Raw genomic sequence first — 57,671 nt, 5'->3', positions numbered from 1 at the left:
TGACCTCCGGCGGGCTGTCCGCCACGCTGCGCCCCGTGGCCGCGGGGATCAGCTCGGGCGGCCACGCGGGGTGGGGTGTGGTGTTGTGAAAGACCGTCGGCGGACGCAGGCGCACCAGCGCGCGCACCAGGGCTCCCGGCGGCACGCTGGCGTCGCGAGGGAAGGTGACGATGACGCGGCGCCCACGCAGGTCGGCTGGCCGCTTGGTGACCAGCGCCTCCACCCCGCGCAGCTCGAGCAGCGCCCGCTGGTCCTCCTCGCGCGGGCGAACCGCCAGCACCTCGCCCTCCACCCTGTACAGCCCGGGCGGCACGGGCCGCTGCGGCAGTGGGCCGATGCCGAAGCCCGAGATCGCGCACAGCAGGCCGAGGGGCAGCACCCACAGACGCGCCCGCAGCGCGCTCCCCAGCAGCGCGAACAGCGTGGCCAGGCTGAGCGCGACGGCCGCTGGCCACACGCGGGTGGGCTGCTCCGTGGCCATTCCCACGAAGATTCCGACGATCCAGCACACGACCAGCCAGGGCATACACAGGCAGCGCTGCACGAAGCTGGCCGCCTGCTCGGCCCGAATTCAGCCCATGTGAGCGTCGCGCAAGGTGGCGCCGAAGGGGGCTCCGCCGGCGCCCGCCGGCCGTCCTCGCAGACCCAATGAATGCATGAATCGTATACCCCGTCTGTGGTACGTTCCTGCTGAAGGCAGCAACCCAATGGGCCACTGCCGGGGGTTAATGATGTACGCCAGACAATTCAGACTCGCCGCGCTCGCTTTCGGTCTCGCCGCGCTATTCGCCACGGCGGACGCTCATGCGCAGCGACGCCTCGACGAGGCCGGCTACAACGAAGCCGTTCAAGGCCTCAGCGCGGCCGAGCCCGATGCCCGCATTGCTGCGGTGGAGGCCATTGCCCATGGGGGCTGGCGTTTTCGTCGGCAGGCTGCCCCACACCTGCGCCGGCTGATCCGGCACGACCCGGACTGGCGCGTGCGCGCTTCCTCTGGCCGCGCCATCGGCCGCCTCAGCTTGCGCGAGGCCGTGCCCGACTTGGTTCGCGCGCTTCGTGACGACCAGGTGGACGTGCGCATCGTGGCGGCGGCGGCGCTCTGGCGCCTGCCCGACGCGGCGGCGGTCCCTGCGCTGCTGGACCTGCTGAACGACACGGACCCCACGGCACGTCAGTGGGGTGCGCTCGCGCTCGGCGTCACGGGTGACACCCGCGCCACGGAGGCCCTGCTCGGGCTGCTCAACGACACGGCCGAGGCCGTTCGGCTGGACGCGCTCCGCTCCCTGGGCCGCATCGCGGACCCAGCGGCTCTCACGGGGCTGCGGGACTTCATCGTGGACACGACCCGGCTGGAAGAAGAGCGCCTCGAGGCCATCAACGCGCTCGCTTCGCTGCGCGGGCCCGACAAGATGAACGCGCTCATTCGCTTGCTGGATGACCCCAACGCCAACATCCGGCTGCACATCGTGAACGCGCTCGGTCAGGTGGGTGACGCGCTCGTCATCCCCACCCTCCGTCGCCGCCGCGCGGCCGAGACCGTGGCTGGCGTCCGCACCGCCATCGACGAAGCCATCACAGCCATCGAGGAGCGCGCCCGCGAGCGCGCCCAAGAGGCGGCGGCGCCCGCGGCCACCAACTGAGCGCAGCCCCCTGACTAGCAGGTGGCGCGGGGGCTCTTCGTGTCGCTGTCGGTGGCCTGGGAGCTCTCGCTGGGCTTCGCGGAGGTGCCCATGCCGGCACCCAGCGTGGCGCGGTCCAGGATGGCCTCGCACAGCGCACCGAAGTCCATGCCCGCCGCCCCAGCGATCTTGGGGAGCAGCGACGTGGGGGTCATGCCGGGGAGCGTGTTGACCTCGAGCACGTACTCGTTCTCGCCCTCGGTGGCCAAGATGTCCACGCGCGTTGCGCCGGTGGCGTCCAAGCAACGCACGGCACGCTCGGCGATGTTCAGCACGCCCTTGTAGCGCGTGGGGGAGAGCCGGGCAGGGAGGTGGTACTCGCTCTGGCCCTTCTGGTACTTCGACTTGTAGTCGTAGAAGCCGCCCGAGGGGACGATCTCGATGGCGCCCAGCGCGCGGCCGTCGAGGACGCCCACCGCGATCTCGCGGCCCTGGACGAAGCGCTCCACCAGCACCGAGTCATCGAAGCGGCCGGCCTGCTCGACCAGCTGCTCGAGCTCCTGGATGTCCTTGGCCTTGCCGGCGCCCACCGACGAACCGGCGCGGCGCGGCTTCACGAAGGCCGGGAACCCGAAGGAACCGTGGATCTCGGCCACCCGCTCGGCGTCGTCGCGGCCCACGCAGTAGTAGGGAGGGGTGGGCACGTTGTAGAGGCGGAACAGCTCCTTGGCCTTGAGCTTGTCCATGGCCAGCGCGCTCGCCATGACGCTGGAGCCGGTGTACGGGATGCCCAGGATCTCGAGCAACCCCTGGATGCAGCCGTCCTCGCCGTAGGTCCCGTGCAGGGCGATGAAGGCCACGTCGATGGGCGTCTGACGCAGCACCCGGTCGATGTCTCGGTCTACGTAGATCTTGGTGCAGCGATAACCGCGTGCCGTCAGCGCCTGGTAGACCGCCTCACCGCTCGTGATGGAGACCTCGCGCTCTGCGCTCATTCCACCGAGCAGGATACCGATATGCTTGTTCTTCATGGGGGAACGCTCCTTCGGAGGGGCTTCGAACGCTCTGTCTGGTTCACCACGCGTCTAGGAAACCCGTGGCAGTACGATGACCACCGCGTAGCAGCTTCGCGTCGAGGGGGTCAAGAAAGCGGCCAGCCCCATCGCCGGGGTATGGGGCGAGTCGTGTACCAGGACAACGCTAGAGGGGCAGCGCGCTGTTCCCCTCGGGGGTCCCCTCGGCAGCAGGGGGCGGCGCCAGGGTGGCCGGGGGGTCAGCGGTGGGCTGGAACTCCGCATTGGCCATGCCCGCATCAGCGTCGGCGGCGGCGGCCTCGACCTCGACCCCTGCGTCGTCAGCGACGGTGGGGGGCAGGGCGTTGGGCTCGGCGGCCCCCAGTGGCAGGAACACGGCGATGGGGTGATTGCCGAGACCGCCTTCGGCACGGAACACGCGCAGCGCCATGGTGCGGCCGCGCTGGACGTCGAGCGCTGCGGGGAAGGTCTCGCGGGTGAAGACGACGTCCACCCAGACCTCGCCGGACGCGTGCTGGCACACCACGCTGAGGCGGTGGCTCGCACTTCCGGGGTAAGGCACCGGAGAGCTTGGGCCGCGGTAGCGCACCTCGGTGGGCCCGGGCTCCTGCTCCTCGTCCCGCGGCCGCTCCAGCGCGCCATCGCGCACGCGCTGTATCTGCCCTGCGTAGGTCACCGCGCACGTGCGGATGGCGTGGCTGACCTCGGGATTCTCGAACGAATCCGCCACGCTCGGCTCGTCGGCGGCGCGTGCGCGGGGGGTCTCGGGGGGCGTGGGTCCCAGCAGCTCCACCACCTCGAGGGGGGTGTAGTCGTCGAAGCCACCTTCGCCAGCGAGGACCGCCACGCGGATGCGTGTGCCGGGGGCGATCTGTTCCACCAAGGCTTCGCGATCCTTGCGGAAGTAGAGGTCGGCCCAGCCCTCGCCCGTGGTGCCGAGGCAGCGCGCGTGGCGCGCCTGGCGGAACGGGAGGCGGTAGCCGAAGACGTCTTCCGGGCGCAGGGTGCGAGCGGCCCCCACCATCACCAGGTCACAGATCTGCTCGGTGCCCACGTAGGTCTCGGGCAGCAGCCGGGCGACACGCGGGTCGAACGGGAGTGTGCCGGCGCCCGTGGGGAGGGCGGGCGCCCGTACGTCGTAGTTCACCGGCGGCGCCGTGGAGGTGGCGGGCTCATCGAGCAGGTCGCAGCCCGTCGCGAAGGCGGCGGCGAGCAAGGCGCCGCCCCGGGCCAGCAGGGCTTGGCGGAGGGCAAACGGGCTCACACGAGCCCCGGCGCGGCGTGCGGGCACCTGCCTGTGTTACGCCATCCGCGGCCACGCTGCCATTGCTTTGCGCGGTCAGCGGTGGTAGTCGACACCGGTTCGGTACGCCGTGAGGCGTCCGAAGTCGTCGTCATGCGCGCACTTGCCACGTCCATCATTCGCTACGAAGCCGCGTCGGCGTGCCCGGAATCCTCCGGGAACGTCACGGGTGAGCGGCGTGCTGGGCGGAACGCTGCGAGGTGGCTTTTCGCCATCGCGCGGCGCACCAACGACGAACCGAACATGCTCTGCCCGGCCCGGGCGGCGCGAGTCTCCAGAAATCGCTGGGACCGCGACGCCTCGTCAGGAGCGCAGCCGCCTTTGATCTCGCGCGTCTTCACGCGTGAGATGTCTCGCCCCGACGCGAATCATCGCGCCGGCGATACCCCCTCCATGGCCACACCGCGGGGAGCGGGCGTGGCGCAGGGAGAGGCAGAGCGACCGCTCCACCGGGCTCATCCACAAGAGGTCTATCATGACGTTTACGGAAGCCGCGGTGGAGGTCTTGCGCCTCATTGGTAAGCCGCTCCACTACAAAGCCATTACCGATATCGCCATCGAGCGAGAGCTGCTCTCTCATCTCGGCAAGTCCCCCGAGATCACCATGAACTCGCGCCTCGCGACCATGGTCAAGAAGGACCGCGGCGACGCGCCCATCATCAAGGTCAAGCCCGGCGTGTTCGGTCTGCGCGAGTTCGACGCGGCCGTCATCGACGCGGCCATGCACGAGTCGGGTCAGGACTTCGAGCTGCCGGAGCCCGAGGTCATCGAGGAGGACGACGAGCAAGAGGTCGATCTCGAGGAGGGTGACACCGAAGGCGAGAACGGGGAGGCCAAGGCCGAGCCCGTGAAGGCGCGCGCTCCCGAGGCGCCGCGTCCGCCCGCGAAGAAGCTGCCGGGTCAAGACGTGTTCCCGGAAGAGGAGGACGACGACGAGCCGATCCTCGCCAACCTGGACTCCTCCACCGCGGGTGCCGAGGGCGACGCGGACAGCCGCGACCGTAAGCGCCGCCGCCGCCGTCGTGGCCGCAAGGATGGCGAGGGCGAGGGCGAGCAAGAGGTCGTCGCCGAGCAGCCCCGCCGCGACAACGGCCCGCGCCCGGAGCGGAACGACCGCGGCCGTGACCGCAATGACCGGAACAACCGCAATCGGCGCGACCGCCCCGAGCGTCAGGCAGACCGTCCGCAGGGGGGGGACCGCGAGCGGGAGCGTGACCGTGGTGGCGACCGCGTCCGCGCCGGACGCGAGGTCACGGGTGAGTGGGAGCGAGACTCCGTCGACGGAGAGACCGTGGGCGTGGGGCTGGTGGACGCGCTCGAGCGCGCGCTCTCGAACCGCCAAGGGCCGGCGCGCTCTCACGAGCAGCTTGCCCAGGCGCTGGTGGAAGATGGGCGTCTGAGCGGCAACGCTGCGGCGCTGGCGCCCACGGTGGCTGCCGCCATCCGTGCGGACAACGCCCGAGCGGTGCTGCGTGGCGAGCGCGCGCGCTTCCGCGTGTGGGGCGACGCCGTGGAGCTCACGGACTGGTCGCTGCCCAGTGACGCGTTGCGCGCAGAGGCCGACCTGCGTCGCGCGCTCTCGCGTCAGCAAGAGGCGGTTCGCCGCGGGTTCCTGCGCATGATGGGCGACCTGCCCAACGCCGGGCTGCTCGAGCTGGTGGCCAGCTGGCTTAACGCCGAAGGGGTGTTGGGGCTGCGGGCCGTGCGTCGGCCGGGGAGCCAGCGCAACGAGTTCCACTTGGCGGGGACGCTGCGGCAGGGGCCGCACGAGCTGCCGCTGGCGGTCATCGTGTACCGCGAGGGGCACATCACGCGCGAGCGCGTGGTGGACGTGCGCGGGAGCTTGCATCACTACGGCAACGCCCGCGTGGCCTGGCTGGTGGGGCTTGCGCAAGTGGTCAGCGGTGCGCGCGAGGAGGCCAGCATCACCGAGGCCACGCCGTGTGCGTTGCTCGACGGTACCGGGCTGGCCGAGGCGATGGAGCGCGTGGGTGTGGGCATCGTCTCGCACCAGGTGCGGCTGAGCGGCATCGACGCGGACCTCATGGACACCCTCAAGGGCCCCGGGCGGACGCGCCAGGTAGAGGTCATGCGCACCGAGAAGCCGCCCGAGGTCGAGGCCCCGAAGGCCGAGGACGAGGGCAGCGATGACGAAGGCGCAGCAGGCGAGGGCGAGGAGCCCGGCGAGGGGGCGGCGGGTGGTCGTCGTCGCCGGCGGCGGCGCCGTCGCGGCGGGGGGCAAGAGGACGGTGCGCGCGTGGCCGATGGCTCGAGCGAAGCGGGCTCGGATGGCGAGCGGGCGTCCTCGGACGACGCCGACTTCGGTGAGGGCGACGGAGAGAGCGTGGCGGACGACCAGCTGCTGACCGCGCCCACCGCAGACGACTCCGATGACTCGGACGAGGACGCCGAGGACGAGCGCGCCGACTCCGACGAGGACCGTGACGACTCGGACGACGAGGACTCGGACGACGACGACGCCGATGATGACGACGCCGATGATGACGACGAAGTGCTCATCTCCGGCGACGGATCGGACGAGGGCGCTGATGACGACGACGACGAGTCGGACGACGACGACGACGACGATGATGACGACGACTCGGACGACGATGACGATGATGACGACGAGTCGGACGACGACGACGAAGACTAGCTCGTGATTGTGTAACCCGTGTTACACAAGTGGCTCTTCGGTTGGGCAGGGGGTGGCGCCATGGGCCATCTACCCCTAGTCCCAACCGGCTCAGCCATGACTCGACTCGTTGTTCCCAGCTCACGGCCGCGTTCGCGCGTTCGCCCTGTCACGCCGCCGCTCTTTGCGGGGCTGGCGGCCGTGATCGTGTGGGCAGCCACCACGGGAGCTGGCGCGCAACCCCGACCGCCCAGCGAAGAGGCCATGGAGGCCACGGCGCTCTCGGTCGCGCGCGCCTTCGACGAGCGGCTGACCATCTGGCAGGCGCCAGACGGGAGCCGCACCTATGCGGGCCACTGCCGCATTGCGCCGGGGGGCTGCCGGGCACGCATCGCGCTCTACGCCCGCTTGATCGCGGACATCTCGCAAGAGCAGGGCGTGGACCCGTTCTTGGTGGCGGCCGTCGTGCTGCGTGAGAGCGGGCTCAACCCGTTCGCGGAGGGGGGAGTGGGGGAGCGGGGCATCGTGCAGCTGCACCCGCAGGGGGCCGGCCGAGACGTGGAGTTCGTGCAGAGCGAGCCCTACCGACGGCGCTGCCGCAGCGCGCCCGACACGTGTCAGGGGGAGGTGCTCCGCGTGGGCATCGCGCTGCTGGCGAACGCCATTCGCCGCTGTGGCGGCGTGGAGGATGGGCTCGGCATGTACAACGGAGGGACGTGTGAGTCGACGAGCTACAGCCGCCGCGTGCTGACGGAGCGCTCGCGCCTGCTGGAGCTGGCGAAGCGGAGTGAGCCGGCGGGCCACGACGTGCGCGGCTCGTCACGCTGAGCGGCCCATGCTGGGCTACGCGGCGACCACCTCGCGCCGGGGGAGGCGCATGCGCACCACGCCCTCGGCCAACAACGCGAGCGCGGCCAGCAGCAGCAGTGTGGGCACCCACGAGCGCCGACGCGCCCGCTGGGCTGCCCCCGCCTGGCCATCTGCACCGGCGTCGAGCGGAGGCGCACCGCGCAGGTCCGACTCCGCCGCCTCGGCTTCCACGATGAAGGACAGCCGCTCGGATGCCTCGCCGTCCACGTGCACCACGTAGCGCCCCGCCGCCCGGGTGGCGGTGAGCGTCCCATGGGTGGGAACCGTTACGCTCACGCCCGTGGGTGTGGTCACCACCACCTCGGGATCGCCGCTGGGCAGCGCCAGCGAGACGGGCTCTCCCGCTCGGGGCGCCTCGGTGGGACGACGCGCACCGAGCAGCCAGTTCAGGGTCTGCTCTACCAAAGCCACGAACTCGGTCGAGAGCGCGAGATCACCCCAGCCGAGGTCCACGCTGGTGGTGAGCAACGCGCAGCGACCCGTGCCCAGCGTGCGCCCCGCGAGCGCCGGGCTACCGTCGGGGTAGCGCAGCAGCGCGACGGCGCGGTGCTCGAGCGCGGCCAGCAGCAACCGCCGCTGGACCCCGGGCAGGGGCACGCTCAGGAACGGGCTCTCGCCTGTCAGCGCGCCGGCGGGTGCGTCCGTGGGGGGCTCGATCCTCGCCGGGAGACAGTGGGGCAGCGCGGCCGTGTACGACGCGGGCTGGAGCTGGTCGCCGCCCGTGATGAGCACGCCACCGCCGCGCTCCACGAAGGCCTCGAGCCGCGCCCCTTGCCGGGCGCTGAGCGTGCTCACGTTGGCCAGCACCACCACATCCAAGTCGTCGAGCGCGTCGCCTTCGAGGGCGGCGGTGTCCAGCTGGACGGTGTCCAGCCCTGTCGCAGCGTCGCTCGCCGAGTCCAGCGCCGCGCGCAAGAACGTGAGCTCGTCCAGGTGGGGCGAGGGGTGCGGCGCCCCGTTCACCAGACCGACGCGGGAGCGGGCTCGACCCTGCAGGTCCACCACGCGCACGTTGTCGGCGGCCAGCGCGTCAGTCTCGTGATGGACCGAGATCCTCACCGGTTCGTCGCCGGAGGCACCACGCGGCACGGTCAGGCGCGCCGTCGCCGAAGCGCCCTCGAGCGCGAACGAGGTCTCGATGATGAGCGTGTCGTCGCTCCGCTGGACGCGCGCTCGCAGCTCGAGGGCCGGCGCCACATCCGTGGGATCGGGCGCGTCCGTGGGGGTGCGCACCACCGTGAGCTGCACGATGAGCTGCTCCGGGTCTCCGGGCGCGGGCGTGACCAACACGTCGCGGAGCGCCACGTTGGCCACAGGGTCTGGGTCGATGCGCACGTCATCGCGCAGCACGCCGCGCAGGGGCGGGAGTCCCCCCTCCGGGATGTCTGCTGCGCGAAAGTCCGAGAGCAACAGCAGCCGCAGGTCGAGCGAGTCCGCCCGCGCCAGCTCTCGGCGCGCCCGCTGGAGCGCGCCAGCAAGGTCCGTTCGAGTGCCGCCTGGGCCGGCCTCGCTCAGCATGGCCCGCGCAAAGTCGAGGTTCGCCGTGCGCGGCACCAGGAGCGCGCTCGGGGCGCCGGCCAGCACCACCGTGACCTCGGAGCCTGCCGGCAGCTCGTCCAGCGTCGCGAGTGCCCTGGTGCGTGCCTCGTCGAACACGGTGCCGCGCCCGCGCACGGCCCCCATGCTGGCGGAGTCGTCCAGCACGATGGCGAGCGCCACGGCGTCTTCGGCGCTCGCGCTCAGGCTGGCCAGCGAGTAGGGCTGCGCGAGGCACGCGAGCAGCAGCGCGAGCGCGAGCACACGCAGCACCAGCAACAGGATGTCTGCCAACCGCACGCGCCGCCGGCTCTCGGCCTGGGCCGCGCGCAGGAGCGACACGGTGGGCAGCTCGAGCGTGCGGAGGTCGCGCTGCCGGATGAGGTGGATGGCGATGGGCGTCCCGGCCAGGACCAGGCCCAGCAGCGCGATGGGTACCTCGAAGCCCACGTCAGCGGCCTCCCCGGGTGGCTGGGCGGAGGAGGCGTGACAGCGCGAGCGTTGGCGCTTCGTCCGTGCGCGCCAACACGTAGCGGCCGCCAGCCTCCACGACGGATCGTTCCGCGTCGGCGCAGAAGCGAGCCACGCGCTCGCGGTAGCGCTGCCCGACATCGGCCGGGTCTGCCGTGGTGGCGGGCTCGCCCTCGAGGCCTTCGTAGCGTGCGGGTTCGTCGCCGCCCAGCGCCAGCTCGGTGCGTGTGAGCACGTGCAACACCAACACGGTCTGGCCGCGCCGCGACATGAGGGCCAGCGGCTCGCTCCACGGGAGCCGAGCGCGGCCGGTGGCCTGCAAGCTCGCGGGATCGAGCAAGTCGCTCGCCAGCACCACCACGCCGTGCTTGTGCGTGCCCTCGGCCACTTGCGCCAAGGCCGTGGCCAGGTCCGTCCCGCGCACCGCCGCGCCCGGCTCGGGGGCCAGCTCGTTGCGCGCCAGCGAGGTGAGCATGTCTTCGAGGTGGTCGGGACGAGCGCGCGGCGGGTGCGTGCGCTGCGCTGCTTGGTCCACGTAGGTCAGGCCAAAGGCGTCGCCCTGGCGCATGAGGAGATAGGCCATGGCGGCCAGCAGCGTGGCCGCATGGGCCGCCTTGCTGGGACTCGCGCTGCCGTCGGCCTGAGGGTAGTCCTGCGCGGGGTCTCCAAAATACATGGACCCCGAGCGGTCGAACACCAGCGTGGCGCGCAGCTGGGCCTCGTGCTCGAAGTGCCGGATGGTGGGCCGGTCGGTGCGCGCGAAGGCACGCCAGTCCAGGCGCCGAGGATCGTCTCCGGGGCGATACTCGCGGTGCTCCACGAAGACGGCGCTGGCCCCGTGACGCACGCTGCGGTGGTGACCTGCCAGCAGGGCGTCCGCCGCCGCTCGCGCACGGATCTGAAGCAGCGCGGCACGCGCCGCGACCTCGGGAGACAAGGGCCGCCGCTCGGCCATCGCCTCACCGGTGGTCACGGACGAATGCTCTCGAGCAGCTCCGCGACCAGGGTGTCGGGTTTGACGCCCTCCGCCTCCGCGCGGAAGCTGGTGACCAGGCGGTGGCGCAGCACGGCCTTGGCGATGGCGCGCACGTCCGTGGTCTCGGCTACAAAGCGGCCGTCGAGCGCCGCGCGGGCCTTGGCGCCCAGCACCAGCGCTTGGCTGGCGCGTGGACCGGCCCCGAACGACACGTACTCCCGCACGGTGTCGGGAGCGCTGGGGGAGTCCGGGCGGCTGGCGCGCACCAAGGCCACCGCGTGACGCACCACGTGGTCGGCGGCGGGCACGCGAGGAATCAGGGCCTGCAGCGAGAGGATCTCCTCGAGCGCCAGCACCGGCTCGGGGGTCTCGAGCGCAGGCGCGGTGGTGCGCCGCACGATCTCGACCTCGTCTTCTTCGCTGGGGTAGGGGACGTCGATCTGCAGCAGGAAGCGGTCGAGCTGGGCCTCGGGCAGCGGGTAGGTGCCCTCTTGCTCGATGGGGTTCTGCGTGGCGAAGACCGCAAACGGAGCGGGCAGCGCATAGGTGGACGAGCCCGCGGTGACGCGCCCCTCGGCCATGGCCTGCAGCAACGCGGCCTGCGTCTTGGGGGGGGTGCGGTTGATCTCGTCGGCCAGCAGGATGTGCGTGAACACTGGCCCCCGCACGAAGCGGAACGTGCGCTTCCCGTGCTCGCCCTCTTCGAGCACGTCGGTGCCCGTGATGTCCGAGGGCATGAGGTCCGGGGTGAACTGGATGCGGCTGGTGTCGAGCGAGAGCGCCTCGCCGAGGGTGGTGATGAGCAGGGTCTTGGCCAGGCCGGGGACGCCCACGAACAACCCGTGTCCGCTCGCGAAGAGGGTGACGAGCAAGAGCTCGATGGCCTCGTCCTGGCCCACGATGCGCTTCTTGACCTCACGCACGATGCGGGCTCGCGCGCGCCCGAGAGCCAGGATGCGCTCGGCATCGGACTCGCTGCGCTCGGCGAGGGTGAGGGGAGGCGCTTCGGGCTGAGAGAGGGCGGAGGACTGCGGCATGAGGACGGTTGCGTCGTCATACCGCGAAGCACGGGCGACTTCACCTGAATCTAACGAGAAACTGCCGGGCGGAAACCCGCTCGCTGCGGGGTCAGCGCCCGAGGGACGCGCAGCGCTGCGCCTCGGCGGGGCGCTCCCGCTCCGGGCCGGCGGTGCTCAGCACGCAGTGGGGGGCCGGGTCGAACGGGTTCAGCCGGATGGCCTGCTGCGCGACTCGGCTGGCCTCGGCGCTCTGGCCAGAGGCTTCGAGGGCACGGGCCAGGAGCGCTGCGGATGGGGCGTATTCGGGGTGCGTGGCCACCACGGGCCGCAGCGCTTCCACGGCACGCTCGGCCTGGCCGCTCTCCAGCGCCGACCGGGCGAAGCGGGCCGCCACCACCGGGTCCTCCGGGGCGATGACCAGCGCGGCCGCGTACTCGTGGGCTGCGGCACCGAAGCGGCGACGACCGTAGAGGAGGTCGCCCAACCGCAGGCGCCGCCGGGCCTCGGCGCCCAGCTCGGCCACATCGGCGGTGTCGTCTTGGGCGCCCATGGCCGCGACCAACCGGCGAGGCAGCAGGCGAGGGCGCGTGGGGCTCGGCAGGGCGCGCACGTCGGCCCGCCAGCGGCTCTCGAGCTCAGCGAAGGGTGCGCCTGCCGCAGCGGAGAAGGCCTCGCGTGCATCTTCGTCGGCGGCCATGCGCCGGATGACGTCCACCAGTCCCGGGCTCCCGTAGCGTGAATGAAACCCCTGGACGAATGTAGAGACCTGCGCGAACGCGAGCGCCGCGTCGCGCTGCGAGGGCAACAGCGCGATGGACGGGTGCAGCCGCTCGAACGGCAGCAGCGCGTCTCCCGTGGAGGCCTCGTGGAGGATGCCTTGGCTCACGGCATCGAGCGCGAAGGTGCCCGCGCCGCGCCGGTAGCCGCCCTCCAAGTACTTGGCGATGCCTTCCTGCACCCAGACGGGGGCCCGGTCTCGGCTGGCGCGGGCCAGGATCAAGTGGACCAGCTCGTGCGAGATGGTGTCCGTCCACGCGTAGCCGTGCAGGAGCGCGCGCGGCGAGGTCACCATCAGCCGGTCCCACTTGCACAGCGCGATGGTCCCGGAGCGCTCGATGTCTTGCACCGTGAGCGAAGACACCTGTGCCAGGCTGCGCGCATCGGGGTAGATCTCGAGCCGAATCGGGCCTGGAACACGGTGGCCGAGGACCCCGCTGATGTAGCGGTCGGCCGCCTGCAGCGCGTCGAGCGCATAGGGGACCAACAGGGCATCGGGGCCAGGGGAGTGCCAAACCTGATACCTGTCGTCCAAGGAGCGAGCGCTCACGAACGGGGCCAGGAGGTCTCGGGTGGAACGCACGGTGGTCAGCAGCTCACCCAGCTCGCCCACGTTGCCCGCGCGCTCGAGGTGGCTCACGGCAGACCCATAGTCGCCCTGGTGAAACGCCACCACGCCCATGAGCGCGATGGCGCGTGAGTCATCGGGACGCTCACGCAGCGCCGTGCGCGCGAGCTCGGCGGCCTCCTCCACGCGCAGGTCGGCGATGGCCCGCTCGCCCGCCTCGACCGCGGACGCACCGCGAGCGCGACCAGGCTGTGCGTGCGTGGTGAGCGCCGGGCAGAGCGACATCAGCGCCACCCAGGCCAGCAGCACCGGCGCGCGATGTCTGGGCATGTCCCGTCGCGCGCTCATCGCAGCAGCCTCTCGTAGTAGCGGCGGGCGGCGTCTTCGTAGCCGCCCGGGGCGCGGCGGTCCATGGCATCCAGCACGCGCCGGCGGAACGCCTGCGGGCCCTCGTGGTCCTCTGCCGTGGGGATGGCCACGCGCTGGCTGGAGGAGTTGCCCCCGCCGCCGCCGCCGCCCGCCCCGCCGCCTCCGCCCCCACCTCCACCGCGGCTCTGCTCTTCCAGCTCTTCGCGCAGCTCGCGCAGCGCCTCGGCCGCTTCGGCCTGGCGGGCACCGGCCCCCAGCGCGTCCAGCCGCCGCAGCGAGCGCCGCGCCTCCTGCATCTGTTGGCCCACGGTGTCGAGCGTGGCGGCCGCGTCGTCGCTCAGGGCCTCGCCGCCTGGACCTTCACGGAACTGGCCCGCCAGCCGCTCGGTGGCGCTCTCAGCGGTCTGCTGGCGCGTGGTGTCGTCACGCAGCTGGGCGCTCTCGTCGGCGGCCAGGTGGTCCCGCAGGTCGGGGATGGTGCGGTCCAGCTGACCCTCCAGCGCGGCGATGCGTCTCGCGGCGGCCGACACCTGTGCTGCGGCGTCGGCGGTGCGTCCCCCCGCGCCACCGAACATGAGCGCCGACAGCTCGAGGTCACGCGACAGGCCCAGCGAGTCCGCTCGCGCTTCGGCCACCATGCGGCGGGCCTCCCCCAGGTCGCCGTTGGCGAGGGCATCCTCGGCGTCCACCAGCCGCTGGCGCGCCCGTGAGAGCGTGTCCCGGTCGCGCATGCCGATGCCTCCCTCCGGCACGCCGCGCAGCGCCTGCTGCGCCGCCCGCAGCTCGCCCACCACGCGCCGAGTGTCCGGATCGCCGCTCGCCCGCAGCGCCTCGAGGGCCCGCGCCGCCGCCGCTCGGCGAGTCCGGTCGGTGCGCTCGGCCAGCAAGCGCTGCTCGGTCTCGAGCCCCTCGAGGGCATCGAGCGCTTCGGCCATGGCCCGGTCGCGCGCCCCGAAGTGTTCCTCCGCGTAGTCTTCTTCGGCCTGGCCCAGTGACGCCACCAGCTGGTCGATCTGCCGCTCCAGCTCGTGCATGTGCCGGTCCGCGGCGTCGAGGTCGCCCGCCCCGAGCGCGCGCTCGAGGTCGCCCAGCGCATCGGCCGCCTCTTGCTGCGTGGCGGCGTCGCGGTTGGCGAAGTCGGACGGCACCGCGCTCGGATCCAGCTCCGCGATGCGCTGGGCCAGCTGCGCCAGCCGGTCCCGAGCGCGGCCGATGGCGGCGGCGATGGCCTGGCGCGCCTCGGCGGTGTCGGCCCGCCGCAGCTCGGCCAGCAGCGACGCGATCTCGCGGCGCAGGGCCACCAGCTCACGGGCCAGCTCCGCGGCGTCGGCCAGGTGGGCCTGCGCGCGCAGCTCGTCGAGGGCGAGCACCAGGGTCTCGAGCAGCTCCGTCTGTTGGGCGTCCAGGCGCTCGCGCTGCGCGCCGGCGGCCCGGCCACGGTAGGCGCGCTCCTCTTGCTGCATGCCTCGCTCGAGCCGCGCGGCGTGGCCCGCATAGACGCTGCCCGTGTCGGGTTGGGCCATCACGTAGGTGCGGAGCGCGCTGAGCAAGCCACGCTCCAGCTGGGCCAGGTGGTCGTGGCGCGCGAGGTCAGTGGCATCGCTCCGGTCGGGGCGCAGCAAGGGCACCTCCAGCCGCTCTGCCAGGGTATCGAGGGCCGCCGTGAAGAGCGCCTCGAGCCCCGCCAGCAGCTCTTCTCGGCGTGTCCCAGCCGAGGCCACGCGCAGCGCCAGCGGGGCCGAGCGCGTGAGGTGGGGGCCGGTCAGCACGTCGCCGTCCTGCGCTTCGAGCGTGAGCGTCAAGCGGTCGCCGGGCTGGGCGCCCAGGTCGATGGGCAGGATCTCCGCGCTGCCCTGCACCAGCGGGAGCGCCTGGTTGGCGGGGTTGCGCGAGAGCACACGCCGCTCTTCGGTGCCGTCCGGGCGGGCGATGATGAGGGCCACCTCCACCACACCCACGTCATCCGTGGCCGCGTAGCCGATGCGCGTGGGCAGATCCAGCGGGAGGTCTGCGCCACCCTCGGGGCCGGCCAGGCTGGCCACGGGCTCGGCGTCGGGCAGCACGCGCAGGGTGCGAGCGCGTCGGTCGGCGGCCCACTCGTCGCCCTCCGAGGGCTGGATGGCGATCTCCACAGCCCCCGAGGTGCTGGCCACGAACTCGGCCGTGTACCAGAGGCCGTCGCTGGGCGGGTCCACCGCAGGCGTGAGGCGCGCCTCACCGCTGGGCAGGCGCAGCGCGGCGCGGCTGGGCTCGCTGTGGAATCGCACCCGATAGGTGACCGTGGTGCCATGCGGCAGCTGCAGGGCGTCGGCGCCCGGGTGTGTCTCGGCGGGGCGCGCGCGATACGCCGGAAAGCGCAGGGTGGCCTGTGTCTCGGCGACCAGATCCGCCCGCCGCGCCCCCGGCTCGTGCTGGTCGAACGCGTGGATGAGCGCATAGGCGCCCGCCCGGCCGCGCGAGGTCTGCAGGGTGAGCCCGGACGCCAGCATGACCAGCAGGACCCCCGCCAGGAGCCGCACTGGCAGCCAGGTGCCCAGCGGGGTGACTGCGCCCAGGGGCAGCGCCCGCAGGTCGCGCTCCACCCCGGCGCGATGCGCCCGCACCAGGTCCAGGCTGGCTCCGGGGGGCGCCGCGGTCAGCTCGAGCACGCTCTTGGCGCGTGACGCCAGCTGCGGCGAGAGGTGCGCGAAGAGCTGGGTGGCCCCCGCCCCGCGGAGCGCCCGGGTGCGCCGCAGCTCTCGCACCGCCAGCGCGGCGCCCATGAGCACGCTGGCCACCACGGCCAGGATGGCGACCAGCGGCTGGGGCAGGGGACCGAGGCCCAGCGCGGCCAGCGCCAGCGCCAGCGCCCCGGCGGCCAGGCCCACCCCCACGGCCCGCAGCACCACGAGCGACCCCGCGCGAAAGCGCACGCGTCGCAGATAGGCCTCGAGGTCGCCGGGGGCGGTCGTCACCGCGGCACCATAGCGCGGAGCCGCGCCAGGATCCCGACACTCCTCGCTTTCGCGGCATCGGGGAGTCCGCGTTGACCGGGGATCACACGCACACGTATAGTCGCGCTCCTCTTGAGCTATCTGCTGGACCGAATCGACCTCCCATGACCCGAACGAATGCTTCTCCCGACCGCGACCTCTTCCTTGCGGCGCTGGTAGACGACGCGGCCGATGGCCAGCGCGTCCTCTGGGTGGGTGACGCGCGCAGCCGCGGCCCGGCAGCCCTCGCGGAGCGCGCCGAGCGCGTGGTCGTGCTGGACACGCGCGAAGACGCCATCTTCGACGACTCGGACGAGGGCGACGACACGCGCGGCGAGCTGCTCATTCGCCCCTTTGCAGATGGGCCGCCGAGCGATCCGTACGACGTGGCGGTGGTGACCGAGCTGGGGGTCTTCCGGAACCTGCGCCAGGCTCTCGAGCGGCTCGAGCGGCTGGTGGGAGACGGCCTCTTGGTGCTGGTGACCGACACGCACAGCGGGCTCGAGCCGGAGTTCGTGCAGGACTGCGTGCGCGACGTGTTCGGGGCGGGCCGCTGGTTCGGTCAGTCCGGCTTCGTGGGCGACACCGTGGCCGAGCTGGGCGCGGGCGAGGTGCAGGGCGCCGCCGTGGACGCTGGTTTGCTCACCGACACGCCGCCCCTCGCGCGCTTCATCGCCGTGGTGGGTTCCGAGCGCGATCGCCTGCCGGGCTACTTGGTGGTGCAGACCGCTGGTCTCGGCGCGGGCGTCAGCGCTTTTGCGGGCGAAGAAGATCGCCTCGACGCTCGCGATGACGACCGCGAGGACGACGAAGACGAAGACGACCTGGGCGGCCCCGATGCCGAGGACGTCGAAGATCTCGCCGAGCTACGCGAGCAGCTCGAGGCCTCCGAAGACTACGCCGAAGAGGTGGAGCGTGCGCTCGCCGCCCGCGACGCCTCTCTGGCACGCGCCGAGGACCAGCTGGACGCCCTGCGCGAGCAGCTGGCGCGCATCACGGCCACGCCAGAGCCCGCGCCGGGTGCGGACGGCGGCGACGCCTACGACGCCATCGAGGAGCGCCTGCGCGAGGTGGGCCGCCGGGCCGCTGCGCTCGAGCAGGAAGTGGAGCGCCGCGGCACGCTGGTGCGCGACGCCGTGGAAGAAGCGGCGCGCCTGCGGCGTGAGCTGGCCCGCGAACGGACGGACGGGCCTTCGGGCGCGCTGCCGGTCGCCGCGCCGTTCACCGTGCCGGCCCCGCTCGCGGTGGTGGAGCGCCCCTCGGACCTGCCCACGCCGCTCCAGCATGCCAAGCTGGCAGCCGAGCTGGACGCCGCGCGCTTCGAGAACGACGCGCTGCGCATCGCGCTAGACAGCGCCGCCAACGAGCGAGCCGCCGCGCTCGAGCTGGTGGAGGCCGAGCTGCTGGGGCGTGTGCGTGGCCTGCGCGCCCGCGTCGCCGAGGTGAGCGAGCTCCACGAGAGCGCCCGCGCGCTCCTAGCGCTGGCCGAAGCGGACACAGCCGATGCCCACGAGCGTGAGCGCCGTCTGCAGGCCGAGATTGGCCAGCTGCGCGAGCGCTTCGAGTTCGAGCTCATCCGCGCCCGCAGCGCCGAGCGGGAGCCGGTGGCTCTGCCGGACGAGGTGCGCGAGCACATCTCGAAGCTGGAGCGCAGCGAGGCGCACCTGTCGCAGCGCGTCTCGGCGCTTTCGCTGCAGCTCGGCGCAGCGCGCGACCTGGCCGAAGGCGCGCCCTTCGAGGGCCGTCTGCGCGCGCTCACGGGTGAGGTCACGGGGCTCCGCTTCCGCCTGGACGAGCGCGAGCGAGCCCTGGCCACCCTGCGCAGCGCGGCGCCCCTGGCCGCCTCGGCCCCTGCGCCCGTGGTCAGCGTGCCAGTGCCCGTTCCCGTGACGGGCAACGCCGAGCTCGAGGCAGAGCTCACCGCTCGCCTGCGCGCCGCGAACGACGCCATCGACGGCATGCGCACGCAGCTGGGTCTCAAAGACGGCCTCATCACGCGCCTGCAGCTCGAGCTGAGCGACAACGAGGGCGTGGCGCGCACCAGCGAGTCCGACGCCCACCGCCTGCGCGACGAGAACGAGCGCATGCGCGAGGCGCTGCTGGCGGCCTCGGCGGCCGTGGACGAGCGCGACGCGCTGCAGCGCGAGGTGGAGACGCTGTCCAAGAGCGTGGTCGAGCCCAGTCGCATCCAGGCGCTGGAGCGCGCGCGCGACGAGGCCAAGGCGGCAGCCGAGGCGGCCCTCCAAGAGCTGCTGGCAGCGCGCGGCGAGGCCAAGAAGCTGGCGGCGGCGTCGGACGCGAGCGAGGCGCTCAAGGCCGAGCGCGACGTGCTCCTGGGCCGCGTGGCGCAGGCCATCCAGGCTCGTGACGAAGCGCGCTTGGCGTTGCGCGAGACGCACGCCATCTTGGCCGGCGCGAGCTTCGCCGGTAGCCAGCCGCGCACCACCACCGCCGTGGGCATCGAGGCCCCGAGCGACGACGACGGACTGGACGGGCGCCTCCCCACGCCGAGTGGCAGCGAGGCCCAAGAGGCCGTGGCCGCCTACCTCGAGCGCCTGCAGACCCTCGAGAGCGAGCTCTCCGGGCAGGAGACGCTGATGCGCTCGCTCACCGCCCAGCTCGAGGAGCGCGATGACCGCATCCGCGCGCTGGACCGGCGCCTGGCGGGCGCCTCCCCGGTGGCGTCGGACGAGGAGTCCACCAAGCGCGCCATGCTGGAGCTGGAGGAGCGCGCCGCGCGGCTGAGCGAGGAGCTGCACAACGAGCGCAGCAGCCGAATGGCGGCACAGCGCCGGGCCGAGCAGCTGGAGCGCAGCACCGAGGCCGCTCCCGATCTCACCGAGCTGAGCACACGGCTGCGGGCTCGTGACGCCGAGCTGGAGGCCGCCGAGGCCCGCGCCAAGTCGGCTGCGCGCGACGTTTCGAGCCTGCGAGCGGTGGTGCAGGACGCCAGCCTCACCCTCGAGGGCCTGCTCTCGTCGGCCACGGCCAGCGGCGACCCCGCCACGGCGCAGCGCCTCGGTGAGCTGCTCACTCAGCTGGCGCGCTTCTAACCGCACCCCGGGAGGTGATAGGCTCGCGGGCGAATGGCCCACGATCCGGTCGAACCCGGCGCCTCGACGCTGCAAGGCACGCTCGTCGCCGACAAGTACCAGATCCTGGGTGCGGTGGCGTCGGGCGGCATGGGCACGGTGTACCGCGCGCGGCACCTGCACCTCGACCGCGACGTGGCCATCAAGCTCATGCACGCGCGGCACTTCGACAACCGCGAGTACATGGCGCGCTTCCGCCTCGAGGCGCAGAAGGCGGCTGGCCTCGAGCACCCCGGAATCGTGGAGGTGCGCGACTTCGGTGAGGACGCCGTGCTGGGGCCCTATCTCGAGATGGAGCTGCTCTCGGGGTTCTCGCTGCGCGAGCTGCTGCAGGCCGTGGGGCCGCTGCCCATCGAGGTGGTGGTGCACTGCATCGCCGAGTGCCTGGACGCGCTCCACTACGCGCACGGGAAGGGCATCCTGCACCGTGACCTCAAGCCCGCGAACCTCTTCGTGGCGCGCGTGGGCGACGGCTTCCAGACCAAGATCCTGGACTTCGGGCTGGCCAAGGCCATCCTCGGGGACTCGTCCGGGGCCGGGCACGAGACGCTCACCAAGACGGGCGTGGTGCTGGGCACGCTCACCTACATGAGCCCCGAGCACTTCGCGGACTTCAAGAGCGTGGACCAGCGCACGGACCTCTACTCGCTGGCGGCCAGCGCGTACGAGCTGCTCACGGGGCGCCCAGTGGTCAGCGGCACCTCGTTCATCGAGTGCGTGGACAAGGTCTCGCGCGGGCTGCATCGGCAGCACCCCGCAGAGCTCCGGCCGGCCGTCTCCCCCGAGCTGGACGCGGTCATCGCGCGGGCCCTGCGGGTGGACCCGCGCGAGCGCTTCGCCGACGCCGAGGCCATGCGGGTGGCGCTCCTGGCCTGTGTGCGTGACCCGGGCGAAGCCCAGCGCACGCTGCGTCGCTTGATCGTGGTGGAGGACGCGCTCGCCAAGCCGCGCCACCGGCCCACGCCGTCCGACCAGAGCGACGACGCGCTGGGCTTCCGCATGGAGGCCACGGACGACGACCCCACCGTAATGGGCAAGCCGGTCTTCGACGACGACGACGCGCCCACCACCATCGCCGCGTCCCCGCTCGAGCTGGCTGGCGTGACGGTGCTGGTGTCGGACTCGCTGAAGCCCGGGGCACCTCAGCCGGCTCCGTTCTCGGCGCTGGACACGCCGCCCGCTTCGGCGCTCGAGACGCTGCCAGGCCGCCCGCTGAGCCCCGCACGGCGCCGCGGAATCCCCAGCACGCTCTGGGGTGCGCCCATCTGGTTCTGGGCCGCGGCGCTGGGCCTGGTCATCATCTTGGTAGCCATCGTGCTGGCCAGGCGGCCTGCGGCACAGCAGCCGGCCATCACCCCTCCGCCCGCGCCGCCCGCCCAGGCTGGCGGTGCCACGCAGGCGCCCGGGCCTCTCGAGGGCGAGTCGCCGGCGGCAGCCCATGGGACCACGCCACCCGCAGAGGACGCCACGGACGCTACCGCAGCCGGTCAGTCGGCCCAGGGCGACCACCCGCAGGGAGACGTTGCTCCCACCAACGGCAGCGAGACCGTAGTGGCGCGCCGCACACGTGAGGCGCGCGCTCCTGGCGACGACACGGCCGACAGCACCACCACCGCGCCCGCCGCCGGTGGCGCCACCACGCTGGACATCAACACCATCCCCGCGGCGCGCGTCTTCCTCGACGGAGTGGACACCGGCAGGCGCACGCCCATCCGCGGGCTGGTGGTCACGCCGGGCCGGCACGTGGTGGAGCTCCGGGTGGGCGACACCTCGCACCGCTACCCTGTGGTAGCTTCGCCGGGTGAATCCGTGCGCCTCTTCCGCGTGCTGCCCACCGACTAGCGACCGTGCGTCGCGGCCGCGGCGCCTCGCGTGGCTGCTGGCGCTCACGGGCGCGCTGCTCACCGCGGTGCCGGTGGCGCACGCCGACGAGCGCACCGAGGCGCGCCGCTTGTTCCGCGAGGGCATGACGCTGGTGGAGCGCGGTGATGCGCAGGGCATCGCGCTGCTCGAAGAGGCCTACGAGATCCTCCCGCACCCGCACGTCATCTACAACATCGCGCGGGCCTACGCCGAGCTGGGGCTGTACCGCGAGAGCATCGACGCCTTCGAGCGCTACCTCGAGTGGGACCCGGCCGACGCGGCCGAGGTGAGCGAGTTCATCGCCAGCATGCAGGAGATCCTGGACGAGCAGGCACGCGAGCGGGAGAACGAGAGCCAGGCCATGCCCGAGCACGAGCAGGCCACGCCCACCGAGAGCAGCGAGGCCGCCACCGAGCGCACCCCCGAGCGCGTCACCGACCTGCCGAGCGAGGCCCGCAACCAGGGCGTCTACGAAGAGCAGGTGGTGTCCGCGTCGCGCTTCGTGGAGTCGGCCGTCTCGGCGCCCAGCTCCACCACCATCATCACCGCGCAGGACATCCGCATGAGCGGGTTGCAGACACTGGCCGAGGTGCTGCGCCGCGCGGTGGGCGTGGAGGTCATGGCGCTCAGCCCGGGCGACCAGCAGGTGTCCATTCGTGGCCTCAACCAGCGCCAGTCCAACAAGGTGCTGGTCTTCATCGACGGCCGCTCCGTGTACATCGACTCACTGGGCAGCACCTTCTGGAACGTGCTGCCGGTGGGCCTCGACGACATCGAGCGCATCGAGATCATCCGCGGCGCCGCGTCGGCGGTCTATGGCGCCGATGCGTTCTCGGGGCTAATCAACATCATCACGCGCGCGCCGGGCGAGGGCGGCTCGCACGTCTCCATGACCGCGGGCTCGCACGGCACCCTGCGCACCGAGACGGTGGCCCACGGGCGCCAGTCCATCGCGTCGTTCCGCGTGGCGGGCGGCTAAGCCCGCGCTGACCAGTACGAGCTGGAGGCCGACCCGGCGCGCGTGGACCAGGTGCTGCCCAGCCGCGACCCCTCGCTCGGGCGTCGTGGCATCTGGTTCCGCGGTGACACGCGCCTCAACCTGGGCCGCGGAGTGGCGCTCGAGGCCGGCACGGGCGTCAGCCTCAACCGCCTCAGCCAGTACGGCATCGGGCGCCTGCGTCAGCTGTTCATCGACGAGTTCATCTTCGCGCAGACCTACGTCACGCTCACCACGCCTGTGGGCATCACGGCGCGCGTGTTCTGGAACATGGAGACGGCCGACGCCGAGCTCGCCGTAGAACCGCCGGCCGCCATCCCGCTGGTCACGCGCGACCTCGAGACGCACATCGTCGACGCCGACGTGAACTACCGCACGCAGTTCCACCTGGGTGTGGACCACAACGCCGCCGTGGGCGTGAGCTACCGGTGGAAGTCCATCGAGTGGAACTGGCTGAGCGACGACCACACACAGAACCACTTCGCCGCGTACCTCACCGACACGCTGCAGCTGCGCAGCGATCTCCAGGCCGTCGTGAACTTCCGCCTGGACAGCCACCCGCTGCTCGACCGCATCCAATACAGCCCGCGCCTGGCGCTGGCCTATCAGCCCACGGAGCGCTCGTCGCTGCGCGGCACCTTCGGGCTCGCGTTCCGCAGCCCCACGTTCCTCGAGTCCTACGTGGACCTGCCGGTGTCCGTGCCGGGCCTGCGCGGCGTGTCGGCGCTGTCGCTGGGCAGTAAGCGCCTCGCGCCGGAGCGCATGCTCACCACCGAGGTGGGCTACCGCAACCAGGACTCCGACTACTTCGCGCTCGAGGTCACCGCGTACCTGAACCTGGTGGACGACGCCATCGTGTCGAGCGAGGTGAGCGCCTACACGCTGGGGGACTACGGCAGCGGGGTCACCGCGTATGCCGACGACATCGCGGCCTTCAGCGTAGGCCAGGTGCGCAATCAGAACGAGTCTGCGCGCTTCATGCAGCTGGGCGCCGAGCTGGGAGTGCGCGTCTTCCCCGTGCGTGGCCTCGACGTGTACGGGAACTACAGCCTGCACGACACGCGCGTGGTGAGCGGCGTGCCTTCGCTCGGGCGTGAGGACGACCAGCGCACCAGCCGGCACAAGCTCAACCTGGGCGCGCAGTACCGTGCGCCGTTCGGCCTCGACCTCGGCGTGGACTTCCACTGGGTGAGCTCGCAACTGTGGGTGGAGACCATCCCCGATGCCGAGTCGGGCGCGAGCTTCGGGCGGTTCCCCCTGCCGGCCTACGCGGTGCTCAACGCGCGTGTGGGCTACCGCCTGCTGGACGGGCGCCTGCAGCTGGGGGTGGTGGGCACCAACTTGGTGGATCCGCGCCACCGCGAGCACCCGCTCGGGCAGCGCGTGGATCGCCGCGTGCTGGGGACAGTGAACCTGGGCTTCTAGCCCGCACGGTAGCCCGCTCAGACGGAAGCGCGAAGGCGCGACCCGCTGGGATGCGGACCGCGCCTTCTCTGTTCCCATCAGCCCACCGAAGCAGGCTGCGGGCTCGCGTCAGTGGCCGTGGCCGTGACCGCTGTGGTCGTCCTTCGCCTCGGGCTTGGGAGCCTCGGCGATGAGACACTCGGTGGTGAGCAGCACGCCGGAGACCGACGCGGCGTTCTGGAGCGCGGTGCGCACGACCTTGGTGGGGTCGATGACGCCGGCGGCGACCAGGTCCATGTACTCCTCGGTGGCGGCGTTGAAGCCGTACGCGCCCTTGCCCTTGCGGACCTCGTTCACGACGATGCTGCCCTCGAGGCCGCAGTTCGCCGAGATCTGGCGGAGGGGTTCCTCGATGGCGCGCGACAGGATGTTGACGCCGATGCGCTGCGCGTCGGAGACGTCGAGCTTGTCGAGCCCCTTCTGCGCGCGGATCAGAGCCACGCCGCCGCCCGGCACGATGCCCTCTTCGCTGGCCGCGCGAGTCGCGTGGAGCGCGTCTTCGACGCGGGCCTTCTTCTCCTTCATCTCCACCTCGGTCGCCGCGCCCACCTTGATGACGGCCACGCCGCCGACCAGCTTCGCGAGGCGCTCCTGGAGCTTCTCACGGTCGTAGTCGCTGGTGGTCTCTTCCACCTGACGGCGGATGGTCTCGATGCGGCCCTTGATGTCGGCCTTCTTGCCGCCACCGTCGACGATGACCGTGTTGTCCTTGTCGATGGTGATGCGCTTGGCCTTGCCCAGGTCGGTCACGGCCACGTTCTCGAGCTTGATGCCGAGCTCCTCGCTCACGACGCTGCCGCCGGTGAGGATGGCGATGTCCTGGAGCATGGCCTTGCGGCGGTCACCGAAGCCCGGCGCCTTCACGGCGACGCACTGCAGCGTGCCGCGCAGACGGTTCACGACGAGCGTGGCGAGTGCCTCGCCCTCGATGTCCTCGGCGATGATGAGGAGCGGCTTCTGCTGACGCGCCACGGCCTCGAGCACCGGCAGCAAGTCCTTCATGCTGCCGATCTTCTTCTCGCAGATGAGCAGGTAGACGTCCTCGAACTCCGCCACCATGCGCTCGCTGTCGGTCACGAAGTACGGCGACAGGTAGCCGCGGTCGAACTGCATGCCCTCGACGATCTCGAGCTCGGTCTCGAGGCCCTTGGCCTCTTCCACCGTGATGACGCCCTCGCGGCCGACCTTCTCCATGGCCTTCGCGATGATGTCGCCGATGGCCTTGTCGCCGTTGGCGCTGATGGTGCCGACCTGGGCGATCTCCTTCGGATCCTTGGTGGGCTGCGACAGCTTCTCGAGGTTCTTCACGACGTGGGCCACGCCGGCCTCGATGCCGCGACGGATCTCCATGGGGTTGTGACCCGCGGCGACCATCTTCACGCCTTCGAAGAAGATGGCTTGGGCGAGGACGGTGGCCGTCGTGGTGCCGTCACCGGCCACGTCGGACGTCTTGCTCGCCACTTCGCGCACCATCTGGGCGCCCATGTTCTCGAACTTGTCCTTGAGCTCGATCTCCTTGGCGACGGTGACGCCGTCCTTGGTGATCGTCGGGGAGCCGAAGCTCTTCTCGATGACCACGTTACGGCCCTTGGGGCCGAGGGTCACCTTGACGGTGTTGGCGAGGGCGTTGACGCCGGCCAGGATGCGCTCGCGCGCGGTTGCATCATAGAGGATTTCTTTGGCAGCCATGGTGTCTCCGCTCAGCTTTTGACGATGACGCCGAGGATGTCGTCCTCGCGCAGGATGAGATGGTCGTCACCGTCGATCTTCACTTCGGTGCCCGAGTACTTGGCGAAGAGGACCGTGTCCCCCTTCTTGACATCGAGGGCACGAACCTCGCCGCTGTCCAGCAGCTTGCCGCCGCCGACGGCGATGACCTTGCCGCGCTGGGGCTTCTCGGTGGCCGTGGCCGGGATGTAGATACCCCCGGCGGTCTTGGTCTCTTCCTCCACGCGCTTGACGAGCACGCGGTCATACAAAGGACGTACGCCCATGAAATTACCTCCGAAACTTTGATGGAGTGGCCAGCTCCCGCGCGCGATGACCAGCTCTTGCTTAGCACTCACGCAGGGAGACTGCTGATAGGGAGCGCCACATTAACCAGACTATTCGGGGTGTCAACCGGGGCGGGCACATCCGGCTCGTTCCGTCCTGGCAGCGGGGCCGGGCGCCGAAGTGTCATCCGATGTCGCCTTCACAGTGTAAGTCCGCGCGGAGGCACGGTACACTCCCCGAGTGCCTCTGGTCTCCCACGGTCGCCGCGAACTCCAGCTCAAGCTCGTGTACTACGGGCCGGGCCTTGGCGGCAAGACCACCAACCTGTCGCACATCCACAGCCACAGCCGGGCAGACCACCGCGGCAAGCTCATCTCACTGATGACGGAAGCGGAGCGCACGCTCTTCTTCGACCTGCTGCCCATGGAGCTGGGGCTGTTCCGCGACTACCGCGTGCGCCTGCACCTGTGCACCGTGCCGGGGCAGATCGCGCTCGACACCACGCGCCAGCTCGTGCTGCGCAACGTGGACGGCATCGTGTTCGTGGTGGACAGCCAGCCTGGGCGCATGGAGGCCAACCACGAGAGCATCCGCAACCTGTGGGACAACCTGCGGCTGCAGGGCGACGACCCCGACCGCATGCCCATGGTGGTGCAGTACAACAAGCGCGACCTGCCGGGGGTCACGCCCATCCCGGAGCTGCGCGAGGAGCTGGGCATCCCGGCCGGCGTGCCCGAGTTCGAGGCGTCGGCCGTGGAGGGCGTGGGCGTCTTCGACACGCTCAAGGCCATCACGCGCGAGTGCCTGAAGCTCATCCCGGACCCGGCCAAGCTGCCCGAGGGCCGCACGGACTCGGTCACGCCCGAGAAGCGCCCGAGCCTCTATCCGGAGGACTTCGCCACCGCGCCGACGGCCCTCGCGGCCAAGGTCGCTCCCGCCTCGGTTGAGGTCAGCGTGCCTGCGGCGCCCAAGGTCCCCCAGCTGCGCCGCGAACAGTCGTGACCCGCGCGCTGTTGCTGGCGCACCACCTCGGTCCGTCTGCGGAGGTGGTCTTGGTGGAGGGCGAGCACCCGGGGCTGCACTGGGGCACGGGCTTCGGTCTGCCGGGCGTCACGGTGCACGCGAGCGACGCCCTCGCGCCGCGCCGGGGAGAACCCGGGCAGGCAGGGGCGGGTGCCGTGGCGGCGCTGCGCGGGCTGTTCATGAGCACCTGGCTGCTGGTGGCCGAGGGCGACTTCCTGCCTGGCGACGGGGAGCGTCAGCTGCTGCGCGAGACCTTCGCGTCGGACGTGGCGCTCGGAGCTGCGCTGTTCAACGACCTCGAGCTGGCCTGGCACACGGCTCGCGTGGAGCGGCTGGCGGTGCGGCGCGCGCGCGGCGATGCCCTGCGCGACGAGGCCTGGGTCTACGGTCTCGCCTTGGATGAAAGCGAGGCGCGTGAAGCGGGCGCGGGGTCGGTGAGCCACTACCTCGCGCGCTGGCGCACGGGAGACATCGCGCTCGCCGACTTCGTGCCTGCGTTGCTGAGGCGCGCCGAGGCCCACCAGCTGGACCACCTGCCGCTGGACGCCGAGGACGCGCAGGAGCCAGCGCCCGGCATCCGCATGCGGCCGGTGCGCAGCCCCACGCTGCCGCCCGCGGCGCACACCAACATGTTCCTGGTGGGAGGCAGCACGGCGGTGCTCATCGAGCCCGCCACGCCATTCGAAGACGAGCTCGACGCCATCTGCGAGTGGGTGGAAGAGGCGGAGGCAGACGGCACGCACGTGCTGGCCATCTGCGCCACGCACCACCACCCGGACCACATCGGCGGCGCCGTCGCGCTGCAAGAGCGCTTGGGGCTGCCGCTGTGGGGCCACGCGAAGACGGCCGAGGCGCTCGAAGGAGAGGTGTACTTCGACGCGCTGCTGGAAGACGGTCAGCGCATCGAGCTCATGCTCGACGACGACGGCACGATGCTCACGCTCGAGTGCGTGCACACGCCCGGGCACGCCTGGGGCCACCTCTGCTTCTTCGAGCCGAGCTCGCGGGCGCTCATCGCGGGCGACATGATCGCGGGGGTGGGCTCCATCCTGGTGGAGAAGCACGACGGCGACATGGGGCTGTACCTCGAGAGCCTCGCGCGCATGAAGGCGTTGGGCGCGTCGTGCCTGCTGCCCGCGCACGGCGGCGTCATCGTGAACCCCGAGGCGTGCCTGAACCACTACGTGACGCACCGCCTGGCGCGGGAAGAGCAGGTGGCCAAGGCGCTCGACGACGCAGGCGAGGGCACCCCGGTGGACCTGGTGCCGCGCGCGTATGCCGACACGCCGCGCATGCTGTGGCCGCTGGCCGCACGGGCGCTCGAGGCCCACTTGATCCACCTTCACGCGCTCGGACGCGCCGAGGATCTCGGCGACGGCCGCTACCGCAAGACCTTCACCACGGCACGCACACCATGACCCTGCCTCTCATCTACGACGGCCAGATCCACGGCACCTCGCCGCGCGACGGCCAGCCCCTCTCCATCGTGGAGGCCACCTCCGTGGAGGCGCTGCCGGGCATCGTGTCGCGCGTGCGCGCGGCGCAGGCCGTCTTCGCGCGCAAGACCGTGCTGGAGCGCGCCGGTCTGCTGCGGCGGTTTCGAGACGCCATCCTGGCGCGCGGCGAAGAACTGGTGACCGTGCTCGGCGAAGAGGCCGGCAAGCCCGCGGCCGAGGCGTGGCTGCACGAGGTGGTGTCCACGGCCGACCTGGCCGCCTACTGGTGCGACGAAGGTCCCGCGCACCTGGCGCCGCACGAGCCCAGCCTCGACCCGGTGAACTACCCGGGCAAGCGCGCCGTGATCGAGCGCGTGCCGCGAGGCGTCATCGGCCTGATCACGCCGTGGAACTTCCCGGTGGCCATCCCGCTGCGCACGCTGTTCCCCGCGCTGCTGGCCGGCAACGGCGTGGTCATGAAGCCGTCGGAGTTCACGCCCCGCTGCGCCGCGTCGATCGAAGCGGCCGCGCACGAGGCGCTGGGCCCCGACCTGGTGGTCATGGTGCAGGGCGGCGGCGACGTGGGCGCGGCACTCATCGACGCGGGCGTGGACGCGGTGGTCTTCACCGGCAGCGTGCGCACCGGCCGCAAGGTGGCGGCGGCGGCGGCGGCGCGGTTGATCCCCGCCGGGCTCGAGCTGGGCGGCAAGGACGCCGCCATCGTGCTGGAAGACGCCGACGTGGAGCGCGCGGCGCGCGGCATCCTGTGGGGCGCCATGGCCAACTCGGGTCAGAACTGCGCCGGCATCGAGCGCGTGTACGCGGTGGGCGCCGTGGCTGCTCCGCTGCGCAAGCGCCTGGTGGAGCTCTGCAACGAGCTGCGCCCCGGCGTGGACTACGGCCCGCTCACCACCGACGCCCAGCTGGCCGTGGTGGAAGGGCACGTGGCCGCGGCGCGCGCTGCCGGCGGCGAGATCCTGTGCGGCGGCGAGCGCCTGGACCGCCCGGGCCGCTGGTTCCCGCCCACGGTCATGGGCGACCTGCCCAACGACTCCGAGCCCATGGCGGAAGAGACCTTCGGTCCGCTGGTGCCCGTGGTGGCGGTGGCGAGCGAGCGCGCGGCCGTGGACGCTGCCAACGACTCGCGCTTCGGCCTGACCGCCAGCGTGTGGACCCGCGACCTTGCGCGGGGCGAGCGCGTGGCGCGCGAGCTGCGCGCCGGCACCGTGGTGGTCAACAACCACGGCTTCACCGGCGCCATCCCCGCGCTGCCGTGGAGCGGCACCGGCGAGAGCGGCTACGGCGTGACGAACTCGTCGCACACCTTGGATGTGCTGACGCGGCCGCGCGCGGTGGTGGTGGATGCGCGCAGGGCCGCGCAGGAAATGTGGTGGCACCCCTACACGCCTGGCTTGGAGGCGGTGGGTCGGTCGCTGGCCACGCTGCGCGGCGGGGCAGGGCCGGGGGCCAAGGCGAAGGCGCTGACCGGGCTGCTGCGCGGGTTTGCTACGCGGTGGAAGGCCTGAAGTTCCCTACGGCCGCCGCGCCAGGTGCAGCGCCGCCGTCTGGAACGCCGGCAGCGACGTGAGCACCCGCACCCGCGCGAGCTCCGTGAGCGTCTCGAGCGCGTGCCCTGGCGGGCAGCCGACCCACACGCTCGCGTGGCGCGTGAGCACCTCCACCGCGGCGCGCAGGCGCGTGACCTCGGCGCCGTCGATGGCGCGCGAGACGGCCAGCAGCACCACCTCGGCGCCAGTGCGCTGCAGGGTGGACTCCAGCTCGTGGAGCGGGACGTTGCCGCCCAAGTAGACCGGGGCCACGCCCACTTGGGCGCCGAGCACGGCCGCCATCAGGCCGCCCAGCTCGTGCTCGTGTCCTTCGGGGGCCGCCACCAACAGCTTCGGCGCCCCGCGGTCCACCGCGATGGTCTGCAGCAGGGTGGCGAGTAGGCCGCGCACCTGGGCGCTGGCGGCGTGCTCTTGCGTGACGCTCAGGCGCCCTTGCTCCCATCCGTCGCCCACCGCCCGCAAGATGGGGGACAGCACCTCGAGGGCCAGCGCGTCGGGGGGGCGGAGCGATGCCGCCCGCGACAAGATGGACTGCGACTCGCGCAGATCCCACGCCTCGATGGCCGCCACGTAGGCCGCCAGCGTCTCCTCGGTGGCGGTGTCCTGCGCGCTGGGCGCCTCCTCCGACAGGAGCGCGGCGAGGGTCTCGTTGGGCAGCGCGGCCACGTCGCTGATGGTGTGGCCGAGGGCCACCACGTCGCGCAGCAGCTCCAGACGCTGGATCTCGGCGTGCGAGTAGCGCCGCGCGTTGCCGTCGGTGCGGTCCGGCGTGATGGCTTGATAGCGCTTCTCCCACGCTCGAATCAGGTCGGCGCTCAAGCCGGTCCGGCGGGAGACCACACGCATGGGATAGACGGGGGCGGAGCGGGAGTGGGGCACGGGTAGATCGGAAACGTACGGCCGCTACGGACGCTTGTCCAAGGTTTGTCCGGAAAACTTGTCCAGAAACAGATTCTGTACAGAAAAAAGCTGGACATCTCCCGTCATGGATCCATGCTGTGTCCAGCTGTCGCCCGCTGGGCGTACTCAAACTCAAGGAGGTATCCATGTTGACACAAGCTCTCAAGGTTGGTCTGCTGCTCACCATCGCGCTCGCGGTCGGTTGCGGCGACAGTAACGGCACCCCGAACACGGACGCCGGGCAGACGGGCACCATCGTGGACGTCGCCGTCGGCAACGACGACTTCAGCATCCTGGTGGCGGCGCTCACCCGCGCCGAGCTGGTGACCACGCTGCAGTCGGCCGGGCCCTTCACCGTGTTCGCGCCCACCAACGCGGCCTTCGCGGCGTCCGACATCACCCTCGACGACGTCGAGACCATGGACGTGGACGCCCTCACCCAGATCCTGCTCTACCACGTCATCTCCGGTGCCTCGGTGGGCAGCGGCGCCGTGACGGCCGGCCCGGTGGACTCCGCCGCCGAGGACACCACGGGCACCTGGAACCTGTCGCTGATCCTGGGCACCACCGGGGGCGTCACGCTCAACGGCGGCAACGCGCAGACCGGCGGGGCCAACGTGGTCACCGCTGACGTGGCCGCCTCCAACGGCGTCATCCACATCATCGACCGCGTGCTGCTGCCGCCCACCATCACCGACATGACGGCGTACGCCGGGCTCACCGATCTGCGCCAGGCGGTCGTCGATGCCGACCTCGCCACCACGCTCTCGGGCGCGGGTCCCTTCACCGTGTTCGCGCCCACCAACGCGGCCTTCCCCGACGGCGGCGCGCGCCCCACGGGCGACGCCCTCTCGAACATCCTGCTGTACCACGTGGTCGCGGCCGGCGTGCCCAGCGGCTCCGTGCCCGCCCGCGCGAACGCCGTGGCCGAGAACGAGGCCGGCAACAACATGACGCTGCTCTTCGACACCACCTCGGGCGTGGCCGTCAACGGCATCGACGTCATCCTGGCGGACGTGGGCTGCACCAACGGCGTGGTGCACGTCATCGACGGCGTGCTGCTGCCGCCCACCGTCATCGACATGGCCGGCATCGCCGGGCTCACGTCGCTGGCCGCCGCCATCGGTCGCGCCGACATGTCGGGCGCGGGCATCGCCACGCTGCTCTCGGGTGACGCGCCGGGTGCCGCCACCGGCTTCACGGTCTTCGCGCCCACCAACGCGGCCTTCACCGCCATCCAGGCCACGGTCGACGGCCTGACCAACGCGCAGGTCGCCCAGGTGCTCCAGTACCACGTGCTCGATCCCGCCACGTTCACGGCCCCGGTGCTCTCCACGGGCCTCGCGACGGGTAATGTGGCCACCGCCCTCGGCCAGAACGCGGCCGTGGACATCTCGGTCAGCCCGCCCACCATCGACGGTGCGGCCGTGGTCCCGACGCTGCTGGACATCCACGTCAGCAACGGTGTGGTCCACGTCCTCAGCGGCGTGATGGTCCCCACGCTTTGAGCGCCGCGCCCCGGTAGCTCTGCCTCCTCCTCCCCCCCGGCGTCACGCGGGTCCTCGCTATCCCCATCCCTAGCGAGGCTCGCGTGGCGCTGTCTTTTTTTCATCTCACCGGCCCGGAAGCCCTGTTCGCCCTTCCGACCCGTCACGCCCCAAGGTAAGCTGCCTCGATGTTCACGCCGCACGAGCTCGACGTACCGGCGGATGGCCCGGGGACGCTTCGTCTCGGCGCCGTGGTCGCGGGCAAGTACCGCATCAAGCGCCTGGTGGGGAAGGGCGGCATGGGCGCCGTCTACAAGGCCGAGAATACGGCCATCGGCCGGACCGTGGCCATCAAGGTGCTACACAGCCACCTGGCCGACGACGGCGTCACGCTCAAGCGCTTCCAGCGCGAGGCGCGCGCAGCGGCAGGCATCAAGCACAGCCGCGTGGTCGAGGTGCTGGACATGGGCGTCGAGGCCAGCGGCGAGCCGTACATCGTCATGGAGTACGTGCGTGGGCGCAGCCTGAGCCAGCTGGTGCGGCCCGACCACCCCATCTCGGTGCGGCGCGCGGCGGACATCGCGGGGCAGATCCTGGACGCCCTCGGCACCGTGCACGAGGCCGGCATCGTGCACCGCGACCTCAAGCCCGCCAACGTGCTGCTCACCGTGCAGCACGGCCGGCCGGACTTCGTGAAGGTGTTCGACTTCGGCATCGCCACGTTCGTGGAGTCGGCCTGGGACGCCACGTCCACGGGTGACCTGACGCCCAGCGGGCGCACCATGGGCACGCCCTACTACTCGCCACCGGAGCAGATTCGCGGGGCCTCCGTGCGCGACCCGCGCGTGGACATCTATGCGGTGGGCGTGATCCTGTATGAGCTGGTGACCGGCTACAGGCCCTTCCGCGGGGACCACCTGGTACACCTCTGCCGCAGCATCATGAACGATCCGCCGCCGCCGCTGCGCGTGTTTCGGCAGGACGTGCCCGAGGCCTTCGAGGCCATCATCCAGAAGGCGCTGGCCAAGGATCCCGCAGACCGCTACCAGACGGCGCGCGCCATGATCTCGGCGCTGGTGCCGTTCGGCGCGGACCCGCCCGTGGAAGAAGACGTGGAGCCCACGGACACGCTCACCACGGACCTGCGCACCTTGCGTGAGCGCGAGCGGCAGGTGCGCAGCGAGCGCGGCAGCGTGCCACCCGGGCCCACCCAGCTGGACGACCTGAGCGGCGCCGTGGTGGTGGAGCTGCGCGAGTACCTCACGCAGCGCATCGGGCAGGCCGGCATCGCCGAGGTGCTGGCGGCGTCCGCGCCCGAGGTGCACGCGCGCTGGGTGGCGAACATCTCGGATCACGGTTGGTACCCCGCCACGTTGCTCAACATCATCGAGGTGGCGGACCGCCGCTTCGGCAAGGGCGACCGCAAGTTCGTGGTGGACGCCGGGGCCCACTTGGTCGACGCAGCGCGCCGCGCAGGGCGCATGGACCACATGAAGTCACCCGAGCTCTGCTTCATGCAGGTGGCCCCGCTGCTGGGGAGCCTGTTCTGCCACGGGCAGCCGCGCGCCACGAAGCACGGGTCCGGGTATGGCGAGCTGGAAGTCACGGGGCATCCCCGGCCCACGCTCACGCTGGCGGTGTTGATGGTGGGCTTCCTGCAGCGGGCGCTCATGCTGGCTGGCGCCCGCGAGGTGGACGTGCGGCTGGCCAAGGTGGCGGCGCTGGGCGACCCGGCGGACGTGTTCGAGGCGACCTGGTCGTAGCGCGGCTGGTCTGAGAACCCGTCGCCGTCGCCGTCGCCGACAACGCCCACGGCCACGTCAACGTGGGGGTATGGGTTGGCTGCGGTCAGTGGTGCTGGCGCGCCCCGCGTGGTAATCCGGCTGACCCGCATGGTGGACCACACTCAACGAGCACAGCGCCCGCTGCGACTGATCGCCGTCTCCGGATCGAAGGGGGGCGTGGGCAAGTCCCTGCTGGCCGCCAACCTGGGGCTGTATCTGGCCACCATCGGCCGGCGCGTGGTGGTGGTGGACGCCGACCCGTGCGGCGCCACGCTGCACAATTTCCTGGGGGCCACGCCGCCCGCGCCCCTGCCCACGTTCGAGCCGCCGCTGCCCAGCTTCCGGGCCATGCCCACCAACCCGGACGACCCGCAGCACACCTTCGTGGGCATGAACTCGCGCGAGCGGGTGGAGCCCGAGCCCGCGCCTGCGCCGGAGCCCGAGCGCCCCGTGCAGATCCCCGGGCAGCTGATGGACCTGGCGGTGGCCAACCTGCGGCTGCTGCACGCGGGCCTGGACCAGCCGTACGCCGGGAACACGCGCCGCGAGCCGCGCCGCGAGCTGCTGGCGCGGCTGCGCAAGCTGGACGCCGAGTACGTGGTGGTGGACCTGGGGGCCGGGACGGCCGACGCGCTGCTGGACGCCTACCTGGGCGCCGACGTGGCGCTCTTCGTGTCGCTGCCGGAGCCGCCGGCCGTGGAGCACACGTATCGTTTCGCGCGCTCGCTGTTCGCGCGCAGCCTCATGAGCGAGGACCTCACGGGTCCCGCGCGGGACCGCCTCGAGGCGCACATCACCCGCCTCGGGCCGGCGCCGGCGCCTCTCGACCTGGCGCGGCAGCTGGAAGAGCTGAGCGACCCGCTGGCCTATCGGGTGCGGCAGGCCATGGCCAACTTCGAGATGCACCTGGTGGTGAACCAGACGCGCCTGCGCGCGGACCTCGAGCTGGGTGACCGCATGCGCAGCGCAGCCTCGCGGCGGCTGGGGCTGGCCATCAACTACCTGGGCTACATCGACTACGACGACACGGTGTGGAGCTGCATGCGCCAGTGCCGCGCGCTGCTGGCGGAGAGCCCCGGCACCAAGGCCAGCAAGAGCATCGAGAAGATCGCGCGGCGCATGCTGGCCATCGACGCGGGCAAAGCCCAGCGGCATCCGCGCGTGGCCGTGCCGCCCGACAGCCACCACGACCTGCTCGAGGTCGAGCGTGGGGCCACCGACGAGGAGGTGCGCCGCGCTTTCAAGCGGGCCAAAGAGGTCTACGCGGACGACGCGCTGTGCCGCCACGGGCTGTTCGACGACGCGGGCCTGAAGGCTGTGCGCGGGCGCCTCGAAGAGGCGTACGACGTGCTGCTGGACCCGTCGCGCCGGCGGCCGTACGAGCTGTCCATCTTCCCGGCCGAGGTGGAGAAGGAAGAGCGCACCCCGCTGCCGCGTGAGGAGCCGCTGCCGCCGGCGCCCGTGATCACCCCCGATACCGAGTTCACGGGGCCGCTCATCCGCGCGGTGCGCGAGTCCCTCGGGATGACGGTGAAGCAAATCAGCGAGACCACCAAGATTGGCGTGAACTACGTGGAGGGCATCGAGGCCGACGACTGGGCCGCGCTTCCCGCGCAGGTCTACGTGCGCGGCTTCGTCGCGGAGATCGCCAAGACGCTGCGCCTCGACCACGAGCAGGTCAGCCGCTCGTACCTGAAGCGCCTGCGGCGCTGGGTGGAAGACATGGAGCGCTGAGCGTGGCCAGCGCGGCATACGTCATTCTGGCGTCGGCTTCTCCGCGTCGCCTCGCGCTGTTCGCGCAGGTGGGCGTGCCGGTGGTGGTGGTGCCCACCAACATCGACGAGGAACGCCGGCCCGGCGAAATGCCGCTGTCTTACGTGGAGCGCATGGCTGCCGAGAAGGCGCGCGCGGCGCTGCATCGCCTCGAGCACGAGATGGCCGAGCTGCGCGACGGCTGGGTGGTCGCGGCCGACACGGTGGTGATCGTGGACGGGGACACCCTCGGGAAGCCGCACAGCGACGACGAGGCCCGTGCCCAGATTCGGCGCCTCTCGGGGCGCGCTCACCAGGTGATCACGGCCGTGGCCATCGGCCGCGTGGAGGGCCCGTTCGAGGTCCGCTCCGAGCACACCACGGTGCACTTTCGCACGCTGGGCGACGTGGAGATCGACGCCTACGTGGCCACCGGCGAGGGCCGCGACAAGTGCGGCGCCTATGGCATCCAGGGCCTGGGCGGCGGGCTCGTGGAGCGCGTGGAGGGTTGCTACTACAACGTGGTGGGCCTGCCGCTGGCGCAGACCCTGGCGCGCATGGTGGAGCTGGGCGCGCTGACGAGCTGGCCGTGAGCCCCGTGGTGGACGCGGCGGCCATTGGGCTGCACCTTGCAGAGACCCGCGCGCGCTTGGATGCAGCGTGCGTGGCGGCGGGCAGGGCACCGGGCGACGTGGTGCTCATGGCCGTGTCCAAGAAGCAGCCGGTGGAGGCGCTGCGGGCCGCGTGGCAGGCCGGGCAGCGTGTGTTCGGCGAGAACTACGTGCAAGAGCTGGTGGAGAAGGCCGACGCGCTGGACGACCTCGAGGGGCTGCGCATCCACCTGATCGGGCACCTTCAGCGCAACAAGGTGAAGCCCATCGTGCGGGTCGGCGCGCGCGTGGACACCGTGGACTCGCTGCGGCTGCTGGACGCGCTGGGCGCCGAGTGCGCGCGGCAGGGCGTGGTGCTGCCCATCTGCCTGCAGGTGAACGTGGCGGGCGAAGAGCAGAAGTCCGGCTGCGCCGTGAGCGAGCTGCCCGCGCTGGTGACCGCCGCGCGCGCCTGCGAGGCCCTGCGCCTGGACGGCCTCATGACGGTGCCCCCGGCCGATGAGCCCGAGCAGGCGCGCCCGCACTTCCGCGCGCTGCGGGCGCTGGCGGTGGAGCACGGCCTCACCACGCTGAGCATGGGCATGAGCGCCGACCTCGAGGTGGCGGTGCAAGAAGGCGCCACGTGCGTGCGCGTGGGCACGGCCATCTTCGGCGCGCGGGGCTGACCCCGGATCACCCCTGAGACAGGGCCTTGCTGCGAGCGCTGGCCGCAGACACGGCCGCCATCACCGCACCCCGGAAGGCGCGTGACTCGAGGGCCTCGACCCCGGCGATGGTGGTGCCGCCGGGGCTGGTGACCTGGTCCTTGAGCACGCCCGGATGCGAGCCGGTCTCGAGCAGCATGGTGGCCGCGCCCAGCACGGTCTGCGCGGCCAGGCGCAGCGCCACGTCTCGGGGCAGGCCCTCTCTGACGCCGCCGTCGGCCAGCGCCTCGAGGAACAAGAACACGTAGGCCGGGCCCGAGCCGCTCAGCCCGGTGACGGCGTCCAGCGAGCGCTCGGGCACCTCTACCGTGAGGCCCACGGCGTCGAAGAGGGTGGTGGCGGCGTCCAGGTCGGCGCGCTTGGCGTGGGTGCCGGCGGCCAGGGCCGTGGCGCCGCGCCTCACCAGTGAAGGCGTGTTGGGCATGCTGCGCACCACGCGCGTGCCCGCGGGCAGCCCCGCCTCGAGGGTGGCGCACGAGACGCCGGCCAGGATGGAGACCACGAGCGCATCACGTCCGATCCCCTTGGTGACCTCGGGCAGCACGGCCTGCACCACCTGCGGCTTCACGGCCAGCACCACGATGGCGGCGCCAGCCACCCCCTCGGCAGTGCTCGCGGTGGTGTGGATGCCGTGCGCGGCGCTCAGCTTGTCGAGCGCGCCCTGCGCCAGGTCCACGGCGGTGATCTGCGAGGCGCTGACGAGGTTGGCGCGCAGCAGGCCGGCGATGATGGCGCTGGCCATGTTGCCAGCACCGACGAACGTGATCTTCCCTGCGAGGCTCATGCGACGGACGTACCACGAAACAGGCTTGCGTGGCCGCTCGGCGCGTGGTTGGTAGGGCACGTGCCCGCCAACAGCCTGCGCCGCGCCCTCCGGGCGTACCGACGTGACGAGGCGCGCGCTCGCGTGGCCCGCTTCCGTGGCCTGCCTGACGCAGAGTCCGACGCCGACGTGCTGCACCATCACCGCTGGCTGACCAGCGACGAGGCGCTCGAGCGGCTGGCCGAGGCCGAAGACGAGGGGGCGATGGCGCCCGACGAGGCGCTGGCCATGCGCGCCCACGTGGCCGACGTCCACGCCGCCCGCGCGCTCGCGCGAACCCGCGCCGCGTGGGCCGCGCTGCCGTTCCAGGTGCTGGACCGTGGCGGGCACCGCGAGCGCTGCATCGACCTGGTGGAGGAAGTGGCGGCTCCGGGCGCCAAGGCCAACCGCAGCTTGCGAACGGCCGGCGTGGGAGCGCTCGAGCGCGCTGCCGCCGAGGTCGCGCCCCGCGTGGAGGACGCCGCGCAGCGGGCGCACGCAGCGCGAGTGTCCGTGCTGGGGACCCCCTCGCCCGGGCTCGCGGAGTCGAAAGACCCGAAGCCGAACCTTGCCACGCTCGCCGGCGGCTTCCTCGCGCTCACCGACGATCTGGCCGGCGAAGCGCTCTCGCGCGCGGCGTCCACGTCGGGCCTGGCCCACCCCGAGCGCTGGGAGGACTTGGCCGCGCTGCTGGCCTTTCCCGACCTGCAGGGGCGCTTCGGCCCGCGCGACCGCGCGCGACGCGTGGCGGCGCCGTGGGCCGGCGTGGGCTTTGCGCGCGAGCTGCAGGGCGTGAAGCTCGAGGCGCCGCACGCCACCGTGGGGGTGCGGGCCCGGCTGGCCGTGCTCGACCCCACGCGCGACGTGCGGGTGTCCGTGTCGACCCGCGAGCTGGGCCTCGCATCGGAGCTGGCGCTGCTCGAAGGCGTGGGGCGCGCGCTCGGCCAGCTGCTGCTTCCCGCGGCCTTGCCCTTCGTCCAGGCCCTGCCCGTGGAGGACGAGGGCGCACGCACGCTCGCCGCGCTCATGCTGCAGCTGCCTTGCGACCCGGTCTTCCTCGGCACCGGGCGCACGCTGGCCAAAGAGGTCCCTCAGATCGCGGCGGCCGGGGTGTGCCTCCAGCTCGTGGCCCTGCGCGTGGCTGCCGCCGCGCTGCTCCCTAGTGAAGACCGCTCGCGGGATGCCATCGAAGGCCTGGCCGCGCGCGCGCTGGGAGTGCCCGTTCCGCTGCCGCTGGCTCGCCTCACGCTGCTGGGCCACGTGTCGCCACGGGCTCGCTTCCGCGCGGGGACTCACGCGCTGCTCTTCTGGACGCTGCTGCGCGACGCCCACGACGAGGACTGGTTCCGCAACCCGCGCTCGGCCGACACGCTGCGCGCCATGCTGGCGCTGTCCACCACGCCGGCCGGCCTGCAGCTGCCTGGCATCTGGGAGCGGTCGCTCAGCCCGGACGATCTGCCGCAGGTCGTCTCCCGCCTCCGAGAGCTGCTGGAATCCTGAGGGGAACCCGAGACCTCGGGACGGCCTCGGTCACTCGCCTGCAGGAAGCAAGAGGCGGCAGCGGGCCTGCGCGCGCTTCAGCTCCGTGGCGAACTTCTTCTTGGTGGGCGCGCAGGACACGTGCACGTAGGCGTGGTCGACCGGGAAGAGCTTCGAGCGAATGTCCAGGCGCAGCGCGCCGGCCTCGATGGCGGCCTTGCACACCTTGCACTTGGCGCGCCCGGAGTCGGCGCGTTGGATGATGGGCACCCACTCGTCCCGCTTCAGCTGGGTGCTGGGGTAGGTCATCCGCTTCCCGTCGCGGATGACGTAGTCGACGCAGCCCAATGTGTGGGGCGTCTGGTGAGGCAGGGGCTCTCCCGAGAACACGCGCGACGCGAAGGTCAGGGCGGCGTCCCGCTCGATGGCCTGCGCGGCCACCGTGACGGGATCGTTCGGCAGCGCCTCGCCGGCCGCTCGCGCCACGTCCCAGATCAAGTCGGTGAGCAGCGCGCGGGGCACGGGTGCGCCTGCCGCGGCTTGGTCGCGAATGGTCTTCGCCCGCACGCCGGCCAGGCGGTGGGTGAGGTCGGCGGGCTTGACCGCCTTGTGCTGCCTGGCCTGCTCCGTGATGGCATCGATCAGCCCGTTCATCGCGGCGTGCTCGGTGCTGAACGTGATGGGCAGGTTCAGCGAGACACCCGCGTCAGAGAACGTCGGCGAGCCGTCGCGGTAGTACGAGCAGGTGGCCTTGGTGGCCAGCCAGTCCCCGTGGCGTGCCTGGGCCGCCAGGTGCCGGCGCCCTGCGGCCAGCGTGCCGACCAGGCCGAGGTCTGCCCGGAAGAGCACGAGGTAGCGCGCCAGGTCGACGTCGGACATGGGCTCGAGCGCGCTCCAGTCCACCTCGTAGGGAGCGGCCTCGCGGTCGGCGCTCGTGGGCGCGCCGGGAAACCAGTCGGGGCCCACGCCCTGGTCGAAGAGCCACGCGCGCACCCGCGCCGCGCCGGCCGCGTCCCCGGCGGCCGCACGCGCCTGGGCCAGCACCACCAGCGAGGTGGGCTCGAGCGGCTGAAAGCGCTGCGCCCGCTCGGCCACGTGCAGCGCCTCCGTGGCGCGTCCAAGCGCCAGCAGGCTGGACGCTGTCTGCGTCAGCATGAACCCCGAGACCCAGCTGTCATAGCGCGGACAGACGCGCAGCGCGTCGAGGCGGACGGCCAGCGCGCGCTCGTGGGCGCCTGCCGCAGCGTACCCCATGGCGGCCTGCTCGAGCAGCAGCGGTGAACGCAGCTCGCGCTTCGCGAGGTGAGCCAAGATGGCATCCCCTCCGGACACCGTGCCCGCGTCGCGCTGCTTCGCGACCATCGCGCGGTCGAAGTCCGCGACGCCATGCTGGAGGGCGTCCCACACGCTGACGTCGTTCGCGTCGAAGACCGCCAGCGCCTCACCGACAGGGCCCGCAGGTGGCGCCGCGCCGGGGAGGGCGGTCTCGTTGCTCGACGGCTTTGCGGTGCGACGGGTGGCCATGGCACGCATGGGAGCACCGCCCAAGACGACGAGTCAACGTGCGGGCCCATTCTGCCTATGGGCAGCGCGCGGGCACTCGTGGCAGGCTGCGCGGATGTTCGACCCCTCCGTGTACGCCGCCCGCCGCAAGGCCCTGCTCGACCGCATCGGGCGTGGCGTGGTGGTGCTGCCCTCCGTGCCGCTCGCCACCCGCAACTCCGACGTGGAGCACGCGCACCGGCAGCACAGCGACGTCTACTACCTGAGCGGCTTCGACGAGCCCGACGCGGTGCTGGTGCTCTCCAACGTGCATGCCGAGCACCAGGCCGTGCTCTTCGTGCGGCCCAAGAACCGCGAGCGCGAGATCTGGGACGGCTTCCGCCATGGTGTGGAAGGCGCGGTCGGCACCTTTGGTGTGGACGCGGCGTTCCCGGTGTCGGAGCTCGAGCAGCGCCTGCCGGACTACCTCGAGGGTGCGGGCCGCCTGCACCACGAGCTGGGCGAGCACACCGAGTTCGACGGACAGGTGCTGCGCGCGCTGCACCTGGTGCGCATGCGCTGTCGTCGTGACGGGCGCACCACGCCCACCGAGATCGTGTCCACGCAGGTGTCCATCCACGAGATGCGCCTGGTGAAGCAGGAATCCGAGCTGGCCCTCATGCGGCGCGCCAACGCCATCACCACCGAGGGGCATCTGGCGGCCATGCGCGCGGCCCGGCCCGGCGGCTTCGAGTACGAGGTGGAGGCCGAGCTGCTGCGCGCCTTCCGCGGTGGCGGCGCCGAGCGGCCCGCTTACGACAGCATCGTGGGCAGTGGCCCCAACGCCACCGTGCTGCACTACCGGCGCAACGACCGGCAGATGCGGGACGGCGACCTGCTGCTCATCGATGCGGGCTGCGAGTACGGCTACTACGCGGCCGACGTGACGCGCACGTTCCCGGTCAACGGCACGTTCTCGCCGGCGCAGCGCGAGCTCTACGAGGTGGTGCTGGCCGCTCAGGACGCGTGCATCGCCGCGGTGCGCCCGGGCGCCACCATGGACGGGGTCCACCAGGTGGCCGTGCGGGTGCTCACCGAGGGCATGGTGCGCGTGGGGCTGCTGAAAGGCGACGTGGACGCGGCCATCGAGTCCGGCGCGTACCGGGAGTTCTACATGCACCGCACCTCGCACTGGCTGGGCATGGACGTTCACGACGTGGGCAGCACCTTCCTGAACGGGGCGCCGCGGCCGTTCGCGCCGGGGCACGTGCTCACCATCGAGCCCGGCTTGTACGTGGCGCTCGACGCCACGGTGGACGAGCGCTTCCGGGGCATCGGCATCCGCATCGAAGACGACGTGGCGGTCACGCTCGATGGCCACGAGAACCTGACGACGGTGCCGAAGACGGTGGCCGACGTGGAAGCGGCGGTGCGCGGCGCGCGCTGAGCCACGCGGGGGCGGTGGAACGGACTCTTCTCGGAGGAACGGATGCAACGACGAGGCAGCGAGTGGTGGGGCGTGAGCACGGCGGGGTGGCTGTGGCTCATGGTGGCGGGCTGCGGCGGGGCGGCCACGCAGCCCAGCACGGTGCACGTGCAGTCCGGGACCAGCGACGACGACGCGCTCGCGGCGCTCGAGCAGCGCTGCCGCGGTGAGAACGACGCCCCGGCGTGCACGGCGGCCGGGCGTCAGTACGACCTGGGCGTGGGCGTTCGGCGCGACATGAACCGCGCCATGGAGCTGTACGCGCTGGCCTGCGAGTGGGGGCAGGGGCGTGCCTGCGTCTACCTGCTCGAGGGACACGCTGGGTCCACGTCTCCCTCCGTTGACCGCGGGCGCTCGTACCAGCTGACGGCCGCGGCATGTGAGCGTGGAGACCAAGACGCCTGCGCGGGCGTGGGCTTTGCCTTCGACGAGGGCGTGGGCGTGAGCGAAGACAGCGCGCGTGCGCTCAGCTTCTTCGAGCGCGCTTGCGAGCAGGGCAGCGCTCGCGGCTGCACCGGCTTGGGCGGCCTCTACATCGACGGTCGCGGCGTGGAACAGGACCAGGCGCGCGCGCACGAGCTGTACACACGAGCCTGCGACGGCGGTGACCCGTGGGGGTGCACGGAGCTGGCCATCCTGTACGACCGCGGGGAGGGGGTGCCACGCGACTACGCCCGCGCCGTGCAGCTGAACCAGACCGCGTGCGAGGGCGGCGATCCGCTGGCCTGCGGCAACCTGGGCTCGCTCTACGAAGACGGGTCGGGCGTGGAGCAGAGCTACACCCGCGCACGCGAGTACTACGAGCGGGCATGCGCCGCCGGGGAGATGAGCGGGTGCAACAACCTCGGTGCCCTCTATGCACAGGGAAACGGGGTTCCGCGGGACCTCGAGCGGGCACGCGATCTGTACGGTGAGGCCTGCGCGGGCGGTGAGGAGTATGGCTGCACCAACCTGGATGACCTCGATCGCGAGGCGGGCTACGAGGCCGACCCCGGCGACGAAGAGGGCTACGAGGACTACGAGGAGTGACCTGACCTCGTGCTAGCGTTGGCGCGGATGCCCCGAACGGCCGCGACTCTGACGCTCTTGGTCCTGCTGGGGCTGCTGGCGGGCCATGCGCGCGCGCAGCCCGTGAACATCACGCTCTCTCGCCTGCGCTTCCCGGCGGGCTCTCCGGAGGCCATGGCCGCGGCCCCGCTCGCCTGTCAGGGAGGCGCCTACTGCGCGGACTTCGACGGTTACCGGGCGCTCATGGCGCAGCTGGGCGGGGCGGTGGCGCCTGCGCTGCTGCAGCCCGCCCGCACGCTCGGGTCGCGGCACTTCTACGTGGGCGTGTCCGCCAGCATCGCGGGCCTCGACGAGAAGGCGCGCTACTGGCGATTGGGCACCGAGGGTCCGGCCAGCAGCACGCTCGATGGGGGCAACCCCTCGCCGGACGTGGCGCTCGGGTCGTATGCCGTGGCCTTCCGCCAGGGGCTGCCGTTCGGGCTGCAGTTCGGCGCCGACGTGGGCCACGTGGCGCGCAGCAACCTGTGGGTCTGGGGCGTGGAGGGCCAGTGGGCGCTGCTCGAGGGCTACCGCCGCGGGCCGCTCGCCTACCTGCCCGACATCGCGCTGCGCTTCGCCGTGCGCACGCTCACGGGGGACTCCGAGTTCACGCTCATCGTGCCGGCCATCGAGCTGGTGGCCAGCAAGCCGTTCACGCTGTCCAGCACCACGGTGCTCACGCCCATCGTGGGAACGCAGCTGTTCTGGGTGGTGGCGCGGACGGGCAGCGTGGATCTCTCGCCCGACCAGCCGGCCGTGGGCAGCGGCGGCTGCGATCCCGCGCGACCCAGCTTGGACCCCACCGACAACAGCCCGTTCCCGTTCGGCGGCTGCGGGGCCGGTGACAGCGCGGCGTTCGCCGACAACGTGAGCTTCCCGCGCGTCACGGCGCGCCGGCTGCGAGCCACGCTGGGTCTCAACCTGCGCCACCGCGCGCTGGTGGTCGGCGGGGCCTTCCAGGTAGACCTCTCGCGGCCCTCGGGCCTGGGCAGCCCCGTGCCCGGTCAGGTGCCTCGGCAGTGGAGCGCGCAGCTCAGCACGGGCCTCACGTATTGAGCGCATGGACCTGCGTGCTAGAGCAGCAGCCGCGTGAGCACCCAACCCAGACCATCCCGCCTCTCGAGCGACTCGCTGCTGTACCGCGTGCTGCAGGGCCTGCTGGTGCTGGGGCTGCTCGCGGCCGTCATCGCCGGCGGCTTGGCGCTGCGCGAGTCCACCGTCCGGTCGGGGGGGCTCGGCTCCTCGCTGCGTGACCGAGGTCGCGTCGCGGTGCTGCCTGGGTCGCCGTGGCTGCGCCGTCAGGTCGAGGGCACCACGTTTCTGCCGGCCACTGACGCTGTGAGCGCGGCGCTCGCGCTCGAGTCGCTGGACGGAGATGCGCGCGCGCTGGCCGAGGCCCTCGACGCGATGGACGCCTGGGGGCTGCTGGTGGAGACGCGCCCGGCGGCCGAGGCGCGCGACGTGCTCGGGCGCCTGGCCACCTATCAGCGCACGCCGCCGCTGCGCGCCGTGTACCTCACGCCCACCGAGGCGCTCTACACGCGTGACCTCGAGAGCGCCGACGCGCTACCCGAGGGGGAGCTCTTGGCACAGGTGGCGCGCGGCATCCTCGAGGGGCGCTCGGCTCCACCCGTGGCCATGTTCCCCGAGCCCCTGCGGCGCATGCGCTCCGTGGAGGTCATGGTCCTGCTGCGCTCCAACGGCACGGCGCGGCTGTGGCGCTCCGCACGTGGCAGCTCCATCGCGCGGGCGCTCATCACGGCGTGCGTGGTGGCGCGGGAGCGCTGGCACGAGCGGGCGCAAGCGCTGGGCGGCCCGCTCGACGGGCAGCTCTCGCGGCTGGACGTGGAGGTGGCGCTGCTGCACGAGGACGGCACGCTGTCGGAGTCGGACGCGGGCTTCATCGACCGCGTCTTCACACCCGTGCACGGCGTGGCCTTCGAGCGCACCCGCTCGTGGCGCTACTACCTGCCCGACGCCACGCGGGAGCACGGCGGGGGGTCGGCGGTGGCCGCTTACAGCGCCCTGCTCATCGAGAACGGGCACGAGCCCTCGGTGCTGGGTGAGGCGCAGCTGCGGCTCTACCGGCTGGTGGTGACCCAGCTGGGGCGCTCTCCGGCGCCCTTCGGCTCGGACTCGCCCGGTGTCGATGCGCCCTCGCTGCCTGCCGAGGTGGCGCCTCCGCCGCCCGTCGTGCCGGCCTTGGAAGGTGGCGCGCCGGACACCGACGCGGCGGACGTGGACGCGCTCTTGCCGCCCGACGAGTGGCTGCCCGAGCTCGAAGACGTGGACGTGCGTCCGCCGGCCCCCCGGGCCCCCTGACCGGCGGCCACAGCGGGTGAGCTGGCCGGTGCGGGCAGAGTGCTGGCGCCGGCCCCGTCGTGCGCGTGCGCGTCGCCCGGCAGGTGCACGATGAACGTGGTCCCGCTGCCCACGCGCGAGCGCACGCTGATGACCCCGCCCGCCGCCGCCACGATGCGCTGCGAGATGGCGAGCCCGAGGCCCGTGCCCCGCTCGCGCGTGGTGAAGAACGGGACGAACAGCTTCGGCAACACCTCGGGCGCGATGCCAGGCCCCGAGTCCTCGATGCGCAGCTCCGCCCAGGCCTGCGGGCGGCCGTTGGCGTCCATGTGCTCGCGTGTCTCACTGGTGATCCGCACCACGCCCGCGCCCATGGCCTGCACGGCGTTCTGCACCAGGTTGATGACCACCTGCCGCAGCCGCTCCACGTCGATCTGCACCTCCGGCAGGCTCGCGTCCTCGTGCACCTCGAGCGTCACCCCGGCGGCCTCGCATTCCGGGCGCAGCAGCTGCACCGTGCGCCGCAGCACCGCGTTCACGTTGGCGCGTCCCACCTCGCCCGTGCTCGGTCGCGCGTAGTCCAGGAAGCCACCCACCACGCGGTTCAGGCGGTCCACCTCTTCCACGATGATGCCCAGGAACTCGGGCGCGGCGGGGTCGTCTTCATGCCCCGGCTCGGTCAGGTACTGCGCGCTGGCCTTGATGCTGCCGAGCGGGTTGCGGATCTCGTGCGCGAGGCCCGCCGCCATCTCGCCGAGCGCAGCCAGGCGGTCGCGCTCCTTCATGCGCTGGTACAGGCGCGAGTTCTCCACGGTGACCGCGGCCTGCGTCGTGAGGCCCTCCAGCAGCTGCACCTCCTCGGGCGAGAACGCGTCGCGCATGCGCTCGTCGCGCACCGTCAAGAAGCCGTAGAGGTCGCCTCCGTCGCCCACCAACCCGAGCGCCACCGAGGCGTCGAGCGCCTCCATGGTCTGCACGATGTCGTAGGCGGTCTCGGCGTCGCGGTGCTCCCCCAGGTCGCGCTGCTCCTCGAGCTCGCGCTCGGCGGCCTCGATGGTCACGGTGCCCTCGCGGCGCAGGCGGTCCAGCAGCGGCCGCGCCGGCGCCATCTCCACGCGCGCGGCGGGCTCGGGCCCCACGTGCCCCTGCAGGTTGTAGCCACGCCCGTCGGCGTCGGCCAGGTACAGCGCGGCGTGCGTCACCCGGCGTGAGCGCTCGAGCCCACCCATCAGCAGGCGCGTCAGGTCGGTGAGCTGCAGCGCGTGCGCAATCTCGCGGCGCAGGGCCTGCACGCTGGTCTCGAACTCGTAGCGCTCGCGGAAGAAGAACTGCGAGATCCACGTGGTGACCTTGGTGCGCACCGGGTCGAACAGCAGCAGCACCACCAGCGCCGACACCACCCCATGCAGGAAGAAGCGCGCGCCCGTCACGTACTGCATGGCCCACAGCATGGTGGCCAGCATGAACGAGAGCGCCGTCAGCACGCCCAGGCGGCCGGCCAGCTCGTACAGGTCGATCAAGCGCGAGTGCACCAGCGACTGCGACAGCAGGTACAGGAACAGCAGCACCAGCAGCGTGCCCACGGGCGGGATGTCGAGCCCGAAGTAGGGCAGGTACTCCACCAGCGTGAACACGCTGCCGAGGCCGCCAAAGATGGCCAGGTAGCGCATGCGCGCGCCCTCCACCTGCGAGGGCACCGCGTCGCCCCGCTGGTAGAGCGTGGCCAGCGGCACCGCCAGCAGCAGCAGCACGTACATGAACAGGCCGCCGCCCACCAGGAAGCTCTGGTAGTAGGGCGTCAGGATGCCGCCCACCAGCAGCGTGGCGCCAAACCACGCGAAGCGGTTGAGGGCCCGCATGCGCTCGTCGCTGTCTTCCACGAAGGCGCGGAAGAACTGCAGCGCGGCCAGCGGCACCAGCACGCCGGACACCAGGTGCAGGCGCTCCCAGAGCTCGCCCCCGAAGGCGGCCCGCAAGGCCTTCACGGTGTACCAGACCCCCACGCTCAGGCCGAACGTGGCGAACACCCAGTGAGCGCGCCGCTTGCGAGGGCGCAGCAGCACGTTCACCGCCAGCGCCAGGCTGAGCATCGCCGCGATCAGCGAGGTCTGAACGCTGAGGTCCATGCGCCGCAGCGTAGCAGCCCGGTCCCTCGCGCTGGGGCCCCTATAGAGGAGGGGTCAAACCGACCGGCCGGCCGATTTTAATCACGCCAGCATTGACAACTGGTATTACCACCTATACTGGTGATACCAGTTATGCCGTCTCGCCCGCCGAAGCCCCGCCAGTCCGCCGCCGACAGCGCCACCACCCGCCTGCGGGGGCGCATCCTCTCGGGGGAGCTGCCCGCCGGGTCGGCCCTCCCGGGTGAGCGTGAGCTGAGCGAGACGCTCGGGGTCAGCCGGCTCACCTTGCGCACGGCGCTCACCCGGCTCGAGGCCGAGGGGCTCATCCGCTCGTCGCACGGGGCCGCCACGCGGGTGCAAGACTTCCGCGCCACGGGCGGGCTGCCGCTGCTCACGCACCTGGCCGAACAGAAGCTGGCCGCCGGCGAGATGCCGCTCGCGCTGCTGCGTGACGTGCTGGAGCTGCGCCGCGTGCTGGCCGTGGAGGTGCTGGGCCTGGTGGCCGAGCGGGCCACGCGCGAAGAGCTCAACCGCCTGCGCGCGCACCACCAGCTCATGCGCGACCACCGCGACGACGCGCTGAGCTTCATGGCGCTGGACCTCGCCTTCGCCCGCAAGATGGTGCTGGGCACGCACAACGTGGCGCTCGAGCTGCTCTACAACACCGTGGAGCGGCTGGTGGAGCAGAACCCGCTCGCGCGGCCGGCCTTCCTCACCAACCTGGACGGCACCATCGCGGTCTACGAGAAGCTGCTGGACCTGCTGGACCAGCGCGACGTGGAGCGCGTGCGCAACGTCTCGCGCGGCCTGCTCACGCGCCTCGACCGGCGCCTGCTGGAGAAGCTGGACCCGCTGGGCACCACCCGCGTGGTCGAGCCCCTGGGCGACGAGCCCGAAGACAGTCAACACGCCCCACGCCACCCGGCGCGCGGCGTGCGAACGGAGGTGTCCTGATGAGAGCTATCGAGAGACAGTGGGCGAACGCCGTCCTCAGCGGCTTCTTGGTGGGTGAGCTGCCGCGCGAGCAGGGCGCAGCGCCTCCGCTCGGCGACGTGGACTACAGCAGCGGCATCGCCTCGCTCATCGAGCACGGCAACCCCATCGCGTCGGCCGGCGTGCGCGTGGCCTTGGCCACCATCGTGACGGCGCCGCTCTGGCACTGGGGGCAGCGCCGCACCATGGTGGACATGTCGCCCGAGGAGCGCTGCGCCATCCTGGCCGAGCTGGTGGACCACCCGCTGTTCGCGGTGCGCGAGCTGGCCATCTTGATGAAGATCCAGGCGTCCATGGCGCTCTTCAAGAGCCCCGCCATGCGCGCCTGGAGCGGCTACGGGCGCGAAGACAACCGCCGGCACCTCGGCGTGCTGCGCGCGGTCCCGGGGGGTGTGTGATGGCCAAGTATCTGATGGAAGACGTGGCGGACTTCGTGGTGGTGGGCACCGGCGCAGGCGGCGCCACGGCAGCCCGCGTGCTGAGCGCGGCGGGCCACTCGGTGGTCATGCTGGAAGAGGGCGGCTGGCTGAACACGCCGGACCGCCCGCGCGACATGGTGGGCGCCATGGCTGACGCCATGCGCGACGCCGGCTCGCAGGCCACGCGCGACGCGGCGCCCATGCCGCTGCTGCAGGGCGTGGCGGTGGGCGGCAGCACGGCCATCAACAGCGGCATCATCTGGCGCTTGCCCGAAGACGTGCGCGCCGACTGGACGCGGCAGCACGGCCTCGGCGAGCTGGTGGACGAGCGCGGTCTCAGCGCCGCGTTCGACGCCATCGAGCGTGACCTCGAGGTGGCGGAGACCTCCGACGAGCTGCTGGGCCGCAACGGTGGGCTCATGCGCACCGCGGCCGAGCGCCTGGGCCTGCCGGGCCGCGCCATGGTGCGCAATTCCAAGCGCTGCCAGGGCAGCGGCGAGTGCCTGCAGGGCTGCAAGACCGAGGCGCGCCGCAGCATGGACGTGAGCTACGTGCCCATGGCCATGCGCGATGGTGCCCGTCTGCACACGCACTGCCGCGTGTCGCAGGTGGAGCGCAGCTGGGGCCGCGCCACCGGCGTGGTGGGCGACGTGCTGGGCGAGACCAAGAAGCCCATGGGGCGCTTCCGCGTGCGCGCGCGCCGCGGGGTCATCATCGCGGCCGGCGTGCTGCACACGCCCGTCATCCTGCTGAAGTCGGGCCTGCGCGGCATGGTGGGCGAGCGCTTCCAGGCGCATCCGGCTCGGCCATGGTGGGGCGCTTCGCAGACCCGGTGAGTCGCAGCACGGCGGCCACGCAGGCCTACGAGATCCCCATGCGGGAGCGCGGCTTCAAGATCGAGTCGCTGACCATGCCGCCCGAGATGCTGAGCGCGCGCCTGCCCGGCGTGGGCTCCGCCTGGCTCGAGCGCATGGCGCACCTCGACCACTACGCCCACTGGGTGGCACAGTGCCGCTTCGAGGCCAAGGGCCGCGTGCGCGTCGGCTTCGACGGCCGCCCGGCGGTCACCTACCAGCCCACCCCGCGCGACGTGCGCGTGCTCATGGACGGCCTCGCGCTGGTGGCCGAGCTGCTGTTCGAGGTGGGCGCCCAAGAGGTCTACCCCGGCATCCACGGCGTGCCCGAGGTGCTGCGCAGCGCCGCCGAGGTCAGCCTGCTCCGTCAGCCCGGCATCGTGCGGGGTGACCTGCACATGGTGGCCTCGCACCTGTTCGGCACCGCAGTGGCCGGGGCCAACGCGCGCACCAGCGTGGTGAACCCCAGCCTGGAAGCGCACGCGCTGCGCGGGCTGTTCGTGATGGACGGCAGCGTGTTCCCCACCAACCTGGGCGTGAACCCGCAGCACAGCATCATGGGGGTGGTGCACCGCGCGGCGGACAAGCTGGCCAACCAGGAGCGCGCGGGGCAGTCGCGGCACGCGAGTTAGGGCGTCCGCGGGAGGAGGGCTGCTCGTCGTCGTTGTCCTGGTCGTAGACGTAGACGTAGACGTACTCGTGCTCGTTGACGTGCTCGTGCTCGTGCTCGTACTCGCCAACATCGACGTCGACCGAAAGCAGATCCCGCCGCCCGCGGCTGGCTCCGCGATGGAGGGCGCGGCAGTGCTCGGCGTCGTTGGCCTTCTCGGCGTCGGGACTGACGAGAAGCATTGCCAGGTGGTCGAGCGGCGGGGGCGGACGGTGTGGACGGGGTCTCGGTCGCCGGTGGGGGTGGTAGGGACACGAGCACGAGCACGAGCACGGCAACGACCACGTCAACGACGACGTCAACGATGACGATCAACACACCGCGAACGCGTGTGCGTCAGCTCACTCTGGTCGAGATAACCGACGGGCCAGCGCGGCCGTATGCGCAGGACCCGTGCCACAGCAGCTGCCCACCACGCTCGCCCCGGCGGCCACCCACTCGGCGGCCAGGTCTGCGTAGCGCTCGGCGGCGGGCACATCATCGGCCTGCCAGCCCATGGCGTCGTCCACGCGGCCGGCGTTCGCATACGCCCCCACGCGCGCGCCCAGCGTGGCCAGTGCCTGCACGTAGGGGAGGGTGGCGACCGCAGGAGTGCAGTTCACCAGCACGCACTCGGCACCACGCTCGAGGGCGCCTCGGGCGGCATCGCGCATGATCTCGGGTGTCATGAGCGATCCATTGGGGCCGGCTGTGAACCCTACCCACGTGGGAACGCCTGTGGCCACACAGGCCTCGACGGCGACCCAGGCCTCGAGCGCCACGGGGAAGGTCTCACACAGCAAGAGGTCGCAGCCCGCGTCCGCTAGCACCCGCGCCAGCGCCCGGTGCGCGCTGCGAGCCCCCAGCCCCGGGCTGCGCTCGGGCATGTAGCAATCCTCGACCGGAGCCACGCTCCCAGCGACGCGAGCGCCTGCCTGCATGTTCACCCGCGCGATCGCGACCGCTCTCTGCGCGGCGCTCTCAAAGGCGGGCCCCATCAGTCCCGGCTGCGTTCGGAAGGTGTTGGCCGTGTGCACCGTCGCGCCAGCCTGCGCGTAGGCTGCGTGAATCTCCCCCAGCACCCCGGGCGCGCTCTCGATGGCTGCCGCGCTCCACAGCGGCAGCGGCGTGGGCACCCCTCGCGCCAACAGCTCCGTGCCCACCGGCCCGTCGAGCACCTCGACGTTCACGGTGTTCAACGAATGGAAGCGTCGCGCTGATCACCCGCGAGCTCGGGGCCGAGCTCCTGCAGGGTGGCCATGTAGCGCAGCCAGATGCGCTCCATGGCGAGCGAGTCCGGACCCAGCTCGTTCTCGAACACCAGGAAGGTGTCCACGCAGACCACGCCACGGGGGCCGATGGCCACCAGCAGGTCGGGCTCGCCCTCGGCGACGCCGTATTCCACCGCGCCGCTCATCATGCCCTCGCAGGTGTCCTGCGCCGGCTGCCAGTCCGACTGCGCCACGAGGGGCAGCGGGTTGACGTCCATGTCCGACGTGCTGTCTGCGGGCTCCGAGGCGTCGCCACAGGCCATGAGCGCCAAGCCGGCCAGCGCCGAGAGGGCGCGCCGGGAGCTGGTCCGGAGGACCAACGCAGCGTTCAGGGGACGAGGCGACAGGCGAAGCACGATGACCAACAGGGTACGGGGTATGCGGGCACAAGACAAGACAACGCAGGGGGCTGCCCCGGCGGAGGTCAGTCGTGCAGGTGCTGGCCCGTGGCCGCGCTCACGAATTGCGCGAGGATTCCGTCAGCCACGCGCAGGCGCCGGCTCAGCTCGCGGGCGATGTTCATGATGAAGATGCTGTAGGCCTTCGGATCGCGCCGGTACAGCAGCTCTTCGAGGGACTGCGGGGTCATGCGCAGCATCAGGGTGTGGGCGACAGCGCGCACCGTGGCCGAGCGGGGCTGCACGTCGATCAGGCTCATCTCCCCGAAGCAATCTCCGGGGCCGAAGAGGGCCACCCGGAACTCACCGCCGCGGCCGCGCTTCACCACCTCGAGCTCGCCCGCGATGACCAGGAACATCTCCTGCCGGTCGTCACCCTCGTCCACCACGGCGGCCCCGGGCTCCACCGTCATGACGGGCAGCTGCTCGGCGAGCACGCGCAGGGTCTCATCGTCCAGGCCTCCGAAGAGGCCAACGTCGCGCAGCATCTCTGCGCGGATCTTGGGAGGAGGCGGCCGGGACGTGTCGGACATGGTGCGGCGAGGATACAACGAAGGCGGCCAACGGGAGCCCCGAAAATGCTCCGCGGGTGCACGCTGTCCCGGAGGCGCGGCACCCGGCGTGCTTTGCGGTACGGCACCTGGCGGCCGCCAGTGCACCGGCGGCGAACCGCCACCCGCCGCGCGTGTAACATGGTGGATTGCGCCCAGAGCCGCCTCGTGGCCCTCAGCTGCAAACAGCGCGCCTTCTGCCCCCGCTGCGTGGGCCGAAAGATGGCGGACCAGGCCAAGCACCTCGTCGAGAACGTCTTGCCGCCCGTCCCGTTTCGTCAGTGGGTGCTGTCCTTGCCGCACGCGCTGCGCTGGCGCATGGCCCACAACCACGAGCTCACCCTCGGCGTCTGGGGCATCGCCCGAGCGGCCATCGACGCGCTCTACCGTGCCCGCGCCGGCAGCCTCGGGCCACCTGGCCAGCACAGCAGTGCGCGCCCCGGCAGCGTCATGGCCATCCAGCGCTTTGGCGGTGCGTTGAATCTCAACGTGCACTTCCACGCGCTCTACACGGACGGCAGCTTCTACGAGCGCAGCGACGGCCAGCTCGTGTTCCTGCACGCTGCCCCACCCGCCGTGGCGGAGCTCGCCACCCTGGTGGCCGACATCAAGCGCCGTGTGGTCCTGCTGCTGGAGAAGCTCGGCCTCGGGCCCGACGAGGACGAAGACTGGGACGCCCAGCAGCTCATGCTCAGCTTGGGCGAGCTCTACGCCGAGGGCGTCTTCCACAAGGGCGCCCAGCGCCTGCGCAACGGAAAGCCCCGCGCACTCAGCACGTTCGCCCGACTCAAGGCGCACGAAGACGGCTTTGACCTCGACGCCCACGTCACCGTAGCCGCCGGAGCCCGCGCGAGCCTCGAGCAACTGGTCCGCTACATCCTGCGCCCGCCTCTCAAAGAAACGCGACTCACACTCCATGCCACCGGCGTGGAACTGACACTGAAGACCCCATGGAGCGACGGAACCACGCAAATACGGCTGACGCCAGACCGCTTCATCGACCGCCTCGTCGCCCTCGTCCCCCCGCCGCGCGTCAACACCTTGCTGTACGGCGGCCTCTTCGCCGCCAACGCCCGCTTCCGCCCGCTGGCCGTGGCCTACCAGCGCCCCGGCGTGGTCCCGCGCAAGCGCGCCCGGCCACCCAATCCCAGCAATCCGCGCAACACCGCGTGGGCCGAGCTCATGCGCCACAGCTTCGGCCTGGACGTCCTGGCCTGCCCCCACTGCGGCGGCCGGATGCGCCACGTGGCCACCATCCTCGACCACTCGAGCATCCAGCGCATCCTGCGCCACCAAGACCTCGACACCCCCGAGCCCCGCGCCCGCTCCTCCCCGCTCGAGTCCGACCTCGTCTACGAGCCCGACGAGCACGCCCTCGCCGACGCTCCGCAGGACGACTTCTCCCAGCTCGACCCCAGCGACCCCTGGTGATCTACAGAGCGACGCGCCGCGAGACCGGCAGTGCACCGGTCCGTCCTCGCCGCTTCGAAGGGCAAATTCGCCTATAGCGCTGGCACCCAAAGCCCCGGTCGTGCCACTCTGACAAGGCCGGCAGGGGCGTCATGCGCGCTGACCGACAGCGTATTGCGCAGAAGTCGGTTTATGTAAACACTCCGAACAGATGCTTGAGACGATTCATGAGGACTATGGGCTGTTTCCATAGCGAACGAGCGGAGTAGTAGCTGTATGCTCGCTCAGTCGTACGTGAAAGGAGTGGATCAGATGGCGGACACCGGAGAAGGAGGCCCAGAATTGACAGGGGTGGGGGGCGCAATAGTCGCCATGTTCGATCGCCTGGCTCCGTTGTCTCTTGTCGGTCCGCGGAAGGTCGAGCTCGCGGCATACGAAGGTATCGCGGCGAAGGTTCGGCGTGGGGAGTCGCTTTCAGACGTCGAGCAAGAATTCGTTGCTGCTTCCATTGGTTCGTCAGCGAAGAAGCAAGCGAATTTGACGCGCATCGTCAACTTGAGTCGCAACTATGTTGCCGCGAGTCAGCCAGCTGGGCTGTTGCCCGCTGGGAGCCCTGGCAACCCTTCCGACGAGGCGTTCGACGCCCCAAGCTCGACGTCGGAAGACTGGTTCGACAAGTTTCGGGAGGATGCAGGCCTTGTTAGCGATGAGGTGATCCAAGACCTCTACGCTCGCGTGCTTGCTGATGAGGCTCAGACACCGGGTGAAGTACCGCTTCGCGTCTTGGGTGTGATGCGCTATCTCGACCGCGAGACTGCAGAGGCGTTTGCGAACGTCACACTCTGCGGTTTTGAAGGGAAAGTCGCTGCCTGCGGGACGAAGGGACGCCTCCATGAACACCTCGGCATCAACCTTGAAATGATGAGCGAGTTGGAGGCAGCCGGCTTGCTCACCGTGGGGGCCATGACTTACTCCACATTTTCAACTGCGACGGCTCGTGTGATTCGGCTGTTTTGGCACGAGAAGGTTGTGTATCTACGGCGGAAGTCTGGCGAAGAGTTCAAGCTGGAATACTCAACCTACGGATTCACGGCAGCCGGCAGACAGATCGCGAAAGCAGTCCGACCCAGCCCCAATTCAGTCGCACTCGACCTGATGGTGCGCTGGCTTGTGGAAGAAAATGCAGTCTTGGGAGGCAGGGTGACGGACCTGGAGGCCCACGTCGCGGACCTACCACATCGCAACTGGACCGGGCCAATTGGCGAGTTGGCATGGGTACCCTGGAAGCCGTGACGGATCTGGAGCACAGATCGCATTCGGCGAAAATCACTAGCAGCACGCGAGGCTGACGTAGAAGCGCGTCGGTCAGGAGTGATGGCGACGCGTGGGCGGTAGAGGCCAGTCCGGAGGGAGGTTATTGGCCTCAGCTGTTCGAACGGGGTGCTTTGAACTTGGACACGCCATATCGATTGAATTCGTCCGGACCCAACGCGGCGCATCGCTCGAACAGCTCTCGCTGCCTCTCGCTCACAAACACGGAAGGAGAGTTGTCAGAGGCAGTACGAAATGAAGTCTTGGGCGAGTCGTCCCACCTTAGAGCAATGCATCGAACCGCAAAGCTCGTGAGCGCTCGACCCCTGAGCGCTGTGGCCGAAAATGTAGCCTTCCCACGGGAATAGTCTCTGACTACCATTCCCGGCGCACGAAAGGGGAACACTGTGAACACATTCGATATCTCTCGCATACGTCAAATCGGTGCCGGTGGTCTAGGCGTGGTTGATGAGGTTGAAGTAACCAGATCCTTCGCCGGTGGTCCGCTCATTGGAACCCGTTTGGCTCACAAGAGGCTGAATAGTAAGTGGGCGGGAGATGTCGGCGCACTAGGCAGATTTGCGCGTGAGATCGACATCATGAAGAAGCTTAATCACCCGCATATAGTTATTCTGACGCCAGGCTGGTCTTCCCCGGTCCATCGTCCCCCGGGACGTCTACGATGCCACTGTTTCAGCGAGTCTCCGAGATGGCTATTGTTAAAACTCGCTGCCACGATTTTCCGGATTGGTGGCGGGGTTTTGGGGACGAAAGCCGGTTTTTTATGCACTCCGCACTTTGTCCCTGCCCATCAAGCAAATGTTGCACACCGCGACCTCAAGCCGGAGAATGTTCTAATTCACGATGGAATGGGATTTATTGCGGATTGGGGTGTTGGTCAGTTCATACACAAGCAGTCTACTGTTCTGCAATTCAACACAACTGGAGCAATCGGTACTCAGCACTACTGTTCGATAAAGCAGTGGAGTACTGGCGATGGTGGCACGCCGGGAGATGTCTATTCTCTCGGAATGGTGCTCGGTGAGCTTGTCTTTGGCGCGCCTGTGCCGATGTCGTTGCCGGGTTCGGGTATCACCTTTGATGTGATCGTAGGTGCAACAACTGCGTCCGAGTTGGCGTTCAATCAGCTCATGAGAGAAATGACCAACGTTCACGACGCAAACAGGCCGTCGATGATGGAAGTGGAGCAACGGCTAAGTGAGATTTGACGCCAGATCAGCGACCAGTCCACCAAAGGTGATGTGTTCTGGAGTTGGCGAGGCGATTCGAACGCGCCGAGATTGTACGCCCGTCAGCGCAAGAAGGCGCGGGGGTCGTCGGGGCGGAAGTCGATGTGGAAGTGGTCGCGGTGCCCCTCGTTGTAGTTGGGCGTCAGCACCGACTGGAACTTGCCGCTGCGGTACAGGTCGCAGGCGATGCGTCGCAGCACACGCGCGGCGCCACTGCTCGGCTGCGGGCCGCTGCACGTGCGCTGGTCAGGAGTGGCTTCGTACTGCGACTGCACGGAGAGCCAGCCGCGGCCGCGGTAGAGGCGGTTGATGTCGAGGGCCATGCCCATGGTGTGGAAGCTGCTGTAGGGCTCCTCGCGGTAGGCGCTCAGGACTTCCACGCCTTCCACTCCGTGCTGCTTCAGGATGGCCACCAGCGCCGGCAGGCGCGCCGCCATCTCGCAGGCGATCAGGATGGGCCGCTCAGAGTGAGAGGAGAGGAACCACACGCCGTCCACGGGCCCCAGCAGCTCCACGGGGGAGGGCACGGGGGTGACCAGGTCCGGCCGCCGGCGCGCCGGGACGCCCAGCCTCACGAGATCCGCCAGGCACTCCGCTTCGGGCCGCACGGCGAACTGCTGGGCGGTGTTCACGCGCCACTCGGCGCCGGGGATGTGCGCTCGGAAGTTGAAGAACTCGGGGATGCGCTGCCACATGGCGCGCGCCGCAGGCCCCGCGGGGTCGGTCTCCGGCACCAGGAAGCGCGGGCGCCCCGGCACCGCAGGGCGCTCGGGGCACGCGGAGCGGGACACCACCATGGGATCTGCCGTGTTGCCTCCGTTAATCTCCGCCGCCCTGCGCCGCGGCGCAGGGGCGCCGAACCGCTGCAGCCGGCGCGCGCCGGCCGACGGTGGTGGCGCCCGGCAGCCGCCAGTGGTCGTCGAAAAAGCTCGACGCCACCCGGGGTTGCGGCGCGCCGCCACGCGCGGCTGCGTGTTGCGCACGTGGTGGCCTGGTTGTGGGCGAACCAGTCCGGGA

General features: G+C 71.2%; 45 protein-coding genes (1 of these 45 running past the window's edge). 26 read left to right on the top strand and 19 right to left on the bottom strand.

Features of this window, described 5'->3' with window-relative positions; genetic code table 11:
* On the bottom strand, nucleotides 1-487 hold the start of the coding sequence (locus IPI43_13720; GenBank protein MBK7775164.1) for a DNA internalization-related competence protein ComEC/Rec2. The gene continues 1,889 nt to the left of window position 1, outside the view; the window shows 487 of its 2,376 coding nt (coding positions 1-487); the start codon lies at nucleotides 485-487; its stop codon lies off the left edge, out of view.
* Nucleotides 488-731: 244 nt separating this feature from the next.
* Between IPI43_13720 and IPI43_13715 the strand changes: the two genes are divergently transcribed.
* Nucleotides 732-1,640 (top strand): HEAT repeat domain-containing protein, encoded by a 909-nt coding sequence (locus tag IPI43_13715; GenBank protein MBK7775163.1) that lies wholly within the window; start codon nucleotides 732-734, stop codon nucleotides 1,638-1,640.
* Between the two features lie 14 nt (nucleotides 1,641-1,654).
* Here the strand turns inward: IPI43_13715 and IPI43_13710 are convergent, their stop codons facing one another.
* From IPI43_13710 to IPI43_13700, 3 genes are all read right to left on the bottom strand, one after another.
* Entirely contained in the window at nucleotides 1,655-2,650 is a 996-nt protein-coding gene (locus IPI43_13710) for a D-alanine--D-alanine ligase (protein MBK7775162.1), read from the bottom strand.
* Between the two features lie 169 nt (nucleotides 2,651-2,819).
* On the bottom strand, nucleotides 2,820-3,944 hold the full coding sequence (locus tag IPI43_13705) for a hypothetical protein (GenBank protein ID MBK7775161.1): 1,125 nt from the start codon (nucleotides 3,942-3,944) through the stop codon (nucleotides 2,820-2,822).
* A gap of 134 nt (nucleotides 3,945-4,078) precedes the next feature.
* Nucleotides 4,079-4,297 (bottom strand): hypothetical protein, encoded by a 219-nt coding sequence (locus IPI43_13700; GenBank protein ID MBK7775160.1) that lies wholly within the window; start codon nucleotides 4,295-4,297, stop codon nucleotides 4,079-4,081.
* Nucleotides 4,298-4,431: 134 nt separating this feature from the next.
* Here IPI43_13700 and IPI43_13695 point away from each other — a divergent pair, with 134 nt between their 5' ends.
* Both IPI43_13695 and IPI43_13690 read left to right on the top strand, forming a co-directional pair.
* Nucleotides 4,432-6,612, top strand: coding sequence for a hypothetical protein (locus tag IPI43_13695; protein MBK7775159.1), 2,181 nt, complete (start codon nucleotides 4,432-4,434; stop codon nucleotides 6,610-6,612).
* Between the two features lie 96 nt (nucleotides 6,613-6,708).
* Nucleotides 6,709-7,419, top strand: coding sequence for a transglycosylase SLT domain-containing protein (locus IPI43_13690; GenBank protein MBK7775158.1), 711 nt, complete (start codon nucleotides 6,709-6,711; stop codon nucleotides 7,417-7,419).
* Between the two features lie 15 nt (nucleotides 7,420-7,434).
* Here the strand turns inward: IPI43_13690 and IPI43_13685 are convergent, their stop codons facing one another.
* The 5 genes from IPI43_13685 to IPI43_13665 all read right to left on the bottom strand — a co-directional run bounded on the left by IPI43_13685 (nucleotide 7,435) and on the right by IPI43_13665 (nucleotide 16,131).
* A complete protein-coding gene (locus tag IPI43_13685; protein MBK7775157.1) occupies nucleotides 7,435-9,447 on the bottom strand; it encodes a BatA and WFA domain-containing protein in 2,013 nt (670 codons plus the stop codon).
* 1 nt (nucleotide 9,448) lies between these two features.
* Nucleotides 9,449-10,441 (bottom strand): DUF58 domain-containing protein, encoded by a 993-nt coding sequence (locus IPI43_13680; GenBank protein MBK7775156.1) that lies wholly within the window; start codon nucleotides 10,439-10,441, stop codon nucleotides 9,449-9,451.
* Complete coding sequence (locus IPI43_13675; GenBank protein ID MBK7775155.1) at nucleotides 10,438-11,481, bottom strand: MoxR family ATPase; 1,044 nt, start codon at nucleotides 11,479-11,481, stop codon at nucleotides 10,438-10,440. Before IPI43_13675 ends, IPI43_13680 begins: the two co-directional genes overlap by 4 nt.
* A 91-nt stretch (nucleotides 11,482-11,572) precedes the next feature.
* Nucleotides 11,573-13,156, bottom strand: coding sequence for a tetratricopeptide repeat protein (locus tag IPI43_13670; GenBank protein MBK7775154.1), 1,584 nt, complete (start codon nucleotides 13,154-13,156; stop codon nucleotides 11,573-11,575).
* Nucleotides 13,153-16,131, bottom strand: coding sequence for a DUF4175 family protein (locus IPI43_13665; protein ID MBK7775153.1), 2,979 nt, complete (start codon nucleotides 16,129-16,131; stop codon nucleotides 13,153-13,155). Before IPI43_13665 ends, IPI43_13670 begins: the two co-directional genes overlap by 4 nt.
* A 143-nt stretch (nucleotides 16,132-16,274) precedes the next feature.
* On the opposite strand from IPI43_13665, the gene IPI43_13660 reads away from it, so the two are divergent.
* The 4 genes from IPI43_13660 to IPI43_13645 are packed head-to-tail and all read left to right on the top strand — an operon-like array spanning nucleotide 16,275 to nucleotide 23,526.
* A complete protein-coding gene (locus tag IPI43_13660) occupies nucleotides 16,275-19,202 on the top strand; it encodes a hypothetical protein (protein ID MBK7775152.1) in 2,928 nt (975 codons plus the stop codon).
* A 33-nt stretch (nucleotides 19,203-19,235) separates the two neighbouring features.
* Entirely contained in the window at nucleotides 19,236-21,083 is a 1,848-nt protein-coding gene (locus IPI43_13655) for a serine/threonine protein kinase (GenBank protein MBK7775151.1), read from the top strand.
* Complete coding sequence (locus tag IPI43_13650) at nucleotides 21,043-22,083, top strand: TonB-dependent receptor plug domain-containing protein (GenBank protein MBK7775150.1); 1,041 nt, start codon at nucleotides 21,043-21,045, stop codon at nucleotides 22,081-22,083. Before IPI43_13655 ends, IPI43_13650 begins: the two co-directional genes overlap by 41 nt.
* A gap of 42 nt (nucleotides 22,084-22,125) precedes the next feature.
* Entirely contained in the window at nucleotides 22,126-23,526 is a 1,401-nt protein-coding gene (locus tag IPI43_13645) for a TonB-dependent receptor (GenBank protein MBK7775149.1), read from the top strand.
* 108 nt (nucleotides 23,527-23,634) lie between these two features.
* On the opposite strand, the gene groL is transcribed toward IPI43_13645, so the two are convergent.
* Nucleotides 23,635-25,254 (bottom strand): chaperonin GroEL, encoded by a 1,620-nt coding sequence (gene groL / locus IPI43_13640; GenBank protein ID MBK7775148.1) that lies wholly within the window; start codon nucleotides 25,252-25,254, stop codon nucleotides 23,635-23,637.
* Nucleotides 25,255-25,265: 11 nt separating this feature from the next.
* The gene (groES, locus tag IPI43_13635) at nucleotides 25,266-25,559 is read right to left on the bottom strand and encodes a co-chaperone GroES (GenBank protein ID MBK7775147.1); all 294 of its coding nucleotides are present in this window, start codon (nucleotides 25,557-25,559) and stop codon (nucleotides 25,266-25,268) included.
* Nucleotides 25,560-25,800: 241 nt separating this feature from the next.
* Here groES and IPI43_13630 point away from each other — a divergent pair, with 241 nt between their 5' ends.
* The 3 genes from IPI43_13630 to IPI43_13620 are packed head-to-tail and all read left to right on the top strand — an operon-like array spanning nucleotide 25,801 to nucleotide 29,545.
* Nucleotides 25,801-26,562, top strand: coding sequence for a GTPase domain-containing protein (locus tag IPI43_13630; GenBank protein MBK7775146.1), 762 nt, complete (start codon nucleotides 25,801-25,803; stop codon nucleotides 26,560-26,562).
* Complete coding sequence (locus IPI43_13625; GenBank protein MBK7775145.1) at nucleotides 26,559-28,001, top strand: MBL fold metallo-hydrolase; 1,443 nt, start codon at nucleotides 26,559-26,561, stop codon at nucleotides 27,999-28,001. Before IPI43_13630 ends, IPI43_13625 begins: the two co-directional genes overlap by 4 nt.
* Nucleotides 27,998-29,545 carry an aldehyde dehydrogenase family protein gene (locus IPI43_13620; protein ID MBK7775144.1) on the top strand — a complete coding sequence of 516 codons (1,548 nt, stop codon included), beginning with the start codon at nucleotides 27,998-28,000 and terminating at the stop codon, nucleotides 29,543-29,545. Before IPI43_13625 ends, IPI43_13620 begins: the two co-directional genes overlap by 4 nt.
* 6 nt (nucleotides 29,546-29,551) lie before the next feature.
* Here the strand turns inward: IPI43_13620 and IPI43_13615 are convergent, their stop codons facing one another.
* Nucleotides 29,552-30,466 carry a MerR family transcriptional regulator gene (locus tag IPI43_13615; GenBank protein MBK7775143.1) on the bottom strand — a complete coding sequence of 305 codons (915 nt, stop codon included), beginning with the start codon at nucleotides 30,464-30,466 and terminating at the stop codon, nucleotides 29,552-29,554.
* Nucleotides 30,467-30,633: 167 nt separating this feature from the next.
* Between IPI43_13615 and IPI43_13610 the strand changes: the two genes are divergently transcribed.
* The 5 genes from IPI43_13610 to IPI43_13590 all read left to right on the top strand — a co-directional run bounded on the left by IPI43_13610 (nucleotide 30,634) and on the right by IPI43_13590 (nucleotide 36,786).
* Nucleotides 30,634-31,995 (top strand): fasciclin domain-containing protein, encoded by a 1,362-nt coding sequence (locus tag IPI43_13610; protein MBK7775142.1) that lies wholly within the window; start codon nucleotides 30,634-30,636, stop codon nucleotides 31,993-31,995.
* A 167-nt stretch (nucleotides 31,996-32,162) separates the two neighbouring features.
* Nucleotides 32,163-33,737, top strand: a complete 1,575-nt coding sequence (locus IPI43_13605) for a serine/threonine protein kinase (GenBank protein ID MBK7775141.1) — start codon at nucleotides 32,163-32,165, stop codon at nucleotides 33,735-33,737.
* A gap of 108 nt (nucleotides 33,738-33,845) precedes the next feature.
* Entirely contained in the window at nucleotides 33,846-35,492 is a 1,647-nt protein-coding gene (locus tag IPI43_13600; protein ID MBK7775140.1) for a helix-turn-helix domain-containing protein, read from the top strand.
* A gap of 2 nt (nucleotides 35,493-35,494) precedes the next feature.
* Entirely contained in the window at nucleotides 35,495-36,103 is a 609-nt protein-coding gene (gene maf / locus IPI43_13595; protein ID MBK7775139.1) for a septum formation protein Maf, read from the top strand.
* A gap of 23 nt (nucleotides 36,104-36,126) precedes the next feature.
* Nucleotides 36,127-36,786 (top strand): YggS family pyridoxal phosphate-dependent enzyme, encoded by a 660-nt coding sequence (locus IPI43_13590; protein ID MBK7775138.1) that lies wholly within the window; start codon nucleotides 36,127-36,129, stop codon nucleotides 36,784-36,786.
* Between the two features lie 7 nt (nucleotides 36,787-36,793).
* On the opposite strand, the gene proC is transcribed toward IPI43_13590, so the two are convergent.
* Entirely contained in the window at nucleotides 36,794-37,609 is an 816-nt protein-coding gene (proC, locus tag IPI43_13585; GenBank protein ID MBK7775137.1) for a pyrroline-5-carboxylate reductase, read from the bottom strand.
* 60 nt (nucleotides 37,610-37,669) lie between these two features.
* On the opposite strand from proC, the gene IPI43_13580 reads away from it, so the two are divergent.
* Nucleotides 37,670-39,127 (top strand): hypothetical protein, encoded by a 1,458-nt coding sequence (locus tag IPI43_13580; GenBank protein ID MBK7775136.1) that lies wholly within the window; start codon nucleotides 37,670-37,672, stop codon nucleotides 39,125-39,127.
* 30 nt (nucleotides 39,128-39,157) lie between these two features.
* Here the strand turns inward: IPI43_13580 and IPI43_13575 are convergent, their stop codons facing one another.
* Nucleotides 39,158-40,630: a hypothetical protein gene (locus IPI43_13575; protein MBK7775135.1), complete on the bottom strand. Its 1,473-nt coding sequence runs from the start codon at nucleotides 40,628-40,630 to the stop codon at nucleotides 39,158-39,160.
* 94 nt (nucleotides 40,631-40,724) lie between these two features.
* Between IPI43_13575 and IPI43_13570 the strand changes: the two genes are divergently transcribed.
* The 3 genes from IPI43_13570 to IPI43_13560 are packed head-to-tail and all read left to right on the top strand — an operon-like array spanning nucleotide 40,725 to nucleotide 44,177.
* Nucleotides 40,725-42,035: an aminopeptidase P N-terminal domain-containing protein gene (locus tag IPI43_13570; protein MBK7775134.1), complete on the top strand. Its 1,311-nt coding sequence runs from the start codon at nucleotides 40,725-40,727 to the stop codon at nucleotides 42,033-42,035.
* A 42-nt stretch (nucleotides 42,036-42,077) separates the two neighbouring features.
* Nucleotides 42,078-43,103 carry an SEL1-like repeat protein gene (locus IPI43_13565; protein ID MBK7775133.1) on the top strand — a complete coding sequence of 342 codons (1,026 nt, stop codon included), beginning with the start codon at nucleotides 42,078-42,080 and terminating at the stop codon, nucleotides 43,101-43,103.
* 27 nt (nucleotides 43,104-43,130) lie between these two features.
* Nucleotides 43,131-44,177 (top strand): hypothetical protein, encoded by a 1,047-nt coding sequence (locus IPI43_13560; GenBank protein MBK7775132.1) that lies wholly within the window; start codon nucleotides 43,131-43,133, stop codon nucleotides 44,175-44,177.
* Between the two features lie 1,025 nt (nucleotides 44,178-45,202).
* On the opposite strand, the gene IPI43_13555 is transcribed toward IPI43_13560, so the two are convergent.
* Nucleotides 45,203-47,548 (bottom strand): GAF domain-containing protein, encoded by a 2,346-nt coding sequence (locus tag IPI43_13555; protein ID MBK7775131.1) that lies wholly within the window; start codon nucleotides 47,546-47,548, stop codon nucleotides 45,203-45,205.
* A 132-nt stretch (nucleotides 47,549-47,680) separates the two neighbouring features.
* Here IPI43_13555 and IPI43_13550 point away from each other — a divergent pair, with 132 nt between their 5' ends.
* Genes IPI43_13550 through IPI43_13535 form a run of 4 tightly spaced genes read left to right on the top strand, consistent with a single transcriptional unit; the run spans nucleotide 47,681 to nucleotide 50,446 of the window.
* A complete protein-coding gene (locus IPI43_13550; GenBank protein ID MBK7775130.1) occupies nucleotides 47,681-48,502 on the top strand; it encodes a FadR family transcriptional regulator in 822 nt (273 codons plus the stop codon).
* On the top strand, nucleotides 48,502-48,939 hold the full coding sequence (locus IPI43_13545; protein ID MBK7775129.1) for a hypothetical protein: 438 nt from the start codon (nucleotides 48,502-48,504) through the stop codon (nucleotides 48,937-48,939). Before IPI43_13550 ends, IPI43_13545 begins: the two co-directional genes overlap by 1 nt.
* Nucleotides 48,939-49,796, top strand: coding sequence for a GMC family oxidoreductase N-terminal domain-containing protein (locus IPI43_13540; GenBank protein ID MBK7775128.1), 858 nt, complete (start codon nucleotides 48,939-48,941; stop codon nucleotides 49,794-49,796). The genes IPI43_13545 and IPI43_13540 overlap by 1 nt, the downstream gene beginning before the upstream one ends.
* The gene (locus IPI43_13535; GenBank protein MBK7775127.1) at nucleotides 49,793-50,446 is read left to right on the top strand and encodes a hypothetical protein; all 654 of its coding nucleotides are present in this window, start codon (nucleotides 49,793-49,795) and stop codon (nucleotides 50,444-50,446) included. Before IPI43_13540 ends, IPI43_13535 begins: the two co-directional genes overlap by 4 nt.
* A gap of 379 nt (nucleotides 50,447-50,825) precedes the next feature.
* Here IPI43_13535 and IPI43_13530 read toward each other — a convergent pair whose 3' ends face one another.
* The 3 genes from IPI43_13530 to IPI43_13520 all read right to left on the bottom strand — a co-directional run bounded on the left by IPI43_13530 (nucleotide 50,826) and on the right by IPI43_13520 (nucleotide 52,665).
* Nucleotides 50,826-51,662 (bottom strand): homocysteine S-methyltransferase family protein, encoded by an 837-nt coding sequence (locus IPI43_13530; protein MBK7775126.1) that lies wholly within the window; start codon nucleotides 51,660-51,662, stop codon nucleotides 50,826-50,828.
* On the bottom strand, nucleotides 51,659-52,090 hold the full coding sequence (locus tag IPI43_13525; GenBank protein MBK7775125.1) for a hypothetical protein: 432 nt from the start codon (nucleotides 52,088-52,090) through the stop codon (nucleotides 51,659-51,661). The genes IPI43_13530 and IPI43_13525 overlap by 4 nt, the downstream gene beginning before the upstream one ends.
* Before the next feature lie 68 nt (nucleotides 52,091-52,158).
* Complete coding sequence (locus tag IPI43_13520) at nucleotides 52,159-52,665, bottom strand: cyclic nucleotide-binding domain-containing protein (protein MBK7775124.1); 507 nt, start codon at nucleotides 52,663-52,665, stop codon at nucleotides 52,159-52,161.
* Nucleotides 52,666-52,851: 186 nt separating this feature from the next.
* Between IPI43_13520 and IPI43_13515 the strand changes: the two genes are divergently transcribed.
* The 3 genes from IPI43_13515 to IPI43_13505 all read left to right on the top strand — a co-directional run bounded on the left by IPI43_13515 (nucleotide 52,852) and on the right by IPI43_13505 (nucleotide 56,633).
* On the top strand, nucleotides 52,852-54,114 hold the full coding sequence (locus tag IPI43_13515; GenBank protein ID MBK7775123.1) for a transposase: 1,263 nt from the start codon (nucleotides 52,852-52,854) through the stop codon (nucleotides 54,112-54,114).
* A 351-nt stretch (nucleotides 54,115-54,465) separates the two neighbouring features.
* Nucleotides 54,466-55,386, top strand: a complete 921-nt coding sequence (locus IPI43_13510; GenBank protein MBK7775122.1) for a DUF2806 domain-containing protein — start codon at nucleotides 54,466-54,468, stop codon at nucleotides 55,384-55,386.
* A gap of 734 nt (nucleotides 55,387-56,120) precedes the next feature.
* Nucleotides 56,121-56,633, top strand: a complete 513-nt coding sequence (locus IPI43_13505) for a protein kinase (GenBank protein MBK7775121.1) — start codon at nucleotides 56,121-56,123, stop codon at nucleotides 56,631-56,633.
* A gap of 83 nt (nucleotides 56,634-56,716) precedes the next feature.
* Here the strand turns inward: IPI43_13505 and IPI43_13500 are convergent, their stop codons facing one another.
* Nucleotides 56,717-57,445 carry an extensin family protein gene (locus IPI43_13500; protein MBK7775120.1) on the bottom strand — a complete coding sequence of 243 codons (729 nt, stop codon included), beginning with the start codon at nucleotides 57,443-57,445 and terminating at the stop codon, nucleotides 56,717-56,719.
* Between the last annotated feature and the right edge of the window lie 226 nt (nucleotides 57,446-57,671).

This window comes from Sandaracinaceae bacterium (assembly GCA_016706685.1).
GTDB lineage: Bacteria > Myxococcota_A > Polyangia > Polyangiales > Houyiibacteriaceae > JADJJE01.
Note: the sequence above shows the minus strand (reverse complement) of the source record. Positions and strands in the feature narration are given on the sequence as shown.

Coding starts and splice junctions, on each gene's coding strand:
- IPI43_13715 (MBK7775163.1), top strand. CDS start 732: ATGTACGCCAGACAATTCAGACTCGCCGCGCTCGCTTTCGGTCTCGCC.
- IPI43_13710 (MBK7775162.1), bottom strand. CDS start 2,650: ATGAAGAACAAGCATATCGGTATCCTGCTCGGTGGAATGAGCGCAGAG.
- IPI43_13695 (MBK7775159.1), top strand. CDS start 4,432: ATGACGTTTACGGAAGCCGCGGTGGAGGTCTTGCGCCTCATTGGTAAG.
- IPI43_13690 (MBK7775158.1), top strand. CDS start 6,709: ATGACTCGACTCGTTGTTCCCAGCTCACGGCCGCGTTCGCGCGTTCGC.
- IPI43_13675 (MBK7775155.1), bottom strand. CDS start 11,481: ATGCCGCAGTCCTCCGCCCTCTCTCAGCCCGAAGCGCCTCCCCTCACC.
- IPI43_13670 (MBK7775154.1), bottom strand. CDS start 13,156: ATGAGCGCGCGACGGGACATGCCCAGACATCGCGCGCCGGTGCTGCTG.
- IPI43_13660 (MBK7775152.1), top strand. CDS start 16,275: ATGACCCGAACGAATGCTTCTCCCGACCGCGACCTCTTCCTTGCGGCG.
- IPI43_13655 (MBK7775151.1), top strand. CDS start 19,236: ATGGCCCACGATCCGGTCGAACCCGGCGCCTCGACGCTGCAAGGCACG.
- groL (MBK7775148.1), bottom strand. CDS start 25,254: ATGGCTGCCAAAGAAATCCTCTATGATGCAACCGCGCGCGAGCGCATC.
- groES (MBK7775147.1), bottom strand. CDS start 25,559: ATGGGCGTACGTCCTTTGTATGACCGCGTGCTCGTCAAGCGCGTGGAG.
- IPI43_13620 (MBK7775144.1), top strand. CDS start 27,998: ATGACCCTGCCTCTCATCTACGACGGCCAGATCCACGGCACCTCGCCG.
- IPI43_13610 (MBK7775142.1), top strand. CDS start 30,634: ATGTTGACACAAGCTCTCAAGGTTGGTCTGCTGCTCACCATCGCGCTC.
- IPI43_13605 (MBK7775141.1), top strand. CDS start 32,163: ATGTTCACGCCGCACGAGCTCGACGTACCGGCGGATGGCCCGGGGACG.
- proC (MBK7775137.1), bottom strand. CDS start 37,609: ATGAGCCTCGCAGGGAAGATCACGTTCGTCGGTGCTGGCAACATGGCC.
- IPI43_13575 (MBK7775135.1), bottom strand. CDS start 40,630: ATGGCCACCCGTCGCACCGCAAAGCCGTCGAGCAACGAGACCGCCCTC.
- IPI43_13570 (MBK7775134.1), top strand. CDS start 40,725: ATGTTCGACCCCTCCGTGTACGCCGCCCGCCGCAAGGCCCTGCTCGAC.
- IPI43_13565 (MBK7775133.1), top strand. CDS start 42,078: ATGCAACGACGAGGCAGCGAGTGGTGGGGCGTGAGCACGGCGGGGTGG.
- IPI43_13560 (MBK7775132.1), top strand. CDS start 43,131: ATGCCCCGAACGGCCGCGACTCTGACGCTCTTGGTCCTGCTGGGGCTG.
- IPI43_13555 (MBK7775131.1), bottom strand. CDS start 47,548: ATGGACCTCAGCGTTCAGACCTCGCTGATCGCGGCGATGCTCAGCCTG.
- IPI43_13550 (MBK7775130.1), top strand. CDS start 47,681: ATGCCGTCTCGCCCGCCGAAGCCCCGCCAGTCCGCCGCCGACAGCGCC.
- IPI43_13545 (MBK7775129.1), top strand. CDS start 48,502: ATGAGAGCTATCGAGAGACAGTGGGCGAACGCCGTCCTCAGCGGCTTC.
- IPI43_13540 (MBK7775128.1), top strand. CDS start 48,939: ATGGCCAAGTATCTGATGGAAGACGTGGCGGACTTCGTGGTGGTGGGC.
- IPI43_13520 (MBK7775124.1), bottom strand. CDS start 52,665: ATGTCCGACACGTCCCGGCCGCCTCCTCCCAAGATCCGCGCAGAGATG.
- IPI43_13510 (MBK7775122.1), top strand. CDS start 54,466: ATGTTCGATCGCCTGGCTCCGTTGTCTCTTGTCGGTCCGCGGAAGGTC.